Source organism: Nocardioides alpinus, assembly GCF_900112035.1.
In the GTDB taxonomy this organism is placed as follows: domain Bacteria; phylum Actinomycetota; class Actinomycetes; order Propionibacteriales; family Nocardioidaceae; genus Nocardioides; species Nocardioides alpinus.
Genome location: NZ_FOKC01000012.1, coordinates 1 through 57003 on the forward strand (window position 1 = coordinate 1; position 57003 = coordinate 57003).

Annotated in this window: 54 protein-coding genes (1 of these 54 only partly in view); 13 read left to right on the top strand and 41 right to left on the bottom strand. The window is 71.8% G+C overall.

Going from position 1 to position 57003, the window contains the following annotated elements:
* Window positions 1–219 (bottom strand): leucine zipper domain-containing protein (locus BM127_RS18460; protein ID WP_175507454.1); only part of this gene is annotated, 219 nt, incomplete at its 3' end.
* A 123-nt stretch (window positions 220–342) separates the two neighbouring features.
* Window positions 343–783: a hypothetical protein gene (locus BM127_RS18465; RefSeq protein WP_091201012.1), complete on the bottom strand. Its 441-nt coding sequence runs from the start codon at window positions 781–783 to the stop codon at window positions 343–345.
* 210 nt (window positions 784–993) lie between these two features.
* Here BM127_RS18465 and BM127_RS18470 point away from each other — a divergent pair, with 210 nt between their 5' ends.
* A complete protein-coding gene (locus BM127_RS18470) occupies window positions 994–2415 on the top strand; it encodes a GntP family permease (protein ID WP_091201015.1) in 1422 nt (473 codons plus the stop codon).
* Window positions 2416–2428: 13 nt separating this feature from the next.
* Here the strand turns inward: BM127_RS18470 and metH are convergent, their stop codons facing one another.
* Entirely contained in the window at window positions 2429–6142 is a 3714-nt protein-coding gene (gene metH / locus BM127_RS18475) for a methionine synthase (protein WP_091201217.1), read from the bottom strand.
* 223 nt (window positions 6143–6365) lie between these two features.
* On the opposite strand from metH, the gene BM127_RS18480 reads away from it, so the two are divergent.
* The gene (locus BM127_RS18480) at window positions 6366–7211 is read left to right on the top strand and encodes a PAC2 family protein (protein WP_091201016.1); all 846 of its coding nucleotides are present in this window, start codon (window positions 6366–6368) and stop codon (window positions 7209–7211) included.
* A 50-nt stretch (window positions 7212–7261) separates the two neighbouring features.
* Here BM127_RS18480 and mshC read toward each other — a convergent pair whose 3' ends face one another.
* The 4 genes from mshC to BM127_RS18500 form a co-directional block, all read right to left on the bottom strand.
* Complete coding sequence (gene mshC / locus BM127_RS18485) at window positions 7262–8500, bottom strand: cysteine--1-D-myo-inosityl 2-amino-2-deoxy-alpha-D-glucopyranoside ligase (RefSeq protein ID WP_091201018.1); 1239 nt, start codon at window positions 8498–8500, stop codon at window positions 7262–7264.
* A gap of 224 nt (window positions 8501–8724) precedes the next feature.
* Window positions 8725–9492 (bottom strand): SCO1664 family protein, encoded by a 768-nt coding sequence (locus BM127_RS18490; protein WP_091201020.1) that lies wholly within the window; start codon window positions 9490–9492, stop codon window positions 8725–8727.
* A 16-nt stretch (window positions 9493–9508) separates the two neighbouring features.
* The gene (locus BM127_RS18495; protein ID WP_091201219.1) at window positions 9509–10093 is read right to left on the bottom strand and encodes a DUF3090 domain-containing protein; all 585 of its coding nucleotides are present in this window, start codon (window positions 10091–10093) and stop codon (window positions 9509–9511) included.
* Window positions 10094–10103: 10 nt separating this feature from the next.
* Complete coding sequence (locus tag BM127_RS18500) at window positions 10104–10835, bottom strand: histidine phosphatase family protein (RefSeq protein WP_091201022.1); 732 nt, start codon at window positions 10833–10835, stop codon at window positions 10104–10106.
* A 31-nt stretch (window positions 10836–10866) separates the two neighbouring features.
* Between BM127_RS18500 and corA the strand changes: the two genes are divergently transcribed.
* Window positions 10867–11871, top strand: a complete 1005-nt coding sequence (corA, locus tag BM127_RS18505; RefSeq protein WP_091201023.1) for a magnesium/cobalt transporter CorA — start codon at window positions 10867–10869, stop codon at window positions 11869–11871.
* Window positions 11862–13115, top strand: coding sequence for an MFS transporter (locus BM127_RS18510; RefSeq protein ID WP_231263261.1), 1254 nt, complete (start codon window positions 11862–11864; stop codon window positions 13113–13115). The genes corA and BM127_RS18510 overlap by 10 nt, the downstream gene beginning before the upstream one ends.
* Here the strand turns inward: BM127_RS18510 and BM127_RS18515 are convergent.
* Window positions 13081–13905, bottom strand: coding sequence for an undecaprenyl-diphosphate phosphatase (locus BM127_RS18515; RefSeq protein ID WP_231263260.1), 825 nt, complete (start codon window positions 13903–13905; stop codon window positions 13081–13083). The genes BM127_RS18510 and BM127_RS18515 overlap by 35 nt on opposite strands.
* Before the next feature lie 64 nt (window positions 13906–13969).
* On the opposite strand from BM127_RS18515, the gene BM127_RS18520 reads away from it, so the two are divergent.
* The 3 genes from BM127_RS18520 to BM127_RS22400 are packed head-to-tail and all read left to right on the top strand — an operon-like array spanning window position 13970 to window position 15668.
* The gene (locus BM127_RS18520) at window positions 13970–14917 is read left to right on the top strand and encodes an aldo/keto reductase (RefSeq protein WP_091201028.1); all 948 of its coding nucleotides are present in this window, start codon (window positions 13970–13972) and stop codon (window positions 14915–14917) included.
* Between the two features lie 42 nt (window positions 14918–14959).
* Window positions 14960–15187, top strand: coding sequence for a DUF5703 family protein (locus tag BM127_RS18525; protein ID WP_091201030.1), 228 nt, complete (start codon window positions 14960–14962; stop codon window positions 15185–15187).
* 19 nt (window positions 15188–15206) lie between these two features.
* Window positions 15207–15668, top strand: coding sequence for a hypothetical protein (locus BM127_RS22400; protein WP_157829582.1), 462 nt, complete (start codon window positions 15207–15209; stop codon window positions 15666–15668).
* Window positions 15669–15680: 12 nt separating this feature from the next.
* Here the strand turns inward: BM127_RS22400 and BM127_RS18535 are convergent, their stop codons facing one another.
* From BM127_RS18535 to BM127_RS18655, 26 genes are all read right to left on the bottom strand, one after another.
* Complete coding sequence (locus tag BM127_RS18535; protein WP_091201034.1) at window positions 15681–16145, bottom strand: DUF427 domain-containing protein; 465 nt, start codon at window positions 16143–16145, stop codon at window positions 15681–15683.
* A gap of 23 nt (window positions 16146–16168) precedes the next feature.
* Window positions 16169–16579, bottom strand: a complete 411-nt coding sequence (locus BM127_RS18540) for an MmcQ/YjbR family DNA-binding protein (protein WP_231263259.1) — start codon at window positions 16577–16579, stop codon at window positions 16169–16171.
* Window positions 16576–17238: a ribulose-phosphate 3-epimerase gene (rpe, locus tag BM127_RS18545; RefSeq protein WP_091201036.1), complete on the bottom strand. Its 663-nt coding sequence runs from the start codon at window positions 17236–17238 to the stop codon at window positions 16576–16578. Before rpe ends, BM127_RS18540 begins: the two co-directional genes overlap by 4 nt.
* A gap of 9 nt (window positions 17239–17247) precedes the next feature.
* Window positions 17248–18195 (bottom strand): lipid kinase, encoded by a 948-nt coding sequence (locus tag BM127_RS18550; RefSeq protein WP_091201038.1) that lies wholly within the window; start codon window positions 18193–18195, stop codon window positions 17248–17250.
* Window positions 18196–18257: 62 nt separating this feature from the next.
* Entirely contained in the window at window positions 18258–19229 is a 972-nt protein-coding gene (gene ligD, locus BM127_RS18555; protein WP_091201040.1) for a non-homologous end-joining DNA ligase, read from the bottom strand.
* Window positions 19230–19251: 22 nt separating this feature from the next.
* Window positions 19252–20271, bottom strand: a complete 1020-nt coding sequence (locus BM127_RS18560) for a hypothetical protein (protein ID WP_139227799.1) — start codon at window positions 20269–20271, stop codon at window positions 19252–19254.
* Between the two features lie 183 nt (window positions 20272–20454).
* Window positions 20455–21777: an RsmB/NOP family class I SAM-dependent RNA methyltransferase gene (locus BM127_RS18565; protein ID WP_091201044.1), complete on the bottom strand. Its 1323-nt coding sequence runs from the start codon at window positions 21775–21777 to the stop codon at window positions 20455–20457.
* Window positions 21770–22183: an MmcQ/YjbR family DNA-binding protein gene (locus BM127_RS18570; protein ID WP_091201046.1), complete on the bottom strand. Its 414-nt coding sequence runs from the start codon at window positions 22181–22183 to the stop codon at window positions 21770–21772. The genes BM127_RS18565 and BM127_RS18570 overlap by 8 nt, the downstream gene beginning before the upstream one ends.
* 10 nt (window positions 22184–22193) lie before the next feature.
* The gene (gene fmt, locus BM127_RS18575; RefSeq protein WP_091201047.1) at window positions 22194–23120 is read right to left on the bottom strand and encodes a methionyl-tRNA formyltransferase; all 927 of its coding nucleotides are present in this window, start codon (window positions 23118–23120) and stop codon (window positions 22194–22196) included.
* Between the two features lie 13 nt (window positions 23121–23133).
* Window positions 23134–23679 (bottom strand): peptide deformylase, encoded by a 546-nt coding sequence (gene def / locus BM127_RS18580; RefSeq protein ID WP_091201050.1) that lies wholly within the window; start codon window positions 23677–23679, stop codon window positions 23134–23136.
* A gap of 94 nt (window positions 23680–23773) precedes the next feature.
* Window positions 23774–25780 (bottom strand): primosomal protein N', encoded by a 2007-nt coding sequence (locus BM127_RS18585; RefSeq protein ID WP_157829581.1) that lies wholly within the window; start codon window positions 25778–25780, stop codon window positions 23774–23776.
* 52 nt (window positions 25781–25832) lie between these two features.
* Window positions 25833–28478, bottom strand: coding sequence for a M4 family metallopeptidase (locus BM127_RS18590; protein WP_091201052.1), 2646 nt, complete (start codon window positions 28476–28478; stop codon window positions 25833–25835).
* Between the two features lie 165 nt (window positions 28479–28643).
* Window positions 28644–29846 carry a methionine adenosyltransferase gene (metK, locus tag BM127_RS18595; RefSeq protein WP_091201054.1) on the bottom strand — a complete coding sequence of 401 codons (1203 nt, stop codon included), beginning with the start codon at window positions 29844–29846 and terminating at the stop codon, window positions 28644–28646.
* Window positions 29847–29927: 81 nt separating this feature from the next.
* Window positions 29928–31157, bottom strand: a complete 1230-nt coding sequence (gene coaBC, locus BM127_RS18600) for a bifunctional phosphopantothenoylcysteine decarboxylase/phosphopantothenate--cysteine ligase CoaBC (protein WP_091201056.1) — start codon at window positions 31155–31157, stop codon at window positions 29928–29930.
* Between the two features lie 13 nt (window positions 31158–31170).
* A complete protein-coding gene (gene rpoZ / locus BM127_RS18605) occupies window positions 31171–31482 on the bottom strand; it encodes a DNA-directed RNA polymerase subunit omega (RefSeq protein ID WP_056600245.1) in 312 nt (103 codons plus the stop codon).
* A 15-nt stretch (window positions 31483–31497) separates the two neighbouring features.
* Window positions 31498–32076 (bottom strand): guanylate kinase, encoded by a 579-nt coding sequence (gmk, locus tag BM127_RS22620; RefSeq protein ID WP_198554342.1) that lies wholly within the window; start codon window positions 32074–32076, stop codon window positions 31498–31500.
* A complete protein-coding gene (mihF, locus tag BM127_RS22625; RefSeq protein ID WP_198554341.1) occupies window positions 32073–32396 on the bottom strand; it encodes an integration host factor, actinobacterial type in 324 nt (107 codons plus the stop codon). Before mihF ends, gmk begins: the two co-directional genes overlap by 4 nt.
* 130 nt (window positions 32397–32526) lie before the next feature.
* On the bottom strand, window positions 32527–33510 hold the full coding sequence (locus BM127_RS18615; protein WP_139227801.1) for a Gmad2 immunoglobulin-like domain-containing protein: 984 nt from the start codon (window positions 33508–33510) through the stop codon (window positions 32527–32529).
* Entirely contained in the window at window positions 33507–33944 is a 438-nt protein-coding gene (locus BM127_RS18620; RefSeq protein WP_091201060.1) for a hypothetical protein, read from the bottom strand. Before BM127_RS18620 ends, BM127_RS18615 begins: the two co-directional genes overlap by 4 nt.
* Complete coding sequence (gene pyrF / locus BM127_RS18625; protein ID WP_091201062.1) at window positions 33941–34765, bottom strand: orotidine-5'-phosphate decarboxylase; 825 nt, start codon at window positions 34763–34765, stop codon at window positions 33941–33943. Before pyrF ends, BM127_RS18620 begins: the two co-directional genes overlap by 4 nt.
* Window positions 34762–35598 (bottom strand): nitronate monooxygenase, encoded by an 837-nt coding sequence (locus BM127_RS18630; protein WP_091201064.1) that lies wholly within the window; start codon window positions 35596–35598, stop codon window positions 34762–34764. Before BM127_RS18630 ends, pyrF begins: the two co-directional genes overlap by 4 nt.
* Window positions 35595–36404, bottom strand: coding sequence for an iron-sulfur cluster-binding protein (locus tag BM127_RS18635; protein ID WP_091201066.1), 810 nt, complete (start codon window positions 36402–36404; stop codon window positions 35595–35597). Before BM127_RS18635 ends, BM127_RS18630 begins: the two co-directional genes overlap by 4 nt.
* Before the next feature lie 18 nt (window positions 36405–36422).
* On the bottom strand, window positions 36423–37466 hold the full coding sequence (locus BM127_RS18640) for a quinone-dependent dihydroorotate dehydrogenase (protein WP_091201068.1): 1044 nt from the start codon (window positions 37464–37466) through the stop codon (window positions 36423–36425).
* Window positions 37463–40831, bottom strand: coding sequence for a carbamoyl-phosphate synthase large subunit (gene carB, locus BM127_RS18645; protein ID WP_091201069.1), 3369 nt, complete (start codon window positions 40829–40831; stop codon window positions 37463–37465). The genes BM127_RS18640 and carB overlap by 4 nt, the downstream gene beginning before the upstream one ends.
* A gap of 1 nt (window position 40832) precedes the next feature.
* Window positions 40833–42002 (bottom strand): glutamine-hydrolyzing carbamoyl-phosphate synthase small subunit, encoded by a 1170-nt coding sequence (gene carA, locus BM127_RS18650; protein WP_091201071.1) that lies wholly within the window; start codon window positions 42000–42002, stop codon window positions 40833–40835.
* 127 nt (window positions 42003–42129) lie between these two features.
* On the bottom strand, window positions 42130–43749 hold the full coding sequence (locus tag BM127_RS18655; protein WP_091201075.1) for an ATP-binding cassette domain-containing protein: 1620 nt from the start codon (window positions 43747–43749) through the stop codon (window positions 42130–42132).
* 170 nt (window positions 43750–43919) lie between these two features.
* On the opposite strand from BM127_RS18655, the gene BM127_RS18660 reads away from it, so the two are divergent.
* Window positions 43920–45158, top strand: a complete 1239-nt coding sequence (locus BM127_RS18660; protein ID WP_091201076.1) for an acetyl-CoA hydrolase/transferase family protein — start codon at window positions 43920–43922, stop codon at window positions 45156–45158.
* Window positions 45159–45162: 4 nt separating this feature from the next.
* Here the strand turns inward: BM127_RS18660 and BM127_RS18665 are convergent, their stop codons facing one another.
* Window positions 45163–46011 (bottom strand): VOC family protein, encoded by an 849-nt coding sequence (locus BM127_RS18665; protein ID WP_091201078.1) that lies wholly within the window; start codon window positions 46009–46011, stop codon window positions 45163–45165.
* Window positions 46012–46045: 34 nt separating this feature from the next.
* Between BM127_RS18665 and BM127_RS18670 the strand changes: the two genes are divergently transcribed.
* Window positions 46046–46777: a VOC family protein gene (locus BM127_RS18670; RefSeq protein ID WP_091201080.1), complete on the top strand. Its 732-nt coding sequence runs from the start codon at window positions 46046–46048 to the stop codon at window positions 46775–46777.
* A 213-nt stretch (window positions 46778–46990) separates the two neighbouring features.
* On the opposite strand, the gene BM127_RS18675 is transcribed toward BM127_RS18670, so the two are convergent.
* From BM127_RS18675 to BM127_RS18690, 4 genes are all read right to left on the bottom strand, one after another.
* A complete protein-coding gene (locus BM127_RS18675; RefSeq protein ID WP_091201082.1) occupies window positions 46991–48259 on the bottom strand; it encodes a dihydroorotase in 1269 nt (422 codons plus the stop codon).
* Complete coding sequence (locus tag BM127_RS18680) at window positions 48259–49215, bottom strand: aspartate carbamoyltransferase catalytic subunit (RefSeq protein ID WP_091201084.1); 957 nt, start codon at window positions 49213–49215, stop codon at window positions 48259–48261. The genes BM127_RS18675 and BM127_RS18680 overlap by 1 nt, the downstream gene beginning before the upstream one ends.
* Complete coding sequence (gene pyrR, locus BM127_RS18685; RefSeq protein ID WP_091201086.1) at window positions 49212–49781, bottom strand: bifunctional pyr operon transcriptional regulator/uracil phosphoribosyltransferase PyrR; 570 nt, start codon at window positions 49779–49781, stop codon at window positions 49212–49214. The genes BM127_RS18680 and pyrR overlap by 4 nt, the downstream gene beginning before the upstream one ends.
* 105 nt (window positions 49782–49886) lie before the next feature.
* On the bottom strand, window positions 49887–51167 hold the full coding sequence (locus tag BM127_RS18690; RefSeq protein ID WP_091201088.1) for an acetyl-CoA C-acetyltransferase: 1281 nt from the start codon (window positions 51165–51167) through the stop codon (window positions 49887–49889).
* A gap of 153 nt (window positions 51168–51320) precedes the next feature.
* Between BM127_RS18690 and BM127_RS18695 the strand changes: the two genes are divergently transcribed.
* Window positions 51321–52655 carry a 3-oxoacyl-ACP reductase gene (locus tag BM127_RS18695; RefSeq protein WP_091201089.1) on the top strand — a complete coding sequence of 445 codons (1335 nt, stop codon included), beginning with the start codon at window positions 51321–51323 and terminating at the stop codon, window positions 52653–52655.
* A complete protein-coding gene (locus tag BM127_RS18700) occupies window positions 52655–53542 on the top strand; it encodes a MaoC/PaaZ C-terminal domain-containing protein (protein WP_091201091.1) in 888 nt (295 codons plus the stop codon). Before BM127_RS18695 ends, BM127_RS18700 begins: the two co-directional genes overlap by 1 nt.
* A 37-nt stretch (window positions 53543–53579) precedes the next feature.
* On the opposite strand, the gene BM127_RS18705 is transcribed toward BM127_RS18700, so the two are convergent.
* Both BM127_RS18705 and BM127_RS18710 read right to left on the bottom strand, forming a co-directional pair.
* Window positions 53580–54446, bottom strand: a complete 867-nt coding sequence (locus tag BM127_RS18705) for an acyl-CoA thioesterase (protein WP_091201092.1) — start codon at window positions 54444–54446, stop codon at window positions 53580–53582.
* Window positions 54446–55396: a PAC2 family protein gene (locus BM127_RS18710; protein WP_091201094.1), complete on the bottom strand. Its 951-nt coding sequence runs from the start codon at window positions 55394–55396 to the stop codon at window positions 54446–54448. The genes BM127_RS18705 and BM127_RS18710 overlap by 1 nt, the downstream gene beginning before the upstream one ends.
* A 130-nt stretch (window positions 55397–55526) precedes the next feature.
* On the opposite strand from BM127_RS18710, the gene BM127_RS18715 reads away from it, so the two are divergent.
* Both BM127_RS18715 and BM127_RS18720 read left to right on the top strand, forming a co-directional pair.
* Window positions 55527–56726, top strand: coding sequence for a thiolase family protein (locus BM127_RS18715; protein ID WP_091201096.1), 1200 nt, complete (start codon window positions 55527–55529; stop codon window positions 56724–56726).
* On the top strand, window positions 56723–57003 hold the start of the coding sequence (locus BM127_RS18720; RefSeq protein WP_091201098.1) for a 3-hydroxyacyl-CoA dehydrogenase NAD-binding domain-containing protein. It continues 1810 nt past the right edge of the window; 281 of the gene's 2091 nt are visible here — the first part of the coding sequence; it begins with the start codon at window positions 56723–56725; the stop codon falls past the right edge of the window. The genes BM127_RS18715 and BM127_RS18720 overlap by 4 nt, the downstream gene beginning before the upstream one ends.

The following is a 57003-nucleotide window of genomic DNA, read 5'->3' on the forward strand; positions in this document are numbered from 1 at the left end:
TGTCCGGTTCGGCTGGTGATGGGGTCGCGAGGATCGGTCAGTCATGCCTGCAGCGCCTTCGGCCGCGTACCGATCGGCCCACTTCTTCGCGGTCTTCCACGACACGTCATAGCGCTCGGCCGCGCGGGCAGGTGGCCAGCCGTGGTCGATGATCAGGCGAGCGAGCCGCAGTCGAGCGCGTGGCGTCAGCGCAGCGTTGGAATGGGTAGCGTGGGACACGAAGACCTCCTGGATGTGGAGCGGTTCCTAGATAGCTCCACTCCACATCGGGAGGTCTTCACCAGTCCAGAACTTCAGATCGTCTCGTCACACGATCTCGACCAACGTGCCTGGGCATCACACCTAGTCCTGCGGAGCGGGCTCGCCCAGCACGCTGTCGAGGTCGTCGACGGTCAGCGGGCCTTGGGCGAGGAGTCGCGCACCCTGCGCTCTCCAGGCACGGAGCGCCCGGTGGAGGGTCAGGTCCTCGTAGACCAGCACCGCCATGATGCTTCCGGCGGCGACGTCCGCCCCGAGCAGCTCGAAGTCGTCCTGGTCCAGGAGCGAGGAGTCTGCGCCCTCGAAGACGTCGATCCCGGTGGCGCCCACGAGGGACGCCGGCGCGATCTTGCGCCACCCGGTCCCCTCACGCTCGACGAGCTCCAGGTCCAGGACGAGGAGGTCGCCGGCGTCGACACGGGCGAGGAGCTCCTCGAAGCCCTCCACAGTCACCCGACCGTCGGGGAACTCGACGGCGAGGTAGTCGATGGGTCCGAGGTGGTCGTCGATCAGTGGTTCCGGCACAGGGTGCTCCCGGAGGTGGCGTCGAGAGGGACGGGACGCGGCGACACTAGGGACCACCCACGGCGCGGACCTCACCATTTACGGGGGATCTGGCCACCGTCGCGCGACCGGCCGGACAGACGGACGGCGCGCCGTGGTCGTCGCGCTGGCCAAGTCGGCCCCTCCCCGGGTAGACAGAGGGCCACTCGGAAGCCTCGCAGGAGGAGAACCATGGTTGCCGTCCACACCGCTGTCGCGATCGTCCTGGTCATCGCGCTGATCATCAAGGTGCGCATCGACCCGGTGATCTCCCTGATCCTCGGCTCGCTCTACCTCGGGCTGGCCGCAGGCGTCGGCTTCGCCGGCACGATCGAGGCGATCACCACCGGGTTCGGCGGCATCATGGCCGAGGTCGGCCTGCTCATCGGGTTCGGCGTCCTGATCGGTTCGCTGCTGCACTCGACCGGCGCGTTCCGGCGCCTCGTCGGGCTGCTGGTCCAGCGGGTCGGCTCCGGCCGCCTGCCCTATGCCCTCACGTCCATGCTCGCGGTCGTGATGCCGTCGATCTACGTCGACGTCCAGGTCGTGCTGGCCGCACCGGTCGCGCGGTCCGCCTCGCCCTTCATCGGCAAGATCGGGCTGCCCGTCCTGGCCTCGGCACTGGGCTGCGGCATCTTCGCGGGCTACGTCTTCGTCATCCCGGGGCTGGCCGCGATCTCGATCGCGGGGCTCCTCGACATCCGGCTCGGTGACTGGCTGGTCTACGGCGTGGTGATCGGCCTCGCCACGGCATTGATCTCGACCCTCCTCATGCGGCTGCTCTTCCACGCGGGCGGCTTCTGGGACCCCGAGACCGACGAGGAGGTCGACGAGGCCATGGCCGAGCAGGAGGCCGCCGACCGCGCCTACCTGACCGGTGAGGCCGAGTCGTCCGAGCAGGCCCTCAGCCGGACCGAGGCGGACGCGTCGGCAGCCGAGGCGGAGGACGGCGTACGCCGCCTGCCGCTGGCGGTGCTGCTGCTCCCGATCCTGGTGCCCCTCCTGCTGATCGCGTTCGGTGCCTTCGCCGAGCTCGGTGGGTGGTCCACGACCTTCATCGCCTTCCTCGGCGACGCCAACGTCGCGCTGTTCATCGGACTCCTGGGTGCCTACTCGCTGTCACGGTCCTCCGCAGGACCCGAGCGGACCAACGAGGCGATGGAGGACGGCTTCCACACCACGGGCGAGATCCTGCTCATCACCGGCGTCGGCGGATCCCTCGGAGCCGTGATCGAGGCGACCGGGCTCGACTCCGTGCTGGGCGACCTCTTCCGCGCCGACGAGGGTGCGCCGGTGGTGCTGAGCATCCTGCTGGCGTGGTTCATCGCAGCCGTGCTGCACCTGGCGATCGGGTCGGTGTCCGTCGCGGCCATCACCGCGGCCGGCATCATCGCCCCGATCCTCGACTCGTTGACCGTCTCCCCCATCGTGATCGGCCTCGCCATCGCGTCGGGTGCGATGTTCGCGCTGCAGGTCAACAGCAACTTCTTCTGGATGTTCAAGTCGCTGCTCGGCCTCTCGACCAAGGGCACGCTCAAGACGTTGACCCTCGTCACCTCCGTGGCGTCGGTGGTGTCCCTGCCCCTGGTGATGCTGGCCGCCGTCATCGCGTGAGCGACGGCTCGGGTCAGTCCTCGGGGTCGTAGCCCAGGTTGGGCGAGAGCCACCGCTCGGCCTCGGCCAGGGTCCAGCCCTTGCGCTCGGCGTAGTCAGCGACCTGGTCACGCGCGACGCGGCCGACCACGAAGTACTGCGACTGCGGGTGGGAGTAGTAGAAGCCGCTGACCGAGGCGCCCGGCCACATCGCCATCGACTCGGTGAGCTCGATGCCGGTGTGCTTCTCGACGTCGAGCAGCTCCCACAGCGTCTGCTTCTCGGTGTGCTCGGGGCACGCGGGATAGCCCGGCGCAGGGCGGATGCCGTCGTACTGCTCCTTGATCAGGCCCACGTTGTCGAGGTGCTCGTCGGGCGCGTAGCCCCACAGCTCCTTGCGGACCCGCTCGTGCAGCCGCTCGGCGAACGCCTCCGCGAGGCGGTCGGCCAGCGACTCCAGCAGGATCGCGTTGTAGTCGTCGAGCTCCTCACGGAACGCGGCGACCCGCTCCTTGACCCCGTCCCCCGCAGTGACAGCGAAGCCGCCCACGTGGTCACGCAGGCCGGACTCCTTGGGCGCGACGAAGTCGGCCAGGGAGCGGTTGGGTACGCCGTCGCGGTGCTGGCCCTGCTGCCGCAGGTGTCGCAGCGTGGCGTGGACCTCGCTGCGGTCGTTGCCGAGGTAGAGCTCGACGTCGTCACCGACCGAGTTGGCCGGGAAGAAGCCGACCACGCCGTGGGCGCGGATCCACTTCTCCTCGATCATCTGGTCGAGCATCGCCTGCGCGTCGTCGTAGAGCTTGCGGGCCGTGGGGCCGGAGCTCGGGTTGTTGAGGATGTCGGGGAAGGCACCCTTCATCTCCCAGGCGTTGAAGAAGGGCTGCCAGTCGATGTAGCGGCGCAGGGTGGTGAGGTCGACGTCGCGCAGCACCCGGACGTGCTGGGTGACCTGGGTGCCGACGATCGTGGAGACGGCGTGGTCCTGCTGCAGGAGCAGGTGCGGCTTGGGTGGCCGGTAGTCGGTCCAGTCGATGGGCGTCGCGTTGGCGCGCGCCTGCTCGAGCGGGATCATCGGCCGGTCGTTCTTGGCCGAGTGGCGGGTGCGCAGCGAGTCGAAGTCGGCCTTCACGTCGGCCATCAGCCTGGCGCGCCCCGTCTCGTGGAGGAGCGCCGCGGCCGTGGGCACGGAGCGCGAGGCGTCCTTGACCCACACCACGGGACCGTCGTACTTGGGGTCGACCTTGACCGCGGTGTGCGCCCGAGACGTGGTCGCACCTCCGATCAGCAGAGGAATGGTGAGCCCCTGCCGCTGCATCTCGGTGGCGAAGGTGACCATCTCGTCGAGCGAGGGCGTGATCAGCCCGGAGAGGCCGATGATGTCGGCACCGACCTCGGCGGCGGTGTCGAGGATCTTCTGCGCCGGCACCATCACCCCGAGGTCGATGACCTCGTAGTTGTTGCACTGCAGCACCACGCCGACGATGTTCTTGCCGATGTCGTGGACGTCACCCTTCACCGTCGCCATGACGATGGTGCCGTTGGTGTCCTTGGCGGTCGCGAACTCGGGGTTGTCGAGCTTCTCCTGCTCGATGAAGGGGATGAGGTAGGCGACGGCCTTCTTCATCACCCGGGCGCTCTTGACCACCTGGGGCAGGAACATCTTGCCGTCGCCGAACAGGTCGCCGACGACGTTCATGCCGTCCATCAGCGGCCCCTCGATCACCTCGATGGGACGCCCGCCGGACGCCGCGATCTCGGCGCGGAGCTCCTCGGTGTCGGACTCGACGTGGGCGTCGATGCCCTTCACCAGCGCGTGGGTGATCCGCTCGCCCACCGGCAGGCCGCGCCACTCGTCCTCGGCGACCTCCACTGCGTCGGCAGCGACGTTGTAGCGCTCCGCGATCTCGAGGAGCCGCTCGGCCGCGTCGCCGCGACGGTTGAGCACGACGTCCTCGATGCGCTCACGCAGGTCGGCGTCGACCTGGTCGTAGACCACGAGGGCGCCGGCGTTGACGATGCCCATGTCGAGGCCTGCCCGGATCGCGTGGAACAGGAAGACGGCGTGGATCGCCTCACGCACGGGGTTGTTGCCGCGGAAGGAGAACGAGACGTTGGAGATGCCGCCGCTGACCTTGGCGCCGGGGAGGTTCGCCTTGATCCACCGCGTGGCCTCGATGAAGTCCTGGCCATAGGTGGCGTGCTCCTCGATGCCCGTCGCGACCGCGAACACGTTGGGGTCGAAGATGATGTCCTCGGGCGGGAAGCCGACCTCGTCGACGAGAATCCGGTAGGCCCGCTCACAGATCGCCTTGCGCCGCTCGAGGTTGTCGGCCTGGCCGTCCTCGTCGAAGGCCATCACGACGACGGCGGCGCCGTACTTGCGGCACAGCTGCGCGTGCTCGCGGAACGCCTGCTCCCCCTCCTTCATCGAGATGGAGTTGACGATCGCCTTGCCCTGCACGCACTTGAGACCGGCCTCGATGACCTCCCACTTGGAGGAGTCGACCATCACCGGCACGCGGCTGATGTCGGGCTCGGCCGCGATCAGCTTGAGGAAGCGGTCCATCGCCGCGACGCCGTCGATCATGCCCTCGTCCATGTTGACGTCGATGACCTGCGCGCCGGACTCGACCTGCTGCGCCGCGACGCTAAGCGCGGTGTCGTAGTCGCCGTCCTTGATGAGCTTGCGGAACCTGGCCGACCCGGTGATGTTGGTGCGCTCGCCGACGTTGACGAACAGGCTGTCGTCGTTGATGGTCAGCGGCTCCAGGCCGGACAGCCGCATCACCTGCTGGTGCGGCGCAGGCTCGCGCCGGCGCTTGCCCTCGACCGCGGTCGCGATCGCCGCGATGTGCTCCGGCGTGGTGCCGCAGCAGCCACCGACGAAGTTGAGGAAGCCCGCGTCGGCGAACTCGGCCAGGACCGCGGCCGTCTGGTCGGGGGTCTCGTCGTACTCACCGAAGGCGTTGGGCAGGCCCGCGTTGGGGTAGACCGAGACGAAGGAGTCGGCGAGCCGGGACAGCTCGGCGACGTAGGGGCGCATGTCGCGGGCCCCGAGGGCGCAGTTGAGGCCGACGGCGAGCGGACGGGCGTGGCGGATCGAGTCCCAGAAGGCCTCGGTGACCTGGCCGGACAGCGTGCGGCCCGACGCGTCGGTGATGGTGCCGGAGATGATGACCGGCCAGCGGCGACCCTGCTCCTCGAAGAGGGTCTCGACCGCGAAGATCGCGGCCTTGGCGTTGAGGGTGTCGAAGATCGTCTCGATCATCAGCAGGTCGGACCCGCCGTCGACCAGCCCACGCGCAGCCACGAGGTAGGCGTCGGCCAGCTGGTCGAAGGAGACGTTGCGGGCGCCGGGGTCGTTGACGTCGGGCGAGATGGACGCCGTCCGGGTCGTGGGGCCGAGGGCGCCGGCGACCCAGCGCGGGTGGTCGTCGGTGGCGACGGCGTCGGCGGCCGCCCGGGCCAGCCGGGCCGACTCGTGGTTGAGCTCGTAGGCGAGGTCCTCCAGGCCGTAGTCGGCCAGCGAGACCGCATTGGCGTTGAAGGTGTTGGTCTCGATGACGTCGGCGCCGGCGCGGAGGTAGTCCTCGTGGATCTCGCGGATGACCTGCGGCTGGGTGAGCGTCAGCAGGTCGTTGTTGCCGATCAGGTCGCTCGGGTGGTCGGCGAACCGCTCCCCGCGATAGCCGGCCTCGTCGGGACGGTCGCGCTGGATGGCCGTGCCCATCGCACCGTCGAGCACCATGATCCGCTCGGCCAGGATGGCCTTCAGTGCGGCGGTGGCGTCGGGGCGGTGCTGCGGCTTCACAGGGCTCGGCCTTCTCTCGGTGGCGTACGGCCTCTCGGTGGCGTTGGGCCAGCCTAGGAAGGCTGTCCGACACTTGGACGTCGTTCCCACATCGTGGCACCCGGCCCTGCGGCGTACGAAATCACGACGGGTCGCTGGGCATGCACCCTAGGCTGGGCAGGTGATCGAGTTCGACGACGTGCAGGACCTGGTCTCCCCCGTGGTGATCGCCGCCTTCGAGGGATGGAACGACGCTGCCGACGCCGCCTCCGGTCTGGTCGACCACCTGATGGAGGAGTGGAAGGCCGAGGTGATCGGCGCCATCGACCCCGAGGAGTTCTACGACTTCCAGGTCAACCGGCCGGTGATCAGCACCGACCACAACGGTCACCGCCGCCTCGCGTGGCCCACGACCCGGATCGCGGTCGCCCGTCCCGCCGAGCTCGACCGCGACATCATCCTGGTGCGCGGCATCGAGCCCAGCATGAAGTGGCGGCAGTTCTGCGCCGAGCTGCTCGCCGCCTGCGACGACCTCGGCGCCGAGCTGGTGGTCACCCTCGGCGCGCTGCTCGCCGACACGCCGCACACCCGCCCGATCCCGGTCACCGGCACCGCCACCGAACCGGAGCTCGTGGACCGGCTCGACCTCGAGCAGTCGACGTACGAAGGTCCCACCGGCATCGTCGGGGTCTTCAACGACGCGTGCTCGCAGCTCGACATCCCCGCGGTGTCCTACTGGGCCGCGGTCCCCCACTACGTCGCGCAGCCGCCGTGCCCCAAGGCGACCCTCGCGCTCCTCGGCCAGCTCGAGGAGCTGCTCCAGGCGCCGATGCCGCTGGGCGACCTGGTCGACGACTCCAAGGCCTGGGAGCGCGGAGTCGACGAGCTCGCCGCCGAGGACGAGGACGTCGCCGACTACGTCCGCGCGCTCGAGGAGACCCGCGACACCGCCGACCTGCCCGAGGCGAGCGGCGAGGCGATCGCGCGGGAGTTCGAGCGCTACCTGAAGCGCCGCGACACCGACTGACCTGCGGCTGCTCGCGGGGGCGGTGGTCCAGCCACGGTCGCGGGCGTACGTCAGAGCGAGAGGCCGAGCGCCGCGTCGAGGAGGCGGTGGATCGTCGCCGCCGCCTCGCGGTCGGAGGTCTCGGCAAGGCCGGTCGTGCCGAGGGTGGCGTCGACCCACTCCTGGACGGCCTGCACCGCGGTGGGCGCGTCGAGGTCGGCCGCGAGAGCGGCCAGCACCCGTTCGACGATCGGCGTGGCTTCCGCGCCGGCACCGAGGGCGAGGGCGCGCCGCCAGTCGGCGAGCGTGTCGACCGCGGCCCAGAGCTGGTCGTCGGTCCACTCCCAGTCGCTGCGGTAGTGGTGGCGCAGCAGCACGAGGCGGATCGCCATCGGGTCGACCTCGCTCAGGCGGAGCGCGGAGACGAAGACGAGGTTGCCCTTGGACTTCGACATCTTCTCGCCGTCGTAGGCCACCATCCCGGCGTGGGTGTAGGCCCGGGCGAACCGCTCGCCGGGGTGCGCCACCTGACCGTGACCAGCTGACATCTCGTGGTGCGGGAAGGCGAGGTCGCTGCCGCCCCCCTGGACGTCGAACGCGGTGCCGAGGTGGTCGAGGGCGATCGCGGTGCACTCGATGTGCCACCCGGGGCGGCCAGGCCCGAAGGGGCTCTCCCACGAGGGCTCACCGGGACGCTCGGCGCGCCAGAGGAGGCAGTCGAGCGGGTCCTTCTTGCCCTCGCGGTCGGGGTCGCCGCCGCGCTCGGGGAAAATCCGGAGCATCGCCTCACGGTCGAGGCCGGAGACCGCACCGAAGCTGTCGTCGGCGGTGACGGAGAAGTAGAGGTCGTCCTCGACGCGGTAGACGGCACCGGCCTCGTCGAGGCGCTGGATCAGCTCGACGACCTGCGGGATCGACTCGACGGCGCCGATGTAGTGGGCCGGCGGCAGGACGCGGAGCGCCTCCATGTCCTCGCGGAACAGCTGCGTCTCGCGCTCGGCCAGCTCGACCCAGTCGACCTTGACCTTGGCGGCGCGCTCGAGGAGCGGGTCGTCGACGTCGGTGACGTTCTGGACGTAGGAGACGTCGTGGCCGGCGCTGCGCCAGGCGCGGTTGAGCAGGTCGAACCCGACGTAGGTGGCGGCATGCCCCATGTGGGTGGCGTCGTAGGGCGTGATGCCGCAGACGTACATCCGAGCCGGACCCTCGGGCCGGGTCTCGACCAGCGCCCCGCTCGCGGTGTCGTGCACCCGCACGGGCGGACCCGTCACGGGCAGTCGGGGAACGTCGGGGGACGACCAGGAACGCATGTCACGACCCTAGCGGGGCGCGAGGAACGAGCGCACAGCGTGGGTCGGGAGGTTGAGCAAGCGCGCGTGCGAGCCTGCGAGCTCGCGACCGCGCGTCGAAACCCGTCTCGGTCGATCGGGGAGATCTCGATACGCCCTTGCGCGGCTTCGTGCCTCAGCCGCGCGGCTACTCGATCTGGCCCGGCCCACGCGCCGACCTCGTGCCTCGGTCGACGCTGCGCGACTCAGAACGGCGGCCAGGGGATGACCGGGTACGCCGACGAGGCGGGCGCCGGGAAGGCGCCGCGGGCCAGCAGGCGGGAGATCCGCCGCGCCGTCGTCGCGACCTCCTCCTCCGTCACGAGGTCGCACAGCGTCCGGCCGAGCTCACCTTCGAAGGCGACGCCGAGCCGGCGCAGCCCGGTCGTCTCCTCGTCGGTCAGCGGGTCCCCCACGAAGCCCCACAGCACGGTGCGCAGCTTGTGCTCGACGTGGAAGGTCAGCCCGTGGTCGACGCCGAAGCGGTGGCCGTCGGGCATCGGCAGCACGTGGCCGCCCTTGCGGTCGGCGTTGTTGACCACCACGTCAAAGAGCGCCATCCGGCGCAGGGCTGCGGAGTCCTCGTGGACCAGGGAGACGGGCTGGTCGTGGGCGTCGAGGCCGTCGAAGACGTGCCGGAAGCCCTCGGGCAGGTCGCCCTCGCCGACGATGTCGACCGGCGACTGGTCCTCGACCTCGTCGCGCCAGAGCTGCACCATCCCCAGGTCGTGCGGCCCGTCGCGGAGGATCGTCGGCGGCACGATGTCCCAGCCGAGCGCCTGCGAGACGGCGTACGCCGCCACCTCGCGCCCCGCGAGCGTGCCGTGGGGGAAGTCCCACAGCGGGCGTTCCCCGGCGATGGGCTTGTAGACAACGCGGACGCCGTCGATCTCACCGACGAAGGTCGCGTTGGACGCGGGCAGGACCCGGCCGTGGAGCGTGAGCTCGCCGACGGGGAACCCCGCGGGGAGCATGCCCGGGGCCGTCGGCTCAGGGATCACGACGCCGGAAGCCGTTGGCACGCACGCACAGGTGACCCGCGGGGTCGACCGGCTCGCCGCAGAAGGGGCAGTCGGGTCGACCGGCGCCGATCACCGAGCGCGAGCGCTCCACGAACGAACGGGCCGCCGCTGCTGTCAGCCGCACCAGGAAGATCTCGTCGGGCTCGGGCTCGAGCAGGTCCTCGAGGTCCTCCTCGAGCTGCTCGGGCGAGACGACGGCGGCCTCGGTGAACGGGAAGACCTCGATCACCACGCGCTCGTCGCTGCCGTCCCACGACAACGTCATCGTGCCGGCGCGGAACTCCTCCTCGATCGGCTGCTCCAACGGCTGCTTGTCGACGAGGTCGCGCGGAGCGATCGCGGGGATCAGCACCTCGTCCCCGGCCGCACTCATCAGCTCGTCGAGGAGCTCGTCGATGCGCTCGGCCAGCGCGGCGACCTGCTGCTTCTCCAGCGAGACGCTGATGATCCGGGCACCCTCGCGAGCCTGGAGGAAGAAGGTGCGCTGGCCGGGCTCGCCAACGGTGCCGGCGACGAAGCGCTCGGGCGGGTCGAAACGGTGCACGACAGGCATGTCACTCACCCTAGGACGTGCCTGTCTGGGCCTGCGCCGGGGTGGTGGGACCCGCTCCCCCGCCGACCGCCGCGTCGCTGCTCCGGCGCTTGCGCGACTTCGCAGGAGGTGTCAGCCACGACAGGTCGCCGGCGTGGGTGTTGGTGCCGAGGACGAACGGCCGCGACTCGCTGTAGCGCACGATCGACACCGACGCCGGGTCGACGTGGATGCGCTGGAACAGGTCGAGGTGGGTGCCGAGGGCGTCGGCCAGGATCGACTTGATCACGTCGCCGTGGCTCACCGCGATCCACACCGCGTCGTCGCCGTGCTCGGCGGCGATGCGGGCGTCGTGGCGCCGGATAGAGGCCACCGCCCGGTCCTGCATCGCGCGCATCGACTCACCGCCGGGGAACGTCGCGGCAGAGGGCTGCGACTGCACGGTCTTCCAGAGCTTCTCCTTGGCGAGCTCGCGCAGCGGCCGGCCCTGCCAGTCGCCGTAGTCGCACTCGGACAGCTGCTTCTCCGTCGTCGGGCGCAGCGGCGTGGCCTGTCGGCGGGTGATCTCGCGGCAGGTCTCCTTGCAGCGCTCCAGGGGGCTGACCACCGCAGCCGCGAGGCGTACGCCGCCCAGCCGGTCGCCGACGGCTGCCGCCTGCGCCACGCCGGTGTCGTCGAGGTGCACGCCCGGCAGGCGCCCTGCGAGCACGCCGGTCGCGTTGGCGGTCGAGCGGCCGTGTCGGACAAGGATGACGGTGGGCACCAGACGACCCTAGTGGGACTAGCCTGACCGCGTGATCGTGGACAACGCCCTCTACCACCAGGGCAAGCGGGTGGCGCTGGGCACCGGCGACGACCAGAGCCTGGGCCACGCCCGGGTGCCCTGCGACCCGGGCGACTTCCAGTGGATCGGCATCCACGAACCGAGCCCCGACGAGCTCCAGCTCATCGCGGACACCTTCGGCCTCCACCCCCTCGCGGTGGAGGACGCCGGCGACTCCCACCAGCGGCCCAAGCTCGAGCACTACGGCGACACGCTGTTCCTCGTCCTCAAGACGCTCTGGTACGTCGACGCGGAGGACGCGGTCGAGACCGGCGAGATCAACATGTTCGTCGGCCGCGACTTCGTCGTCACCGTCCGTCACGGCCAGGGCATCGACCTCGCCGACTCCCGTCGCGACCTCGAGGAACGGGCCCAGGTGCTCGAGCACGGCCCGATGGGAGTCATGTACGCCATCTGCGACCGCGTCGTCGACGAGTACGAGAAGGTCGGGGCGGCGCTCGAGGAGGACGTGGACGAGGTGGAGGAGTCGGTCTTCTCCCCCGCCCGCACCGACGACTCCACCCGCATCTACGTCCTCAAGCGCGAGATCGCCGAGGTGCGGCGCGCCGTGATGCCGTTGCGCGAGCCGATGCGGAAGTTCGCGCAGCACTCCGACACCGTTCCGACGATCCGCACGCCCGTGCCCATCACCGCGGAGACCGCCACCTACTTCCGCGACGTCGCCGACCACCTCCAGCGCGTCTCCGAGGTCATCGACAGCCTCGACATCCTGCTGTCGACCGCCTTCGACGGCCACCTGGCCCGGATCTCGGTGCAGCAGAACGAGGACATGCGCAAGATCTCCGCGGGTGCCGCGCTCGTCGTCGTGCCGACGCTGATCGCCGGGATCTACGGGATGAACTTCACCCACATGCCCGAGCTGGACTGGACCCTCGGCTACCCGTTCGCCCTGGCGCTCATGGTGGGGGTCTCGGCGTTCCTGCTGTGGTTCTTCAAGAAGTCCGGGTGGCTGTGACCCGACCGGCCCTTTCGGCTCCCTCGGCCTGGCGGGTGGTGTGGTGGTTCGGCTTCGTCAGCCTGGCCGCCGACATGGTCTACGAGGGCGCCCGCTCGGTCTACGGCCCTCTGCTCGCCGCGCTCGGCGCGTCGGCGATCGTGGTCGGTCTCGTCACCGGAGCCGGCGAGGCGGTGGCCCTGGTGCTGCGACTGGCCTTCGGTCCGCTGGCCGACCGCACCGGCCGCTACTGGTCGCTGACGATCCTCGGCTACGGCCTCACCGCGGTGTGCGTGCCGCTGCTGGCCCTCGCCCCACGGCTCGGCACGGCCGGTCTCGGCTTCGCAGCGACCATGATCCTGCTCGAGCGCCTCGGCAAGGCGATCCGGTCGCCGTCGAAGTCGGCGCTCCTCGCCCACGTCGCGGTCGCGGTCGGTCGCGGCCGCGGCTTCGGGGTCCACAAGGCGCTCGACCAGGTCGGCGCCTTCGCCGGACCGCTCGTCGTGGCCGGGGTGGTCGCGGTCTCCTCGCTGTGGTGGGGCATGGCGGTGCTGGCCGTGCCCGGCGCGATCGCGATGGTGCTGCTGCTGACCCTGCGGCGTCGGGTCCCGGACCCGTCGACGTACGACGTCGCACCCACCGACGACCCGGTCGGGGACGCGGGCCCGGAGCACCGTGGCTGGTGGGCCGAGGCCGTCGGTGCGGGCCTGTCAGGAGACTTCTTCCGCTACGCCGTCGCTGCGTCCCTCACCACCGGGGCCCTGGTGACCTTCGGCATCATCGGCTACCACCTGACGGTCAAGGGGCTGCTGCCTGTCGCCGCAGTCCCGATCGTCTACGCCGCGGCGATGGCGGTCGAGGCGGTCGCCGCACTCCTGGTCGGCTCGGTCTACGACCGGACCGGGCCGCGCGTGCTGCTCGTCGTGCCCGTCCTGGTCGCACTGGTCCCGGCGTTGGCGCTCGACTCAGCCCTCGTCGCCGTCCTCGCCGGGGTCGTCGCGTGGGGGTTCGCCCAGGGCGTCCAGGACTCGACGATCAAGGCCGTCGTCGCCGAGCTGGTGGAGGCGCCGCGGCGGGCGACGGCGTACGGCGTGTTCGCGGGCATCCAGGGGCTGCTCGCGATCGTCGGCGGCGTGGGCGCCGGCTGGCTCTACGAGCGCTCGCTGCCGGCCCTGGTCGCGGTCGTCGCGCTCACGCAGGTCGTGGCGCTGGTGCTGCTGGCCGACACGTTCAGGCGCTCAGGACTCCGGCGCCGAGCAGGATGAGCGTGCCGGCGCCGAGCACGATCCGGTAGATGACGAACGGCGTGTAGGAGCGGGTGCTGACGTAGCGCAGCAGCCACGCGATCGCGGCGTAGCCCACGAGGAACGACACGACCGTCGCGACGAGCGTCGGCCCCCAGCCGAAGTCGTTGTGGCCGTTCGGGATCTCCTTCAGCTCGAACAGTCCCGCGCCGACGACCGCGGGGATGGCCAGCAGGAACGCGAAGCGGGTGGCCGCCTCCCGGTCGAAGCCGAGGAAGCGCCCCATCGAGATGGTCGCGCCCGAGCGGGAGACGCCCGGGATGAGGGCGAGCGCCTGGGCGAGGCCCATCAGCACGGCATCCTTCATCGTGAGCTTGCCGAGCGTGCGGTCCGTCCGGCCGAGGCGGTCGGCGATGCCGAGCACGACGCCCATCACGATCAGGGTGGTGCCGATGATCCAGAGGTTGCGGAAGTCGCGCTCGATGAGGTCCTTCAGCAGGACGCCGAGGACCACGATCGGCAGCGAGCCGACGATGATGTACCAGCCCATCCGGGAGTCGATCGTGCCGCGGTACTCCGGCTGGAACAGCGAGCGCACCCATGCGGTGCCGATGCGCCAGATGTCCTTGCGAAAGTAGATCAGCACCGCGAGCTCGGTGCCGATCTGGATCACGGCGGTGAAGGCCGCGCCCGGGTCGCCCCACCCGAAGAGCTCGGGGAAGATCCGCAGGTGTGCGCTGCTGGAGATCGGCAGGAACTCGGTCAGTCCCTGGATGATGCCGAGGACCACGGCCTTGAGGAGATCCGTCACAGGGCGTGAGCCTACGGGCGCGTCCCCGCGCTTCCGTGCAGCACCCGTGGCTACTCTCACCTGCATGCAGCAGCGTTCCCTCGGCGCCACCGGCCTGAAGGTCTCCCGGTTGGGCCTGGGCACCATGACCTGGGGCCGCGACACCGACCAGCACGAGGCCCGCGACCAGCTCATCGCCTTCGCCGAGGCCGGCGGCACCCTGGTCGACACCGCGGCCGGCTACGGCGACGGCGCGAGCGAGGAGCTGATCGGCACCCTGATCGGCGACGTCGTCGGTCGCGACGACATCGTGCTCGCCACCAAGGCCGGCATCTCCCGCCGCTCGGGCGAGCGCGTCACCAACACCTCGCGCGGCCACCTGCTCACCACGCTCGACGCCTCGCTCGCGCGGCTCGGCGTCGATCACGTCGACCTGTGGCAGGTGCACGTGTGGACCGACGAGGCGCCGGTCGAGGAGACGCTGTCCGCGCTCGACCTCGCGGTGTCGTCGGGCCGCGCGTCCTACGTCGGCATCTCCAACTACACCGGCTGGCAGACCGCGCAGGCGGCCACGTGGCAGCGCGCGGTCCCCGGACGTACGCCGCTCGCCTCCACCCAGGTCGAGTACTCCCTGCTCAACCGCCAGGTCGAGCACGAGGTGGTCCCGGCGGCAGGAGCGCTCGGGCTCGGCATCCTGCCCTGGTCGCCGCTGGGGCGCGGGGTGCTGACCGGCAAGTACCGCACCGGTACGCCGTCGGACTCGCGCGGTGCCACCGAGCACTTCGCCCGGTTCGTCGGCGCCTACCTCGACGAGCGGGGCCGCGGCATCGTGGAGGCCGTGGCGCGGGCCGCCGACGGGCTTGGCTGGTCGCCCCTCGAGGTCTCCCTCGTGTGGGTGCGCGACCGACCCGGCGTCACCGCCCCGATCGTCGGTGCCCGGACCGCCGCCCAGCTCGACGGGGCGCTCGGCATCGAGGACATGACGCTGCCCAGCGAGATCGTCGACGCCCTCGACGACGTGTCCGCCGACTGAGCCCCGCCCGATCCGACCGCCGACACCCCGTCAGGAGAGCAGATGCCCAGGATCCAGCGTCGCCCACCCGGTCGCGGCATCGAGTGGGAGTTCGAGACGCTCGTGCTGCCCCCGGACTTCTCGCGCAACGTGGTGACCCGGATGCTCGTCGAGCGCGCCGAGCACGGCGGGTGGGAGCTCGACCGGCTCCGGATCGGCCACGACGGCAAGCGCCGTGTGGTGCTGCGTCGCAAGATCATCCGGCAGCGGCTGACCCTCTTCGCGGGCTGACGCCGCCGACGGGTGCGAGATGGGGTCCTCACCCCATGTCGCCACCGCGCCGATGGTGCTCGACTCGAGGGACGGGGCCGGACGGCCCCACGAGGGAGGCACGACGATGGCCGCAGGACGCAGGCACAAGCCCGAGCTGGGGATCGTGGAGCTCGCGGTCGACCCGGCCGACGTCGACCGCGACGTCTACCCGGTGAAGATCCGGCTGACCCGCGCGCTCACGTCGTACGAGGTCTCCGGACTGGCCGCGATGGAACCCGGTCTGCGCACCGAGGGTGACTGCATCGTCATCCCGGCGGCCCGGCTGGACGACGTGGCCCGCGACCACGCGACCTGGGCCGGACGGCTGGAGCGCGTGCAGTCACGGGCCGACGAGCTCGAGGGTGCGACCTGGATCGCCGACAGCCGCCGGCTGGCCGAGCAGACCCGGCACGGCTCGCACCTGATGAGCCAGCAGGCCGACGACCGCGGCCTGCACTGACGGCCCCGTGGGTCACCAGCCGGAGGTGCCGGGCCCGCCCTTGAACGGTCCGGTGACCCGCGAGGTGATCCAGCCGCCGTAGAAGTGCCCGGGCTGGGGCTCGACGACCTCGCCGTCGACGGTGCAGCGGTCGACGCGCCCGGGATAGAGCGCAACGTGGTCGAGCAGGACCTCGAAGCCCTTCGTGGGCGTGGGATAGGTCCACGCGATCGCGGGTAGCACCTCGTCCCCGACCACGACGTCGAAGTAGTCCGCCTGCCCCTTCCACTCGCACCACGAGGCCCCCTGGCCGGGCCGGAGGACGCCCTCGGCGAAGGCACTGCGCGGCAGGTAGTAGGTGGGCGGGTGGCTCGTCTCGAGCAGGCGCAGGGTCGCGGTCGTGTCGGCCAGCACGACGCCCGCGTGGGTCACCACGACGCGCTCGCTGCTCGGCTCGACCCGCGGCGGACGGGGGTAGTCCCACACGGATTCGGTCATGCAGCCAATCTACGGACGGGGTCCTACCGCACCTGTCGCTCCTCGAGCCACACCCGACCGCGCCGGGCTGACGCCTGGGCGAGCCACGCCTCCTCGACGATCTCGACCAGCTCGTCGCGGTCGATCTCGCCCGCACGCGAGGCGCGGACCAGGACCGAAGGATGCCCGTCGAAGTGCGGGGTGGTGAAGAAGGGCAGGCGATCGTCCTGGAGCAGCGCCAGCTTGTCACCCTCGGAGGCCACCCAGATCACGATGACGTCCTCCCACCGCTCCCCGGTGTCGGGATCGACGGCATTGGGCCGGGGGGTGCGGAAGAACACGAACGACTTGCCCCCGACCTGGTAGACGGGGTTGCTCTCGGGCCGGAACACGGTCACGTGCGGCATCGCTCGCGCGGTGGCGTGGATGTCGTCGACCGTGGCCCTCGTGTTCACGGCGAAGCGGCCTCGGCCTTCGCCTTCAGCTCACGCACCATGGCGTCCGGGTCGTCGGCGGAGAAGACCGCGGACCCGGCGACGAAGACGTCGGCACCTGCCTCGGCACACCGCTCGATGGTCTCCAGCGAGACGCCACCGTCGACCTGCAGCCACGTCTCGACGCCGTGCTTGCGCATCAGCTCGCGCGCGGTGCGGATCTTGGGCAGGCAGAGGTCCAGGAACTTCTGTCCGCCGAAACCCGGCTCGACGGTCATGATCAGGACCATGTCGAGCTCGGGCAGGAGGGCCTCGTAGGGCTCGATCGGAGTGGCCGGCTTGAGCGCCATCGACGCACGCGCACCCTGGGCGCGGATCTCCCGCGCGAGGCGTACGGGGGCCGCGGCGGCCTCGGCGTGGAAGGTCACCGAGCCGCACCCGGCCTCGGCGTAGGCCGGCGCCCACCGGTCGGCGTCCTCGATCATCAGGTGCACGTCGATCGGCTGCGAGGCGTGCCTGCTCAGCGCCTCGACCACCGGCAGGCCGAGGGTGAGGTTGGGGACGAAGTGGTTGTCCATCACGTCCACGTGCACCCAGTCGGCGCTGGGGATCCGGGCGACCTCGTCGGCGAGGCGCGACAGGTCGGCGTTGAGGATGCTCGGAGTGATCTGGATGCCCACGCCACGATCCTAGGGACTCGGGGCAGGATCCATCCGCGCGGCACGGCTGTGGACGGGTACGACGACGTGCAGGGCGTTGCGGTCGACCTCGAACGTCGCCGGGGTGGTGGCGGCCACCTCACCGTCGAGGTTGATCTCGAGGGGCTCGTCGGTGACCAGCTGCAGCCGCCGGGCGGTCACGTGGTGGACGCGCTCGTGCTCGACCAGGTGACCGGAGCGCAGCAGCCGGGCGACGGACAGGTGGTCGCGGAGCCGGCCATGCTCCGCGGCGTACACGTCGAGGAGGTGGTCGTCGATGGAGGCGTTCGGCGACACCGTCAGGCCGCCGCCGTAGTGGCGGCCGTTGCCGACGGCGACCTGCATCAGGTCGCGCAGCTCCAGGACAGTGCCGTCCTCGAGCTCGAGGCGAGCGGCGAACGGGCGGTGCCCGCGGTAGGCGGCGAGGGTCGCTGCGGGATAGGCGAAGCGGCCCAGCCGGCGCTTGAGGCCCGGCGTCAGGCGCCTCGTGACCGCGACCGACAGACCGAGGGACGCGACGTTGAGGTAGGCACGTCCGTCGACGCGGCCCAGGTCGACGTCGACGACCGTGCCGGAGAGGAGGGTGTCCACCGCGGCCGTCAGGTCACTCGGGATCTCCAGGGTGCGGGCGAAGTCGTTGGCCGTGCCCAGCGGCAGGACACCGAGGGCCGTGCCGGTGTGGGCGACGAGGCCGGCGGCGCACCCGATGGTGCCGTCTCCCCCGCCGACGACCAGCAGGTCGGGCTCCTCGTCCATCGCGGCACCCAGCGCGTCGAGCAGTCCCAGACCGCCGTGGGCCGGGTGGACGGTGACCTGCTCGGAGGTCCTCCGCAACGCGGCCTCCACGAGCGGCAGCGCCCGGGCTCCGGTGCGCGAGGCGGTGTTGACGACGACGGCGACGCGGTCGAGACGGGGCTGGGTGTGCAGGCCTTCGGACATGGCGCCACGCTAGGAGGCGCAGGTGAGAGGACGGTGAGGATGGCCTGTGCGCGGGCTGTGCGTCAGTCCTCGTCGGGCTCCGGCGGGGTGGCGGCACCCTCCGCCTCGTCCCGCGCCGCCCACTCGAGCAGCGGCGCGATGTCGAAGGGATGGCCGTCGATGTCGGCGTGCAGGTCGCCGATCTCGGCGAAACGCTCCGGCATCGTGAAGATCGTGAAGTCGTCGGGCGTGCAGTCGTCGACCTCGTCCCACCGGATCGGCGCCGACACACGAGCCTCGGGCACCCCGCGCACCGAGTAGGCGGCCGCGATCGTGTGGTCGCGCGCGTTCTGGTTGTAGTCGACGAACAGCTGCGCGGGGTCGCGGTCCTTGCGCCACCACGCCGTGGTCACCTCTCCCCCGGCCCGGCGCTCGACCTCGCGGGCGAACGCGAGCGCCCCGCGGCGTACGTCCTGGAACCCGTGGTCGGGCGGGATCCGCACGTAGATGTGCATCCCGGAGCCCCCGCTCGTCTTCGGGAAACCCACCGCCCCGAGCTCGTCGAGCACGTCATGGGCCACGTGCGCGACCCGTTGCACCGTGGCCCAGTCGCAGTCAGGCCCCGGGTCGAGGTCGATGCGCCACTCGTCGGGCTTCTCGGTGTCGGCGCGACGGCTGTTCCACGGGTGGAACTCGACCGTCGACATCTGCACCGCCCAGATGACGCTGGCGAGCTCGGTCACGCACAGCTCGTCGGCGGTGCGCTTCCAGCGCGGGAAGAACAGCTGCACGGTCTCGACCCAGTCCGGGGCACCGGCGGGGAGGCGCTTCTGGTGCACCTTGTCGCCGGCCAGGCCCTTGGGGAACCGGTGGAGCATGCACGGGCGTTCGAAGAGTGCGTTGACGACGCCGTCCCCCACCGCCAGGTAGTAGTCGACGAGGTCCAGCTTCGTCGCACCCGGCCGACCGTCGCGAGCAGGGAAGTACTCGCGATCGGGGTTGGTCACCTTGACGACGCGGTCGTCGACCTCGATCTCCACGAACGGCGACGGCATTCCTCGACCCTAGCGGCGGGTCCTACTGCGGCGCGGGAGCCTCGGACTTGTCGGACTTCTCGGACTGGTCGCTCTCCGCCGGCGCAGGCGCGGTGGCCGGCTGCTCGACCGTGACGGTCACCGGGTCGGACCAGCCCTCGTCGGCGTACTGGCTCTCGGGGCGGTGCCAGCGGAACTCGGTGGTCTCGGAGACGGGTACGTCGACGCGCGCGAGGCCGCTGCGGTCGGAGGCGACAGCAGGACCGACCTGGCTCCAGGCGCCGCCGGGCGGACGGGACTCCAGGACGAGCGGGTCGCCGGTGACCCGGCCGGTCCCGTCGGTCACCCGGCCGCTGATGGTCACGCGCTCGCCGGCCTCGGCCCGCGGGCGGTCGACGGACGCTCCGGTGGACAGGGCGACGCCCTCGAAGTCGAAGGTCGACCCCGAGGCACGCACCGCGTCGAGGTTGAAGGACTGCCCGTCGCAGCCGAAGCCCGTCACGCCGAAGCCGGCTCCGTCGCCGTGCTCGGCGGCGAACGCCGCCGTGGTGGCCGTGCCGGCGGAGCTCACGACGGTCAGTGTGGTCAGGTCGACGAGGGTCCAGTCGTAGGCGAGCGCCGCGCTGGAGACCTCGGTCCAGGCACCCGGGGACGCGGACACGGCGGCGCGGCCGCTCCAGGCGGTGCCGGGCGGGTTGGAGGGCGTGATGCTCATGACGTAGGAGACACCCTGGCTGCCGGACGTCGCGGCGACGGCGAGGGTCGAGTCGAAGCTCGCCAGGGAGTCGAAGCGGGCAAAGGGACCGGACGCGGTGCCCGGTGACGCCGGCACGAGCCCGAGGGAACGACGGCCCAGCGGGGCGTCGTAGGGGCCGAGGTTGATCCGCGACTGCGGGGCGGCGGCCGGCGCGAAGAGGTTCGCGCAGCCGACGAAGGTGAGGAACACGTCGGGGTCGCCCGTGACGGGACCCGTGAGCGTGCGTGGGCCGTCGGCCTGTGCCGGGGCGGTGCCCAGCGCGGTCAGCAGCGCCGCCGTGGCGACGACACTCAGGGTGGACCTCACGCGCATGCTGTTCTTCCCGCTTCCCCGTGGCGAGGCACACCCCTCCGGTGCGCCGCGCTCAGACCATCATGCGCGGCTACGTGCGCGTTGTGAACAGGTGACGCGGAGATGACGCTTGAATGTTGTGTCGGATTCACCTGTCTGGGTGACGGCCCGGGTGGTCGGACGAGGCAGGCGTCGGGTTCAGGCGAGCGCACGCCGACGCAGGGTCGCTGCGAACATCGCGTCGGTGCCGTCGCGGTGCGGCCACAGCTGGAAGCGGTCGACCTCCTCGGTGTCGTCACGTCGGCCCAGCACGGCCTCCACGACCCCCGTCGTCTCCGCGACGACGGGCGAGCAGGTCGCGTAGACCACCACGCCCCCCGGTCGCACCGACTCCAGCGCGACGTCGAGCAGCACCTGCTGCAGGCCCACCAGCAGGTCCACGTCGGCGGGCGTACGGCGCCAGCGCGACTCCGGCCGCCGGCGCAGCGCGCCCAGCCCGGAGCACGGGGCGTCGACGAGCACACGGTCGAACGTGCCCGGCACCCACGGCGGCCGGGTGCCGTCGCCGGCGAGGACGTACGCCGCACCCGGGGGCAGGGCACGCAACGCCGAGGCGACGAGGGTCGCCCGGTGCGGCTGGCGCTCGTTGGCGACCAGACGGGCTCCGCGCTGGGCGGCCAGGGCTGCCAGCAGGGCTGCCTTGCCGCCCGGTCCGGCGCAGAGGTCGAGCCAGAGCTGGTCCCGCCCGTCCAGGGGCGCGTCCGCCATGGCCAGGGCGACGACCTGCGAGCCCTCGTCCTGCACGCCCGCGCGGCCCTCGGTGACGGCTGGGACGTCCGAGGGATCGCCGCCGTCCAGCACGACGCCGTAGGGCGACAGGCGGGTGCGGGTGCCGCCCGACGCCTCCAGCTCGTCGACGTCGGAGAGGCCGGGCCGGGCCACCAGGGTGACGCGCGGCGCGTCGTTGTCCGCGACCAGCAGCGCCTCGAGCTCGTGACGGTCCTCGCCCAGCGCCTCGTCGAGCGCCTCCACGACCCAGCGCGGGTGTGACTGCGCGACGGCGAGGTGTCCGTGGCGGTCCGCGTCACGGTCGGGCGCGACCTGCGCCACCCACGCTGCGCGGTCCTGCCGGCTGACCTTGCGGAGGACGGCGTTGACGAGCCCGGCCGGCCCCTGACCCACGCTGGCCCGGACGAGGTCGACGCTCGTCGAGATCGCCGCGTGGTCGGGCACCCGCATCGCCAGCAGCTGGTGCACGCCGAGGCGCAGCACGTCGCGGACCGCGGCCTGCAGCTTGGGCTTGGTGAGGCACGCGTCGATGATCGGGTCGTAGAGCCCCTGCATGCGGATCACACCGGACGCGAGCTCGGTGGCGAGTGCGGCGTCGCGGCCCTCGAGCCGGTGCTTGCGGAGCACCTGCGGCAGGACCAGGTTGGTGTACGCCTCGTCGACCCGGACGGCGGTGAGCACGTCCAGCGCGGCCCGTCGGGGCCGGTCGACGGGCGTTCGTCGCTCACTCACCGAAGAGCTCCCGCACCAGCTTCTTGGGAGCCTTGGTGGCCCACGCCTCGGTGATCACCTCGGCCAGCTCGTCGCGGCTCATCTCGCCGAGCCGGGACTGCCGGACGAGGACGGCGGCGTAGCCGTTGAAGTGGTCGATGGTGAAGAAGGGCGTGGAGTCGTCCTCGACGAGGGCGAGCTTCTCCGCCTCGGTGGGAGTCATGATCACCACGAGGTCGTCGTACATCTCGCCGGTGTCGGGGTCGACCGCGCTCTTGTGGGGGGCGCGGAAGAGGACGAACCCCTTCCCCTTCTCGCCCCTCGGCACCTTCCACGTCGGGCGGTCGCCCCACGAGGTGCCCAGCTCGGTCTCCGGCAGGCCACCGCAGATCTCGTCGATGTCGTCGGGGCGCGCCTTCCTGCTCATGGCCGACAACCTAGTCGCCGAGCCGGACGCCCGACTCCAGGCGTACGCCGCGCGCCCAGTCGGCGGCCGGCATCTGCTTCTTGCCGAAGGCCTTCACCTCGCCGAGGCGCAGCGGGGTGGTGCCCGTGCCGACGAGGACCGCGTTCTTGGTGACCTCGAGCACACCCGGCCCCAGGTCGGGACCGTCGGCTCCCGTGAGCGGCCCGACCTTGATGCGCTCGCCCTCGAAGGTGCTCCACGCGCCGGGCGCTGGCGTGCAGGCGCGGACCTGGCGGTCGATCGCGGCGGCGGGGTGCGTCCAGTCGATGCGGGCGTCGTCGACGAGGATCTTGGGCGCGAACGAGACACCGTCCTCCGGCTGCTCACGGGCCTCGAGCGAGCCGTCCTCGATCCCGTCGAGGGTCTGCACCAGCAGCCCGGAGCCGCCCTCGGCGAGCCGTTCGAGGAGGTCACCGGCGGTGTCGCCGGGCCGGATCCGCTCGGTCATGATCCCGAAGACCGGTCCTGCGTCGAGCGCCTTGACGATCCGGAACGTCGTCGCGCCGGTGACCTCGTCGCCGGCCCAGAGCGAGTGCTGGACGGGGGCCGCCCCGCGCCACGAGGGCAGCACCGAGAAGTGCAGGTTGATCCAGCCGTGCGGCACCAGGTCGAGTGCCGACTGCGGCAGCATCGCGCCGTAGGCCACCACCGGGCACACGTCGGGACGCAGCTCGGCCAGCGCGGCCTGGAAGTCGGGGTCACGCGGGTGCTCGGGCTTGAGGACCGGTACGCCGAGCTCCTCGGCCCTCAGCGCGACCGGGCTGGCGAGCAGCTTGCGACCACGTCCGCTGGGAGCGTCCGGGCGGGTGACGACCCCGACGAGCTCGTGCCGGCTGGCGGCGATCGCGTCGAGGGCGGGGACGGCGACCTCGGGGGTGCCGGCGAAGACGACGCGCATCAGCAGTGCTCTCTCATCGGGCGAATCCGTTCGTGGCGTGGGGGCTGAACCGCACGGTTGGCCGCTCGAGCCCGAACCACTCGGACTCGCGGATCTCCTTCATCGCCGCCTTGCGGGCCGCAGTGTCCAGCTTGTCGATGAAGAGGATCCCGTCGAGGTGGTCGGTCTCGTGCTGGATGGCGCGCGCGAGCAGCTCGGACGCCTCGATCCGCTGCGGCTCGCCGTACATGTCGAAGCCGGTGGCGACGACCGAGAGCGCGCGGAGGCAGTCGTAGGTCAGCTCGGGAAGGGACAGGCAGCCCTCGGCACCGTCCTGGGTCTCGTCGGAGAGCTCCAGGGCGGGGTTGACCAGGTGGCCGAGCTCGCCGTGGACGTGCCAGGTGAACACCCGCAGGCCGACGCCGATCTGGGGCGCAGCGAGGCCGGCGCCCGGCGCGGCGAGCATCGTGTCGGTCAGGTCGGTGACGAGCTGCTGGATCTCGCGGTCGAAGCTGTCGACCTCGATGGCGCGCTGGCGGAGCACAGGGTCACCGAAGAGGCGGATGGGCTGGACGGCCATCTTCTCGGGGTCTCCTTCCGACGAGGACGCGACCGGGGGCTCGGTCGCGGAACGCCCAATCCTAGGGAGGTGTCCGCCTGGTCGCGCATCCGCGCTAGATGGTGAGTGGGTCCACCTGGATCCGGACCGGGTCGAGCTTGCGGGCCGACCGGACCCGCTGCAGGTCGCCGAGCGCCTGCGAGAGGTCCTCGCCCCGCGACCACGGCACGCGCAGCAGCACCCGGTGCTCGTCGTCCACCGGCACCGGTCCCAGCACCTCCGCACCTTCGGGGAGGTCCACGAGCGTGAGGACGTCGTCGAGGGCGCCGAGGTCGCCGGTCACCGTCGCGAGCCGGGCGGCCGGGGGCAGGTGCGCCTGGGACCGCTCCTCCGCCTCTCGGCGCGCGAAGCCGGTCGGGTCCCACCGCACCAGGGCTTGCAGCGCGGGGTGGGCCGGGTCGCCGACGGCCACGACGTGCCCGCCGGGACGGACGAGCGCTGCGGCGTTGAGCCAGCGACGCAGGGCCTCCTCCGCCGCGCGCAGGTCGTCGCGGGCCAGGCTCAGCCAGGTGTCGAGGATGACGACGGCGGCATAGCCCTCGTCCGCGACGGGCTCGGCACCGACCGTGGCCACGACGATGTCGGCGTGGGCGCCGACCCGATCGACGACCCGGTCGCCGCTGGAGCTGCGCACGGTCGTGCCGGCGAACATCCGGCCGAGCTCCTCCGCCGTGCGCGCCTCACCACGCACCGGGGCGCGGAGGCCCCGGCCGCCGCACGTGCTGCACGACCAGGTCGCCTCGACGTGACCGCACCAGCGGCACTGCGGTGGGACGGTCGGCCCCGAGACCACGAGCGGGCCCGTGCACACGGTGCAGCGCGCAGGTGCGCGACAGGTGTCGCAGGCCAGGGACGCGGCGTAGCCGGCTCGTGGCGTCTGCACCAGGACGGGACCGGAGCCGAGACCGCGGCGGATGGCGTCGTACGCCGCTCGCGGGATGCGGGTGCCGACCGACCGGTCCTCCGCAGGCACCGCCTCGACCCGCACCCGGCGGCGCAGGAGCTCACGGGGCACCGTGAGCTCGTGGGCCCAGCCGGAGGCGATCAGCTGCTGGGCCTCCGGGGTGCGGGCGACGCCGCCGAGCAGCGCCGCCGTCGACTGCTGGTCGGCACGGGCCAGGAGCACCTCCCGGGTGTGGGGATAGGGGGCCCGGGGCTCGGCGTGGAGGTCGTCGCCGTCGTCCCACAGGACCACCAGTCCCAGGTCGTGCACCGGGGCGAAGGCGGCCGAGCGGGTGCCGACCACGACCCGCCGGGCCCCGCGAGCGACGGCGAGGAAGTCGCGGTAGCGCGCGGCCGGCCCGCCGTCGGCGGTCAGGCAGACGTGGTGTCCCTCCCCCAGCACTGCGAGCAGTGCGGCGTCGACGCGGGCGACGTCGCGCCGGTCGGGCACGCAGACCAGCGCGCCCCGCCCGGCGGCGTAGGCCGAGGCTGCCGCTTCGGCAACCATCGCGGGCCAGTCGTCGGCGGGGCCCGCGGACCACACGGCGCGGGGGCTCCCTCCTGCCGCGAGCCGACGCAGGAAGGCGTCGCCGTGCTCGACGTCGGTCCAGGCGCCACTGGGGGGCGCTGGCGGTCCCGGCGCTGCGGGCGAGGGTTGCTTCTCAGCGGTGGCGTGGCGTGGCGGGACGGCCAGGCGCAGCACGTCGGAGCGGGCACCGGCGTACCTCCTGGCCAGGGTCGCGCTCAGCTCCGCGATCTCGGGGGCCAGCACGGGCTCCGCGCTGACGACGCGCCGCAGCGGTTGCAGGGTGCCGGTGTGGTCGGTCTCGCTCGTGCGCCCGACGACGTAGCCGTGGACGTCCTGCCCGGCGAAACGCACCTTGACCCGCGCGCCGGGGACGGCCGTCTCGGCCATCGACGCAGGCACGGCGTAGTCGAAGGGACGGTCGAGGTGGGCCAGCGCGATGTCGACCAGCACCCGGGCGACGGGCTCGGTGGCGGCGGGCTCCCACGCGGAAGCCGTACGCCGTCGGGTGGCGGCAGCCTTGGCCCTCGCGTCGTCGACAGCAGCACGAAGCCCCGGGAGCATGTCTGCTTCCGGGGCCTCGTCCTTGGTCATGGGGCCGATTGTGTCAGCGGCCACCGACGGTCCGTCGGGCGATGGGCCGTGCTCAGGACAGCCGCAGCCTCGCGGTCGCCCTGCTGGGCTCGGCGACGGACGAGCCTGTGTAGGTCGCCTTCACGACGTGCCGTCCCGCGCCGAGCTTGCGGACCTGCTTGGCGGTGAGCCGGAGCACCGCCTTGCCCCTCGAGATCGTGACCGTCTTCCTGACGACCTTCCGGTCCACCGCGAAGGCGACCTTGCCCGTGGGTGCCGCAGTCCCTGTCGCGACCCGGGCGATGACGACCGTGCCACCCTTGCGGATCTTGAGCGTGGTCGTCGACGACACCTTCGTGACCACCGGTGGGGTGGGGACCGGGGTCGGGGTGGGCGTCGGGGTGGCCGTCGGCGTCGGGGTGGGGGTCGGCGGGACGGCCGGCACGTCACAGGTGAAGACCTCGATGTCGTCGAGGAACCAACCGATGAGGGCGTCAGACTCGTCTCCACGGCTGGTGAAGGACGGCCTGATGATTTGTCCGGCGAAGGATGACAGGTCGAGCTCGCTCCTGGTCCAGCCGAAGCTGTCACCTGCAAAGGCCTTGCGTCCAGCCCACTGGTTGGGGAACGACGCGCTGTAGGCCGACAGCGTCTGCTCGGGACCGTTGGTCCACGACATGGACGCGGTGTCGACCGGGCCACTGCCGGCGTCGACCTCGACAGTCCCTCCATCGATGTACGGCCCGGAGGTCCGGCCTGCGTACCACTCGAACAACCGCCACTGTTGGAAGCCCAGGTAGGACTTCTGGCCAGCCGGCAGGGCGATGCCCGTAGCGGTGGTCAAGGACGCGGCCGCGGGGTCGGCCGAGTTCCCCGGGTCGGGGTTGTATCCGAACCAGGAGTCCAGCCCGGAGGTGGCGTTGCTGCCCCACTCGGAGTTGACGCCATAGCCCCACATGCCTGCCTCGGACGGCGTGAGCTTGGTGGCCGGCGCACCGGTCTCGCTGTTGAACAGCTCGCGCATCGTCGTCCCGGCGGGACACGACTTCACTGCATCGGGCGGCTGCGGGGCGTTGGTCGGCGTGGTCCTCAGCTCGGTGGCGAGCACCGCCTTGGCGATGTTGGCGCAGTCGGCAGCGGTGAACCCGCCGGTGCCGCTCGCGACGAAGTCGGCACAGCTCTGCTCGAGGACCGCAGCCAGGTTGGCGTAGTCGCTGCCCGACGTCAGCCTGGTGATGGCATCGAAGTAGAGCCTGCCGGTCTTGGTCAGACCCGTGTCCGCGCCGTCGATCCCGACGATCGTCTGGCCGTTGAACGCACCGCCCTGGGATACCAGGTAGGCCATCTTGTTGCCCACACCGCTGTTGAAGTGCACGCCGCCGCCGTCACCGTACGTGGAAGTGTCCGCCTCCCACAGCGGGCTGGTCATCCGGTCCGGGTCGCCCTTGGCGGTGGGGTCCTTCATGTCGCGGATGGCGCCGATCGGCAGGTCCTCGGAGAGCTTCCACTGCGAGTCGTCATCGCCACCGGTGCGGTGGTCGACGACCTCACCCATGATGTCGGCCATCGACTCGTTGATCGCGCCGCTCTGGCCCCAGTAGAAGAGCTCGGAGTACTGGTCGATGATCCCGTGGGTCATCTCGTGGCCCACCACGTCGTCGGCGACGGCGAAGGTGTCGCCGTAGAACATCTGGGTGCCGTTCCAGAACGCGTTGGCGTAGGGGCAGCCGCCCTGCTGGGTGGTGGCGTGGCAGAAGCGCACGGTCGAGGCGAGCTTCTTCTGACCACCGACGTTGATGCCCAGGGCCTCGGTCAGGTCGATGCCGGCGATCTCCTGGTAGGCGGTCGACACCGAGCCGGCGTGCGTGAAGGCCGCGTTGACGTCCGTCACGGCGCTGGCCGCGCCGGTCTCGGTACGGGCGAAGCCCGACGTGCAGGCGGTGGCGCTGCCGCGCACGTTGGCGCGGTCGCACACGACGCGGTCGAGGTGCTCGATCTGGTCGAGGTTGACCAGCACCCGGCCCGACGTGTCGTCGACGAGCACGAGACGACGTACGGCAGCGCCGTCGGCCGCCTCGAAGCGCCAGACGCCCTGGGCAGGGCCGACAGCCGACCCACCGAAGACCGCAGGGTCCCAGACCGCTCGTCCCTGCGCCGTCACCTCGAGCCCGGTGGCACCGGAGGCCCGCTCCGCCGCTCGCTGCGCGGTGGTCAGGGCAGACGCCTCGGTGACGGTCGCTGCTGGAAGACTGCGGGTGGAGGAGAGGGTGGACAGCATCGAGCCGAGGTCACGGTCGGCCCGGAGGCTCACCACCACCTGTCCCCCGATGACCGGCGCGGAGTCGATCTCCTGCTGGAAACGGACGACGTCCTGTCCGGACACCGACCTGACACTGTCGACCTGCTCCAGCTCGGACGCCTGCGTCAGGCCCAGCGCCGCGCCGTACCGAGCGAGGTGACTGCGGGCTGCGTCGCGCACCGAGGTGCTCGCGGACACCCCCGGGTTGTCGATGCTCCGGCGCGCGCCGGAGCCGACGAAGTCGACCGTACCGGCCGCGTCGCGCTCGATCCTGAGCCCGGTGCCGGCGTCCGCCGCGAGCCGGGACATCCCCGGGTTCGTCGGACCCGGTGCGGCCTGGGCGCCGGCCCAGGCCACCTGCCCGCCCACGACCACGACGGCAGCCGCGAGGCCCGCGGTCACCTTCCTGTGCAGCGTCATTGCGTCTCCCAAGGTCCGTCCGGGCGCGACGTCCCGGGCCACGCAGAGGCAGCCTAGGGACGGCAGGACCCTCGGGCACCCGAGTCGACGAGATGTGGTCCACGGACGCGAGAAGACCCCCGCCGGAGCGGGGGTCTTCGCGGTGACTGGTCTAGCGCAGGTGCCTCAGACGCCGGCAGCTGCCTTCAGCTTGTCGGCGCGGTCGGTCGTCTCCCAGGTGAAGTCGGGGAGCTCGCGACCGAAGTGGCCGTAGGCCGAGGTCTGGGCATAGATCGGGCGGAGCAGGTCGAGGTCGCGGATGATCGCGGCCGGACGCAGGTCGAAGACCTGGAGCACGGCCTCCTGGATCTTCTCGTCCGGGACGACCCCGGTGCCGAAGGTCTCGATGAACACCCCGACCGGCGCCGCCTTGCCGATCGCGTAGGCGACCTGGGCCTCGCAGCGACGGGCCAGGCCCGCGGCGACGACGGTCTTGGCCACCCAGCGCATGGCGTAGGCCGCGGAGCGGTCCACCTTCGACGGGTCCTTGCCGGAGAAGGCGCCGCCGCCGTGGCGCGCCATCCCGCCGTAGGTGTCGACGATGATCTTGCGGCCGGTCAGGCCGGCGTCGCCCATCGGACCGCCGATGACGAAGGTGCCGGTCGGGTTGACCAGCATCCGGTAGCCCTCGGACGGCAGGTCGAAGTCGGCCAGCACCGGGTCGATGACGTGCTGCTTGATGTCGGCCTCGAGCTGGGCGTGCTCGATGTCGGGGCCGTGCTGGGTGGACAGGACGACGGTGTCGATCCGCACCGGGCGGTCGTCCTCGTCGTACTCGATGGTGACCTGGGTCTTGCCGTCGGGACGCAGGTAGGCGAGCGTGCCGTCCTTGCGGACCTGCGTGAGGCGCTGGGCCAGGCGCTGGGCGATCGTGATCGGCAGCGGCATCAGCTCGGGGGTGTCGTCGCAGGCGTAGCCGAACATCAGGCCCTGGTCGCCGGCGCCGCGCAGGTCGAGCTCGTCCTCGGAGGAGCCGACTCGCGACTCGTGGCCCGCGTCCACACCGGCCGCGATGTCGCTCGACTGGGCGCCGATGGCGACCTGCACGCCGCAGGTGGTGCCGTCGAAGCCCTTGTCCGAGGAGTCGTAGCCGATCTCGAGGATGGCCTTGCGGACGATGTCGGCGACCGGGGCGTACGCCGTCGTGCGGACCTCTCCGGCCACCACGACCAGACCCGTGGTGAGCAGCGTCTCCACGGCCACGCGCAGGTTCGCGGTGTCGGGGTCGGCCCCCATCAGGTAGTCGAGGACCGAGTCGCTGATGCGGTCGGCGATCTTGTCCGGGTGACCCTCGGTCACGGACTCGGAGGTGAAGAGGCGTCCAGCCACGTTGTACTCAATTCTTCCAAACATTGACGGGGGAACGGTTGACTCAAACGTACCTGCTGACCAGCATCCGGGACGGCTGTCTCACTCGGCGAATCGCCGGGAGACCTCGTCCCAGATGACGTGCGCGAGCGCGGTCTTGCTGCCCCGGGGCACCTCGACGGCTGCGCCGTCGGCACCGAGGATGACCGCTTCGTTGTCGGCGCTGCCGAACACCGCTCCCCCGCTCACGTCGTTGACGACGAGGAGGTCGCAGCCCTTGCGCGCGAGCTTGGCCCGGCCGAGGTCGAGGACCGAGCCCGTGGCGTCGCCGGTCTCGGCCGCGAAGCCGACGATGACCGCGTCCGGGCGGGCCCGGTCGTGCGAGATCTCGGCCAGGACGTCGGGGTTCTGGGTCAGCTCGATCGACGGCGAGGAGCCGTCGTCGGCCTTCTTGATCTTGGCGTCACTGACCGAGGTGGGTCGGAAGTCGGCGGGGGCCGCGGCCATCACCACGGCGTCGGCGGTCGCCGTCGCGGCGAGCACGGCCTCGCGCAGCTGGTCGGTCGTCTCCACCCGTACGACGCTGACGCCGGCGGGGTCGGCCAGCGACACGTTGGCGCTGACGAGCGTGACGTGCGCTCCCCGAGACGCGGCGGCCCGGGCCAGGGCGTAGCCCTGGAGGCCAGACGACCGGTTGCCGAGGAACCGGACCGGGTCGAGGTACTCACGCGTGCCGCCGGCGGAGACGACCACCTTGAGGCCGGAGAGGTCCTGCGGGGCGCCGCCCTGGTGGAGCCGGGCGCGGTCGAGGACGCCGCTCACGAGCTCGAAGATCTCGGCGGGCTCGGGAAGCCGGCCCTTGCCGGTGTCGGCGCCGGTGAGCCGGCCCTCGGCCGGCTCGATGACGATCGCGCCGCGCTGGCGCAGCGTGGCGACGTTGGCCTGCGTCGCGGGGTGCTCCCACATCTCGGTGTGCATCGCTGGGGCGAAGACCACCGGGCAGTGCGCCGTGAGGAGTGTGTTGGTGAGCAGGTCGTCGGCCAGCCCGTTGGCGGCCTTGGCGAGCAGGTCGGCGGTCGCCGGGGCGACGACGACCACGTCGGCCTGCTGGCCGATGCGTACGTGCGGCACGGCGTGCACGTCGCTCCACACGTCGGTGGAGACCGGCTTCCCCGAGAGCGCGGCCCAGGTGGGGGCGCCGACGAACTCGAGGGCCGCAGCCGTGGGCACGACGGTGACGTCGTGCCCCGACTCGGTGAAGCGACGCAGCAGCTCGCAGGCCTTGTAGGCCGCGATGCCGCCCGAGACGCCCAGGACGACCCTCGAGGTCATCGTGAGGCTCGCGTCACTCCGTGGCGTCGCCGGCAGCGGCCTCGGCGGCAGCGGCCTCGGCGGCGGGGTCGATGTCCTCGCAGGTCAGGAGGTCGTCGTTGATCTCGCGGAGCGCGATCGAGAGCGGCTTCTCCTGCACGTGGGTGTCCACGAGGGGACCGACGTACTCGAGCAGGCCCTCGCCGAGCTGGGAGTAGTAGGCGTTGATCTGGCGGGCGCGCTGGGCGCTGTAGAGCACCAGCTTGTACTTGCTGTCGGTCTTGGAGAGCAGGTCGTCGATCGAGGGGTTGGTGACGCCCTCGGCGGCGATGGTGGGAGAAGCCACGGTGTTGGTGCCTCGCTAGTCAGATCGGTTGGAAACGGGTCCAACCATCAAGGCTACCAACTGCTCGGCTGCAGCGTGAACTTCGTGGTTGACGATGGTCACGTCGAACTCGCTCTCGGCGGCGAGCTCGGCCCGCGCGGTCTCGAGCCGACGCTCCCGCTCGGCCTCGCTCTCGGTGCCGCGGCCGACGAGACGGCGTACGAGCTCGTCCCACGACGGCGGCTTGAGGAAGACCAGCACCGCCTCCGGCATGTTCTCGCGCACCTGGCGCGCGCCCTGCAGGTCGATCTCGAGCATCGCCGGCTGGCCGGCGGTCAGGGCTGCGTCGACGGGTCCGCGGGGCGTGCCGTAGCGGGCCGCCTTGTGGACCACGGCCCACTCGAGCAGCTCGCCCTGGGCGACCATCGCGTCGAACTCGTCGTCGGAGACGAACCAGTAGTGGACGCCGTTCACCTCGCCGGGTCGCGGCGCCCGGGTGGTCGCGGAGACGGAGAGCCAGACCTCGGGGTGCCGGCGACGTACGTCGGCCGCGACGGTGCCCTTGCCGACCGCGGTCGGACCGGCGAGGACGATCAGGCGGGAGGGCTCGGTCACGACGCGTCGGGGCCGAACTCGCGCTCGAGCGCGGCGACCTGGTTGACGCCCAGGCCTCGCACCCGGCGGCTCTCGGCGATGCCGAGGCGCTCCATCGTCTGGCGGGCGCGGACGCGTCCGAGGCCGGGGACCGACTGCAGGAGCTCGACGACACGCATCTTGCCGATGACCTCGTTGGTGCGGCCCTCCTGCAGCACGTCGAGGATCGACCCACCGGAGTTCTTGAGGCGGTTCTTCACCTCGGCCCGCTCGCGTCGGGAGGCCGCAGCCTTGTCGAGGGCTGCCTGGCGCTGCTCGGGCGTCAGAGGGGGCAAGGCCACGAAAGCTGTCCTTCTGCATCGGATTGAGGTGGGTCCGGCTCGGTTCGGGTCAATCTAGTCAGAACGCGACGGGGCAGGCAATCGGGCCACCACCACCGGGCGGCGGAGTGATCCTCGCAACAGGGGCGGATCACTCCGTCTGGTCGATCGTGATCGTCTTCGTCTCGATCTCGGGGCCGTCGCTGCCCTGGGCGATCCCCACGGGGTCGTCTGTGAGGGCCTCGAGCGTGTAGGTCCCGGAAGGCCAGCCGGTGGTGTCCAGGACGTACGTCCAGGGGAAGAGCCGCCCGCAGCACTGCTCGGCCTGCGCGCCGTCCTCGAGGACGACCCGGCCCCGCTGGTCCCGGACCCGCACCCCGACGGTGCCCTCGAAGGACTCTGCGAGGCCGGAGACCTCCACCACCCCGTCGACCGGGGACCCGTCCGCGGGCGTGAGGATGTTGACCGCGCTCAGCACCCCGCTGTGGTGGGCTGCCAGGTAGGTGTCGTCGGGGCCGGTCGCCGGCACTCCCAGCAGGTCCGTGACGGGATCGTCGTCGCGACCGGTGCTGAACCTGACGGGCGCCCGGATCCCGCCGACCGAGTGCAGGGTCCACACCACCTGCTGGATCGCCAGGTGCGCCTCCCGCATCGACGTGCCCGCGGGTCGCCGGGTCCGCCGACCGTCGCGCAGGCGCACCCGGTAGTAGCCCTCGTCCCCGTCCCAGAAGAGCCTGACGGAGGCGATGGCACCGCCGCTCCACAGCGACGTGTAGTCCGGGTCCACGGGAGCACCACCCGTCGCCTCGCGCGTCGCCGGCAACAGGTCGCCGCGCCCGTCGAACGTCGACTGCTCGGCGAAGAGCAGCAGCTCACCGGTGCGAGCGCGACGTCCGGCGTAGTAGACGAGCCCCGTCGGCGGCGCCGCAGCGGCACCGAGGCGCCCGCTGGTGCGTTCCTCTCCGGGCTCCGCCGCGGGAGTCGGGTCGTCCTGGGTGGACGTCGCGCTCGGCGCCTGTGAGGGCGGCGGCGAGGGGGCGTCGGCCTCGGTCCCGGTGCTGGTGCAGCCGGCGAGCGCGCCCACCACCGCGAGTGCGGCAGCGAGGGCGGTCCACCAGGACCGGTCGGTGCTCATCGCGACAGCGGCGTCCCGCACACGTCCAGCGCGTGCTGCTCCACCGCTGCCATCGCGGTGACGGTCTGCTCGGACCCGACAGTGCGGGCGGCGGCCTCGATCTCCGCGCGGGCCCCGTCGTCGAGATCGGCGGGCGGGTCGTCGGCGGCGTACGTCGACGGGTCGACGCCGTGCTCGGTGAGGACGTCCTCGAGCTCCCGCAGCGGGTCGACGACGGCGGCCCAGTCGTCGGCGATGTCGCGGGGTGCTGCCTCGCGGAGGTCGTCGTAGGTGTCGAGCGCACCGAACAGTGCGCCCGCGTCCTCGGAGGCGGCGATGTCCGAGAGTGCGGCCTGGTGCTCCTCGACCTTGTCGCAGTAGTCGGCCTGCGGGTCGTCGGAGCAGCCAGAGGCGAGGAGGCAGACGAGGAGCGGGACGACGACGAGCGGTCTCACACGCCCAACTCTTGCACGGCGGAGGTGCCGCGCAGGGCCGCGTCGCGCAGGGCAGTGACGTCGGGCCCGGCCTGCAGGACCTCGCGCGAGGAGCTGGGCAGCGCCCAGCGGGCGGAGGTGCCGAAGATCCGGGCCAGGTCGGCGGTCGTGCCGCCCTGGGCGCCGTAGCCGGGCACGAGGAACGGGCCGTTGATGTCGAGGTCCTCGTCGTGGTCGCCGATGGTCGCCCCGACGACGGCACCGAAGGAGCCCACCGGCGTGGCGCCCGCGTTGAGGTGGCGGAGGTGGTCGAGCATCGCCCCGGCGACCGTGCCCCCGCCGGTCTGCGCGCGCTGGACCTCGGGGCCCTCCTTGTTGGAGGTGAGCGCGAGGACGAACAGGCCAGCGCCGTGCTGGTGGCACGCGTCCACCATCGGGTCCAGCGAGCCGAAGCCGAGGTAGGGGCTGGCGGTGATCGCGTCGGAGGCGAGCGGCGAGGTCGGGTCGAGGTAGGCGTCGGCGTACGCCTGGCTGGTCGAGCCGATGTCGCCGCGCTTGACGTCGAGCAGCACCAGCGCACCGGCGGCGCGGGACTCGGCGATGACGCGCTCCAGCACCGCGATGCCGCGGCTGCCGAAACGCTCGTAGAACGCGCTCTGCGGCTTCACGACGCTGACCACAGGCGCCACGGCCTCCACCACGGTGAGGGCGAAGCGTTCGAGGGACGCGACGTCGTCGTCGAGGCCCCACTCCTTGAGGAGGGCGGCGTGGGGGTCGATGCCCACGCAGAAGCGACCGCGCTCCTCGATCGCCTGGGCCAGCCGGGTGCCGAACGGGGTCATGGGTCCTCCTGGTGGGACGTCTCGAGGTCGGCCCTGAGGCGGGCCAGCGTGGTCGGGTCGTGGAGCAGGGCGGTGCCGACCTGGACCGCCGAGGCGCCGGCACGCAGGTAGGCGGTGGCGGAGGCGGCGTCGCGTACGCCGCCGCAGGCGATCAGGGGGACCTCGGGCACGGTCTGGTGGACGGTGGCCACGCATCGCAGGGCGATCGGTGCGATCGCGGGACCGCTGAGTCCGCCCGCCCTCCCGTCGGGGAAGGCGGCCGGGACGGCGTTGCCGACCACGACTGCCGTCGCGCCGGCCTCGTGGCAGGAGCGGGCGCCCTCGACGATGCGCGAGACATCGGGGCGGAGCTTGGCCAGCACGGGCCGGTCGGCGGGGAACTCACGACGTACGGCGGCGATGACACTGGCCGAGTGGTACGGCTCGCGGACCTCGAAGAGCCCGACCCCGACCTCGTCGGGAGCGCCGACGTTGACCTCCAGCCCCGCGACGCCGGGCGCGCGGCTGAGGCGGCGTGCGAGGTCGGCGTACTCCCCCATCGTCGCGCCGGCGATCGACACGATGACGCGCGCACCCGCGCGGACCAGCCACGGCAGCTCGGTCGCGAGGAAGTGCTCGAGGCCGGGGTTGGGCAGGCCGACCGCGTTGACAATCCCCCCTGGCACCTCGACGAGGCGCGGCCCAGGGCCACCGGGCCGGGCGTCGAGGGTGATCGAACGGGTGACGAAGTCGAGACCGTCGAGCCCTGCTGGTCCGAGGTAGGGCTCCAGCTCGCGTCCGGTGCCACCGCAGCCCGCGGCGACCATGACCGGGCCGGGCACCCGCGCGCTCACATTGCCTCCCAGCGGACGCGGTCGCCCCGGACGACCGGTCCCTCGGTGCAGGCACGGATGACCCGGTCCACGCCGTCCTCACCGACCACCGGGAGCGGGCACCCGTGGCACAGGCCGGTGCCGCACGGGGTGGGAACCTCGACCGCCACCTGGCTCCAGGCTCCGGCGCGTTCGGCCGCTGCGGCCGCTGCGCGGATCACAGCGGTGGGACCGGCGGCGTAGACGACGTCGGCGTTGCTGCGGACCAGCAGGTCGTCGACGTGGTCGGCCACCGTGCCGCGCTGGCCCACGGAGCCGTCGGCGGTGAGGACCGTGACGGAGCGGGCCGAGCGCCGCGCCTCGAGGGCGGAGAGCAGGTGCGCCTCGTCGGGGGCGCTGACGAGCAGGGAGACCTGGCAACCGCGCTCGCGCAGCCGCTCGGCCAGCGGGAACAGGGGCGCCGCGGCGTAGCCCTCGCCCACGAGCAGGCAGGAGACCGGGTCCTTGGGCAGGGCGAACGGACGCCCCAGAGGGCCGGTGATCGTCACGCGCGCGCCCACCGGTTGCGCGGCCAGCCACGCCGTGCCGCTCCCCCGGGTCTCGACCACGACGTCGAGGGTGGGCCCGAAGGCGCTGGACGCGCGGACACGGTGGACCCACAGCGCTCGTCGGGCGACGTGCCCCTCGACGGTGACCGCGACGAAGTTGCCGGCCCGGAAGCTCTCCGGGACGCCGGGAGCCGTGAGGGTGAGGTGCCGGTAGCCGCCGATGCGTTTCGTCGCCACGACCTCGCCGGTGACGTGCACCGGCGCGCGCGACTCAGCCATGGGCCTCGGGCATCCGTGTCACGTGCCCTGGGCCAGTCCCCGCACGATGCGGCGCGGCCACAGCGGGCCTTCGTAGACGAACCCGGTGTAGCCCTGCAGGAGGTCCGCCCCGGCCTCGAGCCGGCGCCGTGCGTCGTCGACGGTGGTGATGCCACCCACGCCGATCAGCGTGAGGTCGGCCCCGACCCGCTGGCGGAGGAGGCGTACGACCTCCTCGGACCGCTGGGTGAGTGGCCGACCGCTGAGTCCACCGGCGCCGACCTGCTCCACGACCTCCGGTGCAGTGGCGAGGCCGTCGCGGCTGATCGTGGTGTTGGTGGCGATGATGCCGTCGAGGCCGCTCGCGAGGGCGAGGTCGGCGACCGCGAGCACGTCGTCGTCGCTGAGGTCGGGGGCGATCTTCACCAGGAGCGGCACCCGGTGGTCGGGGCGCACCTCGTCGGCGCGACGGCGTACGGCGTCGAGCAGGGGCGCGAGCTTCTCGACGGCCTGCAGGTCGCGCAGCCCGGGGGTGTTGGGCGAGGAGACGTTGACGACGAGGTAGTCGGCGTAGGGGGCGAGCAGTCCCGCCGACTTCTCGTAGTCACGGGACGCCTCCTCCTCGGGGACGACCTTGGTCTTGCCGATGTTGACACCGAGGATCACCTCGTCGGTCGAGCGGCGTCGAGACTCGCGCCACGCGGCCAACCGCCGCGCCACCACCTCGGCGCCGTCGTTGTTGAACCCCATCCGGTTGACGATCGCCCGGTCGGCAGTCAACCGGAACAGCCTCGGCTGCGGGTTGCCCGGCTGGCCCTCGCCGGTCACGGTGCCGATCTCGACGTGGCCGAACCCGAGCGCGGCGAGTCCGTCGATGCCGACGGCGTTCTTGTCGAAGCCGGCCGCGAGGCCGAGCGGGTGCGGGAACGACAGGCCCAGCGCCCGCACGGGCGCCGACGGCATCCGCAGGACGCGCCCGGTCACCGGCACCGCCGCCCGGACCGCGCGGAACGCCGCGCGGTGGATGCGTTCGGGGTCGACCCGGGTCAGGGCCTGCTCGAAGAGGACGTCGTACGGCTTCATGGCCTCGACTCGGCTCGACCGGCATGGGGCCGCATCTTCGCCCAGTCCTGGAGGGACCGGACGCCGATGTCGCCGCGGCGCATCGCCTCCAGCCCCTGCACGGCGGCGCCCAGGCCCTGGATGGTCGTGATGCAGGGGATGTCGGTGGACACCGCGGCGGTGCGGATGTCGTAGCCGTCCATCCGCGGCGAGCCTCCGCTGGTCGCCCCGTGGGGCGTGTTGATCACCAGGTCGACCTCGCGCGCCCAGATCAGGCCCACGATCGTCGGCTCACCGTCGGGTCCCTCGCCCTCGGAGTGCTTGCGCACGACGGTCGCCTGGACGCCGTTGCGGCGCAGCACCTCGGCGGTGCCGGCGGTCGCGAGGATCTCGAAGCCCATGTCGGCGATCTGCTTGACCGGGAAGATCATGTGCCGCTTGTCGCGGTTGGCGACCGACACGAAGACCTTGCCCGACAGCGGCAGCGAGCCGTAGGCCGCGGCCTGGGCCTTGGCGAACGCGGTGCCGAAGACGGCGTCGAAGCCCATCACCTCACCGGTGGAGCGCATCTCCGGACCGAGCAGCGCGTCGACCGTGCGGCCGTCGGCGGTCTTGAAGCGGTCGAAGGGCATGACCGCCTCCTTGACCGCGATCGGCGACCCGTCGGGCAGGTGCCCACCGTCGCCCGTCGCAGGCAGCACACCCGCCGCGCGCAGGTCGGCGATGGACTCGCCGAGCATCACCCGCGCCGCCGCCTTGGCCAGCGGCGTGGCGGTGGCCTTGGAGACGAACGGCACCGTGCGCGAGGCGCGCGGGTTGGCCTCGAGCACGTAGAGCACGTCGGAGGCGAGGGCGAACTGGATGTTGAGCAGTCCCCGCACGTCGAGGCCGCGGGCGATCGCCTCGGTGGAGCGGCGGATCCGGTCGATCTCCTCGCGCCCCAGCGTGATCGGCGGCAGCGCGCACGACGAGTCACCGGAGTGGATGCCGGCCTCCTCGATGTGCTCCATCACGCCGCCCATGAAGAGCTCGTCGCCGTCGAAGATCGCGTCGACGTCGATCTCGACCGCGTCGTCGAGGAACCGGTCGACCAGCACCGGCTGGCGCTCGTTGATCAGCCCGTTGGCGACGTACTTCTCGAGGTAGGCCTCGAGCGCGCTGTCGTCGTAGACGATCTCCATGCCGCGCCCGCCCAGGACGTACGACGGGCGCACGAGCACCGGGTAGCCGATCTCGTGCGCGATCCGCTGCGCCTGGGGGTAGGACGTCGCGGTGCCGTGCTTGGGCGCCGGGAGGCCGGCGTCGGCCAGGACGCGACCGAAGGCGCCGCGCTCCTCGGCGAGGTGGATCGACTCCGGCGAGGTCCCGACGATGGTGACGCCGGCGTCCGCCAGGCCCTGGGCCAGCCCGAGCGGGGTCTGGCCACCGAGCTGGCACACGACGCCGGCGATCGGACCGGCCAGCGTCTCGGCGTGGACGATCTCGAGGACGTCCTCGAGCGTCAGCGGCTCGAAGTAGAGCCGGTCGGAGGTGTCGTAGTCGGTGCTCACCGTCTCCGGGTTGCAGTTGACCATGATCGTCTCGTAGCCCGCCTCGGCGAGCGCCATCGACGCGTGGACGCAGCTGTAGTCGAACTCGATGCCCTGGCCGATGCGGTTGGGGCCGGAGCCGAGGATGATCACGGCCTCCTTGCCCTCCGCCCGCGGCTCGACCTCGGTCTCCTCGTCGTAGGACGAGTAGTGGTAGGGCGTGCGGGCCGCGAACTCGGCGGCGCAGGTGTCGACCGTCTTGTAGACCGGCCGGATGCCGAGCGCGTGGCGCACGCCGCGGATCACGTCGGAGCTCAGGCCGCGGATCCGGCCGATCTGCTCGTCGGAGAAGCCGTGGCGCTTCGCCAGTCGCAGCAGGTCGGGTGTCAGCTCTGCGGCGTCGATGAGCTGGACCGCCACCTCGTTGATGAGCGCGAGCTGGTCGAGGAACCAGGGGTCGATCTTGGTGGCCTCGAAGACCTCCTCGGGCGTGGCGCCCGCGCGGATCGCGTCCATCACCTTCTTGAGGCGACCATCGGTCGGGACCTTGATCTCCTCGAGCAGCGCGGCCTTGGACTCCGCTGAGGCGAGGTCGTCGTCGAAGTGCTTGTGCCAGTCGAACGGCGCGTGCTTGCTCTCGAGCGAGCGCAGCGCCTTCTGCAGCGCCTCGGTGAAGTTGCGCCCGATGGCCATCGCCTCGCCGACCGACTTCATGTGGGTGGTCAGCGTCGGGTCGGCCTCGGGGAACTTCTCGAAGGCGAACCGCGGCACCTTCACCACGACGTAGTCGAGGGTCGGCTCGAAGGACGCGGGTGTGCTCGACCCGTCCTCGCGCGCCGTGATGTCGTTGCGGATCTCGTCGAGGGTGTAGCCGATGGCGACCTTCGCGGCGATCTTGGCGATCGGGAAGCCGGTCGCCTTCGACGCCAGGGCCGAGGACCGCGAGACGCGCGGGTTCATCTCGATGACGATGAGGCGGCCGTCCGCCGGGTTGACGGCGTACTGGATGTTGCAGCCGCCGGTGTCGACGCCGACGGCGCGGATGATCGCGATCGCGAGGTCGCGCATCTTCTGGTACTCGCGGTCGGTGAGCGTCAGCGCGGGTGCGACGGTGATCGAGTCGCCGGTGTGGACGCCCATCGGGTCGAGGTTCTCGATCGAGCAGACGATGACGCTGTTGTCGGCGCTGTCGCGCATGACCTCGAGCTCGTACTCCTTCCAGCCGATGATCGACTCCTCCAGGAGCACCTCGGTGGTCGGGCTGGCGGCCAGTCCGGAGCCGCCGATGCGGCGCAGGTCGGCCTCGTCGTAGGCCATGCCCGATCCGGTGCCGCCCATCGTGAAGGACGGGCGGACGACCATCGGGTAGCCGAGGTCGTCGGCGGCGGCGAGCAGGTCGTCGATCGTGTGGCAGATGACGCTGCGCGCACTCTCGCCGCCGAGCTGCTCGACGATCTTCTTGAACTGCTGGCGGTTCTCGCCACGCTCGATCGCCTCGATGGACGCGCCGATCAGCTCGACGCCGTACTTCTCGAGCACGCCCGCCTTGTCGAGGGCCATCGCGCAGTTGAGGGCCGTCTGCCCGCCGAGGGTGGCCAGCAGCGCGTCGGGGCGCTCCTGGGCGATCACCTTCTCGACGAAGTCGGGCGTGATCGGCTCGACGTAGGTCGCGTCGGCGAACTCGGGGTCGGTCATGATCGTGGCCGGGTTGGAGTTGACGAGGATGACCCGCAGGCCCTCCTCGCGCAGCACCCGGCACGCCTGGGTGCCGGAGTAGTCGAACTCGCAGGCCTGGCCGATGATGATCGGCCCGGAGCCGATGACCATCACGCTCTTGATGTCGGTGCGCTTCGGCATGTCAGGCCTCCGTCGGGCTGGTCGAGCGTGTCGGAACCGACCCCATGAGATCGGCGAAGCGGTCGAAGAGGTACGCCGCATCGTGCGGGCCGGCGGCCGCCTCGGGGTGGTACTGGACGGAGAAGCTGGTGAGGGCGCCCGCTGCGTCGCGCAGCTCGAGCCCCTCGACGACGTCGTCGTTGAGGCAGACGTGGCTGACCGTGACCTCCCCGAACTCCGTGCTGGTCGAGCCCTCGAGCGGCGCGTCGACCGCGAAGCCGTGGTTGTGCGCGGTGACCTCGACCTTGCCGGTCGTGCGGTCCATCACCGGTTGGTTGATGCCGCGGTGGCCGTACTTGAGCTTGTAGGTGCCGAAGCCGAGTGCGCGACCGAAGAGCTGGTTGCCGAAGCAGATGCCGAAGTAGGGCAGGCCGGCGCGCAGCGCCCCCTGCAGCAGCTCGACCTGGGCGGTCGTGGCCGCAGGGTCGCCGGGGCCGTTGGAGAAGAACAGTCCGTCGGGGGCGACCGCCTGCACGTCCTCGAGGCTCGAGGTCGCGGGCAGCACGTGCACCTCGATGCCGCGCTCGCTCATCATCCGGGGCGTGCTGGCCTTGATGCCGAGGTCGATCGCAGCGACCGTGAACCGCTTCTCGCCCTGCGCCGGCACGACGTAGGGCTCAGGGGTGGAGACCGCCTCGCTGAGGTTGGCGCCGGCCATCTCGCCGGACTCCAGCACCCGCTGGAGCAGCCGCTCGGGGTCGCTCTCGGTGGTGGAGATCCCGACGCGCATGGCGCCGCGCTCGCGGAGGTGGCGCGTCAGTGCCCGGGTGTCGATGCCGGAGATGCCGACGACACCCTGGTCACGCAGCTCGTCGTCGAGGGTGCGGACGCTGCGCCAGTTGGACGGCACGCGGGCGGGGTCGCGGACGACGTAGCCGGCGACCCAGATGCGCGAGGACTCCTGGTCCTCGTCGTTCATCCCGGTGTTGCCGATGTGCGGGGCCGTCATCACCACGACCTGGCGGTGGTAGCTCGGGTCGGTCAACGTCTCCTGGTAGCCGGACATGCCGGTGGAGAACACCGCCTCGCCGAAGGTCTCGCCGACGGCGCCGAACGACTCACCGCGAAAGGTGCGTCCGTCCTCGAGCACGAGCAGTGCTGATCGGGGCTGGGCTGGGGCAGGCAGAGCCATGCCGACCTCCTTCTCCGCCTCACAGGACGGATCGTTAAAGGATGTTCGAAGCGTCGCCGACCCTACCAGCGCGCCCGCCCCTTCCGGGCATCGCGTCCACGGCTCGGCCGGTCGCCGGGTCGGCGTCTCACCAGGGGGTGAGCGTGATCTCGGGACCGGGCCAGCGGCGGCGCAGCCAGCGGTCGTGCGAGGCCAGGACGACCCCGCCCGGGGACGCTGCGAGCGCCTCCTCGAGCTCGCCGGCGAGGGCCAGTGAGACGTGGTTGGTCGGCTCGTCGAGCAGCAGCAGGTCGGGCGTCGCGGCGATCGCGACCGCGAGACCGAGCCGGCGCCGCTGGCCGACCGACAGGCTGCCGACCGGCGTCCGGTGGTCGCGCGGGTGCAGGAGCCCCAGGTCGCGCAGGGAGGGCGGGTCGACGAGCGCCCTGACCGCGAGGTCGTACGTCGACAGCGCGGAGCGTGCCGGGTCGGCGACCGCCGGGTCCTGGGTGACCTCGCGCACCGTTCGCGCGGTGACGTCGACGGTGCCGGCCGTGGTGCGGAGCCGACCCGAGAGCACCCCGAGGAGCGTCGACTTGCCGGACCCGTTCGGGCCAGTGAGGAGCAGCTGCTCCCCCGCCGCCAGGTCGAGGCGCGAGACCCGCATCCGGCCGGCGACCTCCACATCCATGGCCTGCACCAGCCGGCCCGATGCCGGCGCCGTCAGCTCGCCACGGAAGGCGAGCGAGACCGGAGGCTTGCGCACCTGCTGCCGTTCCGCGATGTCCAGCCGACGCTGGGCGTCCTTCTTGCGGCGGGCGAGCGTCTGCTCCACGCGCCCGCCCTTGAAGGAGTAGATGAACTTGTCCCCGTCCGTCGGTCCGCGGTCGTGCGCGATCGCGCCGGTGCCGATCCTGGTCGCGGCCCGCAGCCGGCCGAGCTCCTCCTGCTGCGCGGCGTACGCCTCCTCCCAGCGGCGGCGCGCGTCCGCTCGGGCTGCCTCGTAGGCGCTCCAGCCGCCGCCGAAGCGACGACCACCCCCGCCGTCGGTGCCGAGCTCCCCTGCATCGAGGTCGACGAGGTCGGTGCAGGTGTCGTCGAGAAGGACCCGGTCGTGGCTGGCGAGCACGACCACGCCGGGGAGGTCGCTCAGGAAGGCCGTGAGCACGTCGATCGCGTCGTCGTCGAGGTGGTTGGTGGGTTCGTCGAGCAGCAGGCACGACGGTCGGGTCGTCATGATCGTGGCGAGCGCGAGCCGGGTCCGCTGGCCGCCCGACAGGGTGCCGACCGGTCGTTCCACGTCGAGCGCCTCCAGCCCGAGCCGCTGGGCCGCGACCGCCGCACGTCGGTCGGCATCCCACGCGTCGTGGGCGAGCGCCTGCTCCAGTGCGTGTCCGTAGGCCGCATCGCCGTCCTCGGTGCCGACCGACGCGGCGAGCCGTTCCACGTCGGCCACGGCAGTGCGCAGCGGGGCGAGGGTCAGGGCGAGCACCTCGGCGATGGTCGCGCGATCCCGGAAGGGCGGCTCCTGCCCGAGGAGGACGAGGTCCGCCGGCGCCCGGACGGTCCCGGAGAGCCGTGCGGTCGCGGGCAACCGGCCGGCCACGGCACGGAGCAGGGTGGACTTGCCGACACCGTTCTCCCCCACCAGACCGATGCGGCGCCCGGGCTGGGCGAGCAGGTCGACCCCAGCGAGGACCGTCCGGTCGGGATAGGTCACCGACAGTCCGGACACGACGAGGGGAGCATGGATGGTGGGCGCAGGCATGCGGCGGTCCTTCGCGATCAGGAGGGGATTCGCCGGGCAGGAGGGCGCGCTGGGGCGCCGCCGCGGACGCGAGTCGGGTTCAGTCCTGGATCCACATGAGGACCAAAGCCTAGGACGAGCGGGCCGGATGGCCCACCGGTTTTCGGCGCCGTGCTGTCACGCTGTCCCGCATGCGCGTCGTCGAGCTCGACCTGGCCGTCCGCGCGGTGCGCGAGCACTGCGGGTCCCTCGACCGGACGCCCCGTGTGGTGACCAGCGGCAACTTCGCCTCGCCGGTGGTCCTGCTCGGCCCCCTCCTGGCTGAGCTGCCTGCGGCGCGCCTCCATGCGCTCAACGCGCAGCGCGAGCTGCCGATCCACGACGGCGTGGTCCCCGAGACGACCTTCGTCGGCCCTGGGTTCCGCCGGCACCCGCGCCTGTCGTACGTCCCCTGCCGGTTGTCGATGGTGCCGAGGCTCTTCCACGGGCCCCTGGCCCCCGACGTCGTGGTCGTCCACACCACCACCCCGCGGGACGGCATGGTGTCGCTCGGCCTCGAGGTCAACGTGCTCCCCGCCGCGATCGAGGCGGCCCGGGCGCGGGGCGCGCTGGTGATCGCCCAGCTCAACCCCCGGATGCCGTGGACCTTCGGCGACGCGGAGGTCTCGGTCGACGACATCGACCTCGGCGTCGAGGTCGATGCACCGCTGGCCACGCACACGGCCCGGCCCCCGAGCGACGACGCCCGGCTGATCGGGTCGCGGGTCGCGGCCGAGATCGGTGACGGCGCCACCCTGCAGGCCGGCATCGGCGAGGTCCCGGACGCCACGATCGCCGGGGTCCTCGCGCGCCGCGGCCTGCGGATCTGGACCGAGATGTTCAGCGACGGCGTCCTCGCCCTGGAGGAGGCCGGTGCCCTCGACCGCGGCACCCCGGCGCGTACGTCGTTCGTGTTCGGCAGCCAGGAGCTCTACGACTGGGTCGACGACAACCCGCGGGTGCGGATGCTGCGCACCGAGACGACCAACTCCCCCGCCGAGATCGCGCGGCAGCCGGCCATGACCTCGATCAACACCGCGCTCCAGGTCGACCTGTTCGACCAGGCCAACGCCTCACGCATCGACGCCCGGATCTACAGCGGCTTCGGCGGGCAGACCGACTTCACCGTCGGGGCCAGCCACTCCCCCGGCGGTCGGGCCTTCATGGCGCTGCGCAGCTGGCACCCGCGTGCCGACGTCTCCACGATCGTGCCGCTGGTCGACGAGCCGGTGACGTCCTTCCAGCACGGCGCCGTCGTCACCGAGCAGGGCATCGCGTGGATGTGGGGTCGTGACGAGCGGGAGCAGGCGCGCAACCTGATCGAGCAGGCCGCCCACCCCAGCGTGCGCGACGACCTCTGGGAGGAGGCGCGGGCCCTCGGGCTGGCGTGATCCTTCAGGTCCAGCGCGCCTGCATCACGTCGTACGGCCCCGCCGGTCCGTCCTGCCCCTCGGGCACGACGTTGCGCATGACCATCTCGAGCGACGCGGAGCCGACCGTGACGTCGACCTCCCAACGCCACCCGGGCGCGTAGTCGTACCCGACGGACCACGACCCTCCCGCTCCCGTGCCGCCCAGGAGCACGACGTCGGGCTGGTGCCAGCTGTCGACCCAGGAGCCGGTGACGGCTCCGTCGTCCGCAGGGACGCCCAGCACGAGCGTCCCCGTCTGCTCGCCGTCGTCGGGGTGGGCCCAGGTGTAGGTGATCAGGGTCGCGCGGCCCGCAGCCACCTCGTCGATCACGACGGTGGAGCGCGCCGGAGCGAGCTCCTCGGTGGGCATCAGGCGGAAGGCACACGTCCCGGTCAGCGTCCGGGGCACGTCCCCCGGGGAGGACGGCGCCACGAACACGCAGAAGACGTGGCCGGCCGGGCTGGCATAGGCACGCAGTGGCTCGTCGGGGTCGTCGGCGCGGTCGAGGCGGAGCTCCCCGCCGAGCGCGAGCACCCGGTCGTGGACCGCGTCGAGGTCGTGTCGATTCGGCACCGTGGTGTCGAGGTGGCTCACCGACGGATGGCCGGGCTCCGGCCAGCGGCTGGCCGGCAGCGACTCCACCTCCTGGATCGCCAGCGCGCGCCGCCCGTCGTGATGGGTGAGCACGAGCCAGTCGACGTCGTCCTTGCCGTCGGTCGCCTCGTCGCCGGGGCGGTAGGCCAGACCGAGAAGCTCGCGCCAGAACTCCGCCTCGCGCCGGGCGTCGCGGGCGTCGAGGACCGTGTGCAGCAGGTGCGGGACGTCGCTCATCTTCTCGACCCTACGAGATGTCAGGATCGGCGTCATGCGCCCTCTGCCGTGGATCCAGGTCTTCCTCGACACCCCGGCTGCGGCCTTCGACGACGCGGTGGCCTTCTGGTCGGCGGTCACCGGCTGGACGCCGTCGGAGCGACGGGGTGAGGACGGTCAGTTCCTCACGCTGGTGCCGCCGGCCGGATCGGCGTACGTCAAGGTGCAGGCCGTCGACCGGCCCTCGGGCATCCATCTCGACCTCGACACCGCTGACCGGCCCGCCAGCATCGAGCAGGCCCGCACGCTGGGAGCGACCACCGCGTGGAGCTATCACGACGTGGAGGTGATGCGGTCGCCCGGTGGCTTCCTCTTCTGCCAGACCCTGCGGGACGGTGCGCCCGCCCTGGTGCGCGACGGGTCGACCATCCTCGACCAGGTCTGCCTCGACATCCCGTCGAGCTCGTGGGACGTCGAGGTCGCCTTCTGGCGCGACCTCACCGGCCGGGAGCTGCAGGAGGCCACGGCGCCCGGCTTCGCGAGGCTCGTGGCTCCGGACCAGCCTCGCCTCCTGCTCCAGCGCCTGGGTGAAGGCGACGGGCCGGTGCGCGCCCACCCCGACCTCGCCACGTCCGACCGCGCGGGCGACACCGACCGTCACGTGGAGCTCGGCGCGAGCGTCGTGGGAGTGCACGCCTACTGGACGGTCCTGTCCGCGCCGGGCGGCCAGGTCTACTGCCTCACGGACCGCGACCCGCTGACGGGCGTGGTGTCGCCCCGGGGGTGACCCGCGGCGGGCGCGCCCGCTCCGCGCCTGCGTGCGGTCGCCCGGGCCCGAGGGTGGCGGCACACGACATCGAAACCGACCCGCCACGTGTCGTCCGCCGCCACTTTCGCGGGCCAGGCCTCCAGGGTGGCGGCACACGACATCGCAACCGACCCGCCACATGTCGTCCGCCGCCACCTTCGCGGGCCGGGGCGGTCGTCGGGTGCCGCTGCGTCAGGCCAGCGCGCCGTCGCGGACCGTCACGCGGCCGGCGTACACGGTGTGCACGACACGCGAGGTGAGGTGCCGCCCGTGCCACGGGTTGTTGCGTGACAGCGAGGCCGAGGCGTCGCGGTCGACGGTGATCGCGGCGTCCGGGTCGACCAGTACGACGTGGGCGGGCGAGCCCGGGGCCAGCGGCCGGCCCTGGTCGGCGAGCCCGGCGATCCTGGCGGGCGTGAGCGACATGACCCGCGCGACGTCGGTCCACGACAGGTCCGGCATCGCCATCCGGACGACACCCAGTGCCGTCTCCAGCCCGAGCATCCCGAAGGCCGCGTCGACGAAGGCGTGCTCCTTGTCGTGGCGCGCATGGGGCGCGTGGTCGGTGGCGACCGCGTCGATGGTGCCGTCGGCGAGCGCCCCGCGGAGCGCGTCGACGTCCTCCTGCGGCCGCAGTGGAGGGTTGACCTTGTAGGTCGGGTCGTAGCCGGTGAGCAGGTCGGTGGTCAGCAGCAGGTGGTGGGGCGTCACCTCGGCGGTGACGTCGATGCCCTGGGCCTTGGCCCACCGCAGCACCTCGACCGAGCCGGCGGTCGACACGTGGGCGACGTGGACCCGCGAGCCGGTGTGGCGGGCGAGCATGACGTCACGCGCCACGATCACCTCCTCGGCGATGCCGGGCCAGCCGGGGAGGCCGAGCCGCCCGGACAGCTCGCCCTCGTGGCAGCACGCGGCGGAACCGGCGAGCGACGGGTCCTGCGAGTGCTGGGACACCACGCCGCCGAACGCCTTGACGTACTCCAGGGCCCGGCGCATCACGCGCGCGTCGTGGACGCACCTGCCGTCATCGGAGAAGACTGTGACGCCGGCACGCGAGCGGTGCATGAGGCCGAGCTCGGCGAGCTCCTCGCCGCCCAGTCCTCGGGTCACCGCGCCCACCGGCTGCACGTGCACCAGGCCGGCCTCGCGACCGAGCTCCCACACGCGGGTGGCCGCCTCGGCGGTGTCGGTGACGGGCGAGGTGTTGGCCATGGCGAGGATCGCGGTGTAGCCGCCCAGCGCTGCTGCCTGCGAGCCGGTGAGGATCGTCTCGGCGTCCTCGCGTCCGGGCTCGCGCAGGTGGGTGTGCAGGTCGACGAGCCCGGGCAGGGCGACCAGGCCGTCGGCGTCGATCGTCTCGGCGCCCGACGGGGCGGCCTCCACGAGGAGGCCGCTGTCGTCGACGTAGAGGTCGCCTGCCTGCTCGCCGAGCAGCGAGGCTCCCTTGATCACCAGCGACATCAGGCCATCCCTCCATCGGTCTCTCCGGCAAGCAGGTGGTAGAGCACGGCCATCCGGATCGCGAGCCCGCTGGAGACCTGCTCCAGCACGGCCGACTGCGCGGCGTCGGCGGCGTCGGCGGCGATCTCGAGCCCGCGGTTCATCGGCCCGGGGTGGCAGATCGGTACGTCGGGCCTCAGGAGCGCGAGCCGGTTGCGGGTCAGCCCGTAGCCGACGGTGTACTCCCGTGCGCTCGGGAAGAACGCGCCGGACATCCGCTCCCGCTGCACGCGCAGCATCATGACGGCGTCAGGCTCGCCGTGGACGCCGTCACCGCGCAGCACGTCGTCCAGGTCGTACGACGTCTCGAAGCCCGCCGCTGCCGACCATGTGGTGATCCCGCTCGGCATCAGGGTGGGCGGAGCCACGACGGTGACGCGGGCGCCGAGTCGGGTCAGGCACTGGATGTTGGACCGGAAGACGCGGCTGTGGGTCAGGTCGCCGATGATCGCGACATGTCGGCCCTCGAGCGAGCCGAGCCGGCGCTGCAGCGTGTACGCGTCGAGGAGCGCCTGGGTCGGGTGCTCGTGCATGCCGTCACCCGCGTTGATGACCGCTGCGTCCACCCACTCGCTGACCTGGAGGGCCGCGCCGCTGGCGGGGTGGCGGATGACGAGGCCGTCGACGCCCATCGCGCAGACCGTGAGCACGGTGTCGCGCAGGCTCTCACCCTTGGACGTGCTCGACCCCTTGGCGCTGACGTTGATCACGTCGGCGGAGAGCCACTTGCCGGCGATCTCGAACGACGAGCGCGTGCGGGTGGAGTCCTCGAAGAACATGTTGACGACCGTGCGTCCGCGCAGCGCGGGCAGCTTCTTGACCTCACGGCCCTGCACGTCGTGCATGTCGGCGGCCGTGGCGAACAGCGCGTGGATCTCGTCGGTGGAGAGGTCGTCGATCGAGAGCAGGTGCTTCACGAGATGCTCACCTCGTCGGTGCCGTCGACCTCGACGAGGCGGACGCTGACGCGTTCGGCCAGGGCACTGGGCAGGTTCTTGCCGACGTGGTCGGCACGGATCGGCAGCTCGCGGTGACCGCGGTCGACCAGCACTGCGAGGCGTACGGCGGAGGGGCGACCGAGGTCGGCCAGCGCGTCGAGGGCCGCGCGGATGGTGCGGCCGGAGAAGAGCACGTCGTCCACCAGCACGACGACCTTCCGGTCGATGCCACCGGGCGGCAGCACGGTCTTGTGCGAGCGCCGGGTGGGCTGCGAGCGCAGGTCATCGCGGTAGAGCGTCACGTCCAGCTCGCCGACGGCCACCGGGGCACCCTCGACCGCGGCGATCTTCTCCGCGATCCGGCGCGCGAGCGGCACGCCACGGGTGTGCAGCCCGAGGAGGACGAGGTCGTGCGCGCCCTTGTTGCGCTCGAGCAGCTCGTGCGAGATGCGGGTCAGCGCCCGGGAGATGTCACGGGCGTCCAGGACGGTGTGATCCGCACGGTCGCTCACGGGACCAGGGGTGGTGTCGTCGGGGGCAGGCATCTGCGCGCCGGACCTCCTTCTCCGCCTCACGGGACGGCTCGTTAAAGGATGTCGATCGGTGTGGACCCTACCGGACGCCGACCGGGACGGGTCAGCGCTCGAGCCTCAGCGTTCGAGGATGGCGACCACACCCTGCCCGCCGGCCGCGCAGATCGAGATCAGGGCGCGACCCTTGCCCTTCTCGGCGAGCAGCTTGGCGGCCACCGGGATGATCCGACCCCCGGTCGCGGCGAACGGGTGCGCCGCGGCCAGCGAGGAGCCGTTGACGTTGAGCAGCTCGCGGTCGATCGAGCCCAGCGGGCCGTCGAGGCCGAGGCGCTCCCGGCAGAACACCGGGTCCTCCCACGCGGCCAGGGTCGAGAGCACCTGCGAGGCGAACGCCTCGTGGATCTCGTAGAAGTCGAAGTCCTGCAGGGTCAGGCCGTTGCGCGCCAGCATCCGCGGCACGGCGTACGCCGGTGCCATCAGCAGCCCCTCGTGGCCGTTGACGTAGTCGACGGCCGAGGTCTCCGCGTCGACGAGGTGCGCCAGCACCGGCAGCCCGCGCTCCTCGGCCCACTCGTCGCTCGCGAGCAGCACCGCGGACGCGCCGTCGGAGAGAGGCGTGCTGTTGCCGGCGGTCATGGTGGCGGCCACACCCCGTCCGAAGACCGGCTTGAGGGTGGCGAGCTTCTCGACCGAGCTGTCCGGGCGCAGGTTGTTGTCGCGCTCGACGCCGCGGAACGGTGTCACCAGGTCGTCGTGGAAGCCCTCGTCGTAGGACCGCGCGAGGTTGTGGTGCGAGCGGGCAGCCAGCTCGTCCTGGGCCTCGCGGGTGATCCGCCACTCCAGGGCGGTGAGGGCGGCGTGCTCGCCCATCGACAGGCGCGTGCGGGGCTCGCCGTTCTGGGGGATGTCGAGACCGATGTCTCCGGGCCGGATGGCGCCGAGCGCCTTGAGCTTGCTGGTCGTGTCCTTGGCGGAGTTGACCTTCATCAGCTTCTTGCGGAGCTTGTCGCTGATCGCGACCGGCGCGTCCGAGGTGGTGTCCGTGCCGCCGGCGATGCCGGCGTCGATGACACCGAGGGCGATCTTGTTGGCCACCTGGATGGCCGCCTGCAGGCCGGTGCCGCACGCCTGCTGGATGTCGGTCGCGGCGGTCTCGGGGGCGAGCTTGGAGCCCAGGACCGACTCGCGGGTGAGGTTGAAGTCGCGGCTGTGCTTGAGGACCGCACCGGCCACGACCTCACCGAGGCGCTCGCCCTGCAGGTCGAACCGGTCGACGAGCCCGTCGATGGCGGCGGTCAGCATCTCCTGGTTGGAGACCCCGGCGTAGACCGTGTTGGACCGGGCGAACGGGATGCGGTTGCCGCCGACGACGGCGACGGGACGGGTGGTGGGCTGCATGTTCCTATCCTTGCCTGTGTGGTGTCCCGCGCCAACGGTGTGAGGGCCACGTCACGAAAAGTGGACTCGGAGTTGCACTCCGAGTTACATGTCTCTCGCCTGTCCGCACCCGACCCGCACCCGCCCCCTACCTGAAGAGGAGCCACTCAGTCGATGAGCGACCGCTACCAGGGCTTCACGTCCACCTCGATCGGCCGGCTGTTCGTCAAGAACCTCGGCCTGCCCGACCCCACCGCGCTCGAGCGCTGGTCCGAAGGTGCTCCCCTCGTCGACGGCGTCGTGGTGCTCGGCGGCTCGGGTCGCCTGGCCGAGGTGCTGCCCACCACCCTCGACGGCCTCGGCATCGCATCGGCCGGCGAGCTCGTCGAGGGCACCCGGGCCAAGGCCCTGGTCTTCGACGCCACCGGCATCGAGGACACAGCCGGGCTGGTCGCACTCCAGGAGTTCTTCACCCCGCTGATGCGGCGCCTCGAGTCGTGCCCCCGTGTGCTGGTGATCGGTACGCCGCCGGAGCTCAGGTCGGGCTCCGAACGCATCGCGCAGCGCGCCCTCGAGGGATTCACGCGCTCGCTCGGCAAGGAGATCGGGCGCGGCGGCACCGTCCAGCTGGCCTACGTCGCCCCCGCCGCAGACGGCGCCCTTGCCTCCACGCTCGCGTTCTTCCTCTCCCCCAAGTCGGCCTACGTCTCGGGCCAGGTGGTCCGGGTCGGCGTCCACGGGGCCACCACGACCGACGAGGTCACCGACTGGACCCGCCCCCTGGCCGGCAAGGTCGCCCTCGTCACCGGTGCCAGCCGCGGCATCGGCGAGGAGATCGCCCGGGTGCTGCACCGCGACGGCGCGAAGGTCGTCGGCGTCGACGTGCCCCAGGCTGCCAGCGAGCTGCAGACCCTCATGACTGAGCTCGACGGCGACCACCTCGTCCTCGACATCACCGCCCAGGACGCGCCGCAGCGCATCGCCCACCACCTCCGCAAGCACCACGGCGGCGTCGACGTGGTCGTCCACAACGCCGGCATCACCCGCGACAAGAAGCTCGCCAACATGGCCGAGGACCGCTGGAGCAGCGTCATCGCCGTCAACCTCACCGCGCCCGAGCTCATCACCCGCGAGCTCCTCGACGCAGGCGTCGTCCACGCCGGCGGTCGCATCGTCGGGGTCGCCTCGATCGCCGGCATCGCGGGCAACGTCGGCCAGACCAACTACGCGACCTCCAAGGCCGGCGTCATCGGCCTCGTCGAGAGCCTGCGCGACGAGCTCGAGGACGGCATCACCGTCAACGCCGTCGCGCCGGGCTTCATCATCACGCAGATGACCGCCGCGGTGCCGTTCGCGACGCGCGAGGTCGGTCAGCGGCTCAACGCCCTGTCGCAGGGCGGCCTGCCGGTCGACGTGGCCGAGACCATCGCGTGGTTCGCCAGCGCCGGATCGGGCGCGGTCAACGGCAACGTGGTCCGCGTGTGCGGCCAGATGATGCTGGGCGCCTGATGGCGATCCGGGAGTCGAAGACCCTGTCGGGCGAGCCCGGCGGACTGAGCACGCTGGTCCGCGCCGCGCTGCCGGCGGTGCCGGGCGTCAACCGGCTGCCCGGGGTGCGCAAGGCCCCGGCGAGCGGGTTCACCGGCCTGGCCTACCACCGCGGGCAGGTGGTGACGGAGCGCGCCCGCGTCGATGCGTACGCCGCGGTGTGCGGGTTCCCGCGCAAGGACGTCGTACCCGTGACGTTCCCGCACCTGCTGGCCTTCCCGCTCCACATGGCGATCATGAGCGACCCGGCCTTCCCCTATGCCGCGATCGGGATGGTGCACGTCGAGAACACCCTCACTGCCCACCGCCCCATCCGCATCGGCGAGGCGCTGGACGTGACGACCGAGGTCCTGGCTCCGCGACCGCACGCGAGGGGCGTCCTGCTCGACTTCGTCACCACGGTCTCCGGTGCCGGCGAGCCCGCGTGGGAGTCGACCTCGACCTACCTGCGACGGGGCCGCTCGGTCGACGGCGACACCACCACCGGCCTGGTCATCGCCGACCCGCCCTCCGGTGGCATCGAGTGGCGGCTGCCCGCCAACCTCGGCCGGACGTACGCCTCGGTGTCGGGCGATGCCAACCCGATCCACCTCCACCCCCTGACCGCCAGGGCGTTGGGCTTCCCGCGCCAGATCGCCCACGGGATGTGGACCTTGGCGCGCTCCGTGGCGGCCATCGAGAACCGCCTGCCGGGCGCCGTGACCGTCGACGTGGCCTTCAAGAAGCCGGTGTTCCTGCCGAGCACCGTGGCCTTCGCGGCGCGCGAGGACGGGCCCGGCTGGACGTTCGCCCTCACCGACCCGAAGGACGGATCACCCCACCTGCAGGGCCGTACGACCCCCGGCTGACCCTCGGATGTCGGACGCGGGAGGCAGGGACGGGTCGCTACGTGCGGTCGTCCCGCAGGCGGATCAGGCCCTCCTGGGCCACTGTCGCCACGAGCTCGCCCGACTGCGTGAACACCCGCGCCAGTGCGAGGCCACGCGCCCCGCCTGCGAAGGGTGAGAACTGGTCGTAGAGCCACCACTCGTCGGCCCGGAAGGGCCTGTGGAACCAGATGGTGTGGTCGAGCGACGCCGGCTGGAGCCGCGGGGAGGCGATGTGGATGCCGTGCGGGACGAGCGCGGCACCGAGCAGGGTGAGGTCGCTGGCGTAGGTGAAGGCTGCTGTCTGGACGGTGGGGTCGTCGGACAGGGTGCCGTCGACCTTGATCCAGAGCCGGGCCCGCGCCGGATGCTCCGGGTCGTCGGGGATCCCGCGGCCCGTCACGCCGACATGACGGATGTCGAGGGCCGACCACTCCCGCTCCCAGTGCTCGGCGGCCTCGGGCCCCTGCTGGCGAGCCAGCTCGACCAGCGGCATCCCGTGCTCGGGGCCGACGACCTCGGGCATCCGGTCCTGGTGCTCGAGCCCCGGCTCGGGGATCTGGAAGTTGGCGGTCATGTAGTAGATCGGGCGGCCGTGCTGGCGCGCGGAGACGCGGCGGGTCGCGAACGCGCGTCCGTCACGGATCCGCTCCACGTCGTAGACGATCGGCACCGTGGTGTCGCCGGGACGCAGGAAGTAGGAGTGGAGCGAGTGCAGCACGAAGTCGCCCTCGACGCTGCGGGTCGCCGCGACCACGGCCTGCGCCGCGACCTGCCCACCGAAGACGCGTTGGCGCTCGGTGTGGGCCTGGGCTCCGCGGAACAGGTCGACCTCGAGCGTCTCGAGCTCGAGCAGGTTGACGAGCTCCTCGGCGCTGCCGGCCATCAGCGGTCCTCCCAGCCGGAGCCGGGGTCCTCGCCGTTGTCCTTGGACTGGTCGTCGAGCTCGGCGAGGAACGCCTCGAAGTCGCGCCCGATCTCCTCCCCGGTCGGCAGGGGCCCGTCGCCGGCCATCAGCGACGTGCCCGCCGCCTCGGCCTCGCGGAAGGAGTCGTACTGCTGCTCCAGGCCGCGGACGACGTCGCCGACCTCGTCGTGCGAGGAGAGATAGCGGTCGACCTCGGTCTCGGTGATCTCGGCGGCCTCGCGCAGGTCGCTGAGGTCGATCGTCAGCCGACCACCGATCTCGAGGTGCTCGAGCAGCACCAGCGCGGCCTGGGGGTACTCCATCTGGGCGAGGTAGTGCGGGATGTGGGCGACGAACCCGAGCGCGTCCAGCCCCCACTCCCCCAGCCGGATCTCGAGAAGCGCCTGCGCACTGGCCGGCACGCGCAGCTCGCCCTGCCACGGGCTCTCGCCGGGCACGAGCTCGGGGCGGTTGGCGTGGGGCGTGATCGCGATCGGCCGCGTGTGCGGGACAGCCATCGGCACCGCGCCCATGCTCACGACCCGCGAGACGCCGAAGTGCTCGATGACCTCGCGCACGGCACGGGCGAAGGCCTCCCACCGGATGTCGGGCTCGGGCCCGGTGAGCAGCAGGAACGGCGTACCGCCGGTGTCGCGGAGGGCACGCACGACCAGGCGCGGGGCCTCGTAGTCGGAGTAGTGGTCGCGGACGAAGGTCACCGGCGGGCGGCGCGCGCGGTAGTCGTGGAGCGAGTCGACGTCGAAGGTCGCCACGATCTTGCCCTCGGACAGCTCGGCGAGGTGGCCCGCGGCGAGCTCGGCGGACTTGCCGGCGTCGAGGAATCCGGTCAGGACGCAGACGAGCGTGAGGTCACCGGCGTCCACCAGGACCTCGGCGTCGTCGACGATGTGCACGAGGCGTTCGACCATGCACCAACCCTAGTGTCCGCACACCAGTGACCCGACACACACCCGGTGCGATGGGCAGGCGTTGTTACTCGGGGGTAACGTGTCCCCGTCCTGTGTGTCCTTCCCCCTGTCCGATCCTTGGGAGTAGCCAGTGCCCCGTCCACAGCGAGAGGTCGTCTTCGTCGACGGCGTACGCACCCCGTTCGGCAAGGCCAAGGGCCAGTACGCCGAGACCCGCGCCGACGACCTCGTCATCAAGTGCATCACCAGTCTGATGCGCCGCAACCCGTCCCTGCCGCCCGAGCGCGTCGACGAGGTCGCGCTCGCGGCCACGACCCAGATCGGCGACCAGGGCCTCACCCTCGGGCGCACCGCCGCGCTGCTGTCCGGCCTGCCGCAGAGTGTGCCCGGCTACTCGATCGACCGCATGTGCGCCGGCGCGATGACCGCGGTCACCAACGTCGCGTCGGGCATCGCCTTCGGGGCGTACGACATCGCGATCGCCGGCGGCGTCGAGCACATGGGCCGCCACCCCATGGGTGAGGGCGTCGATCCCAACCCGCGCATCCTGTCCGAGCGGATCGTCAACCCCGACGCCCTCGTGATGGGCAAGACGGCCGAGAACCTGCACGACCGGTTCCCCACGATCACCAAGCAGCGCGTCGACGCCTACGCCGTCCGCAGCCAGCAGAAGACCCAGGCCGCCTACGACGCCGGCAAGATCCAGCCCGACCTGGTGCCGGTCGCGACCCGCTCCGCCGACGCCGGCTGGGGCCTTGCCACCACCGACGAGCCGATGCGCCCCGAGACGACCCTCGAGTCACTGGCGTCGCTCAAGACCCCGTTCCGCTCGCACGGCAACGTCACCGCGGGCAACGCCGCGGGCATCAACGACGGCGCCACCGCCGCGCTGCTCGCCGACGAGGAGACCGCCCGCGAGCTCGGCCTGAGCGTCAAGATGCGTCTGGTCACCTACGCCTTCGTGGGTGTCGAGCCCGAGGTCATGGGCGCCGGCCCGATCCCGGCGACCGAGAAGGCGCTGCGCCTCGCCGGCCTCACGATCGACGACATCGGTGCCTTCGAGGTCAACGAGGCCTTCGCCGTGCAGGTGCTGGCGTTCCTCGAGCACTACGGCATCGCCGACGACGACGCCCGGGTGAACCCCTACGGCGGCGCGATCGCGATGGGCCACCCGCTGGCCTCGTCCGGCGTACGCCTGATGAACCAGCTCGCGCGGGCCTTCGAGGAGCAGCCCGAGGTCCGCTACGGCCTCACGACCATGTGCATCGGCATCGGCATGGGCGGCACCGTGATCTGGGAGAACCCCCACTGGACTGGAGAAGACAAGTGACGACGACCCCCGACAATTCAGCACTGGTCGAGCGCGCGCAGGCGATCGTGTCCGACGCCGAGCGCGTCACCCGGGCGCACCTGCGCAAGGTCTCCCTGCCCGGCGCGACCTTCGGCCTCATCACCCTCGACAACGGCGAGGACCACACCAAGCCCAACACGTTCGGCCCCGGCTCGCTGCTGGCGCTGAACACGGCCGTCGACGCGGCCCTCGCCGACGACACGATCGACGCCCTCGCGGTGACCGGCAAGCCGTTCATCCTCGCGGCCGGCGCGGA

Coding starts and splice junctions, on each gene's coding strand:
- BM127_RS18470 (WP_091201015.1), top strand. CDS start 994: ATGGTTGCCGTCCACACCGCTGTCGCGATCGTCCTGGTCATCGCGCTG.
- metH (WP_091201217.1), bottom strand. CDS start 6,142: ATGGTGCTCGACGGTGCGATGGGCACGGCCATCCAGCGCGACCGTCCC.
- mshC (WP_091201018.1), bottom strand. CDS start 8,500: ATGCGTTCCTGGTCGTCCCCCGACGTTCCCCGACTGCCCGTGACGGGT.
- BM127_RS18490 (WP_091201020.1), bottom strand. CDS start 9,492: ATGCTCCCCGCGGGGTTCCCCGTCGGCGAGCTCACGCTCCACGGCCGG.
- BM127_RS18495 (WP_091201219.1), bottom strand. CDS start 10,093: ATGCCTGTCGTGCACCGTTTCGACCCGCCCGAGCGCTTCGTCGCCGGC.
- BM127_RS18520 (WP_091201028.1), top strand. CDS start 13,970: ATGCAGCAGCGTTCCCTCGGCGCCACCGGCCTGAAGGTCTCCCGGTTG.
- BM127_RS18525 (WP_091201030.1), top strand. CDS start 14,960: ATGCCCAGGATCCAGCGTCGCCCACCCGGTCGCGGCATCGAGTGGGAG.
- BM127_RS22400 (WP_157829582.1), top strand. CDS start 15,207: ATGGGGTCCTCACCCCATGTCGCCACCGCGCCGATGGTGCTCGACTCG.
- BM127_RS18535 (WP_091201034.1), bottom strand. CDS start 16,145: ATGACCGAATCCGTGTGGGACTACCCCCGTCCGCCGCGGGTCGAGCCG.
- BM127_RS18550 (WP_091201038.1), bottom strand. CDS start 18,195: ATGTCCGAAGGCCTGCACACCCAGCCCCGTCTCGACCGCGTCGCCGTC.
- ligD (WP_091201040.1), bottom strand. CDS start 19,229: ATGCCGTCGCCGTTCGTGGAGATCGAGGTCGACGACCGCGTCGTCAAG.
- BM127_RS18570 (WP_091201046.1), bottom strand. CDS start 22,183: ATGAGCAGGAAGGCGCGCCCCGACGACATCGACGAGATCTGCGGTGGC.
- fmt (WP_091201047.1), bottom strand. CDS start 23,120: ATGCGCGTCGTCTTCGCCGGCACCCCCGAGGTCGCCGTCCCCGCCCTC.
- def (WP_091201050.1), bottom strand. CDS start 23,679: ATGGCCGTCCAGCCCATCCGCCTCTTCGGTGACCCTGTGCTCCGCCAG.
- BM127_RS18585 (WP_157829581.1), bottom strand. CDS start 25,780: ATGACCAAGGACGAGGCCCCGGAAGCAGACATGCTCCCGGGGCTTCGT.
- BM127_RS18590 (WP_091201052.1), bottom strand. CDS start 28,478: ATGACGCTGCACAGGAAGGTGACCGCGGGCCTCGCGGCTGCCGTCGTG.
- coaBC (WP_091201056.1), bottom strand. CDS start 31,157: ATGACCTCGAGGGTCGTCCTGGGCGTCTCGGGCGGCATCGCGGCCTAC.
- BM127_RS18615 (WP_139227801.1), bottom strand. CDS start 33,510: ATGAGCACCGACCGGTCCTGGTGGACCGCCCTCGCTGCCGCACTCGCG.
- pyrF (WP_091201062.1), bottom strand. CDS start 34,765: ATGACCCCGTTCGGCACCCGGCTGGCCCAGGCGATCGAGGAGCGCGGT.
- BM127_RS18635 (WP_091201066.1), bottom strand. CDS start 36,404: ATGGCTGAGTCGCGCGCGCCGGTGCACGTCACCGGCGAGGTCGTGGCG.
- BM127_RS18640 (WP_091201068.1), bottom strand. CDS start 37,466: ATGAAGCCGTACGACGTCCTCTTCGAGCAGGCCCTGACCCGGGTCGAC.
- carB (WP_091201069.1), bottom strand. CDS start 40,831: ATGCCGAAGCGCACCGACATCAAGAGCGTGATGGTCATCGGCTCCGGG.
- carA (WP_091201071.1), bottom strand. CDS start 42,002: ATGGCTCTGCCTGCCCCAGCCCAGCCCCGATCAGCACTGCTCGTGCTC.
- BM127_RS18655 (WP_091201075.1), bottom strand. CDS start 43,749: ATGCCTGCGCCCACCATCCATGCTCCCCTCGTCGTGTCCGGACTGTCG.
- BM127_RS18660 (WP_091201076.1), top strand. CDS start 43,920: ATGCGCGTCGTCGAGCTCGACCTGGCCGTCCGCGCGGTGCGCGAGCAC.
- BM127_RS18665 (WP_091201078.1), bottom strand. CDS start 46,011: ATGAGCGACGTCCCGCACCTGCTGCACACGGTCCTCGACGCCCGCGAC.
- BM127_RS18670 (WP_091201080.1), top strand. CDS start 46,046: ATGCGCCCTCTGCCGTGGATCCAGGTCTTCCTCGACACCCCGGCTGCG.
- BM127_RS18675 (WP_091201082.1), bottom strand. CDS start 48,259: ATGTCGCTGGTGATCAAGGGAGCCTCGCTGCTCGGCGAGCAGGCAGGC.
- pyrR (WP_091201086.1), bottom strand. CDS start 49,781: ATGCCTGCCCCCGACGACACCACCCCTGGTCCCGTGAGCGACCGTGCG.
- BM127_RS18690 (WP_091201088.1), bottom strand. CDS start 51,167: ATGCAGCCCACCACCCGTCCCGTCGCCGTCGTCGGCGGCAACCGCATC.
- BM127_RS18695 (WP_091201089.1), top strand. CDS start 51,321: ATGAGCGACCGCTACCAGGGCTTCACGTCCACCTCGATCGGCCGGCTG.
- BM127_RS18700 (WP_091201091.1), top strand. CDS start 52,655: ATGGCGATCCGGGAGTCGAAGACCCTGTCGGGCGAGCCCGGCGGACTG.
- BM127_RS18705 (WP_091201092.1), bottom strand. CDS start 54,446: ATGGCCGGCAGCGCCGAGGAGCTCGTCAACCTGCTCGAGCTCGAGACG.
- BM127_RS18710 (WP_091201094.1), bottom strand. CDS start 55,396: ATGGTCGAACGCCTCGTGCACATCGTCGACGACGCCGAGGTCCTGGTG.